Consider the following 55,351-nt stretch of genomic DNA (forward strand, 5'->3'; position numbering starts at 1 on the left):
CACCGATGGCGTCATATTGGAGCTTGGCGCCAATGATGCGTTGCGCGGCATCCCGCCTGAGGAAAGCGAGAAGAATCTCGATCAGATGATTGCTCGGCTAAAGGATCGCGGGATTGCCGTTTTGCTTGCCGGCATAATGGCGCCGCCGAACATGGGGGCGGATTATGCGGCGCGGTTCAATCCGATTTACCAGAGGCTTTCGGAAAAACACGGACTTCCGCTCTACGCGTTCTTTCTCGACGGTGTCGCGCTGGATCCAGGGCTTAAACTCGAAGACGGCATGCATCCGAATACGAGAGGTGTCGAGATCATGGTCGGGAAGATGGAGCCCGCCGTCACAAATTTCGTCGAAGCGATTTCTTCTGTGAAGAAATAGGGGCTTGCGCGGTCGTTGATTGCGTGATTCCGTGTGAGCATCTGCAAAAGATTCGGGGAGTGCTCGTTATGCCGAGACTTTTTACCGCCCTCGAAATTCCGCGCAATGCGGCGATGAGCCTTTCATTGCTGCGCGGTGGCCTCCCCGGAGCACGATGGATCGATGTGGAGAATTACCACATCACCCTGCGCTTCATCGGTGATGTTGACGGCCGCACGGCTGATGAAATCGTAGAACGACTCGACCGGATCGACCGGCCGGAATTCCAGTTCCGGCTCGAAGGCATCGGTTCCTTCGGTTCGAAGAAACCGCATTCGGTCTGGGCCGGTGTTTCGCAATCGCCTGAAATGCATGCGCTGCAGGGTGAGATCGAGCGCATCTGCCAGCGTATCGGCCTGCCGCCGGATCCGCGCAAATTCATGCCGCATGTGACGCTGGCGCGGCTTAAATCGTCGCGGCTCGACGATGTCGTGCAATATCTGGCGGGACGCGGCAACTTCCACACCGCAAGTTTCACCGCGCCGCGCTTCGTGCTGCTTTCGTCGCGCGAATCGGTCGGCGGGGGGCCTTACCTCACCGAGGAAGTGTTCCCTCTGCACGAGGCGCGCTCGACGCCTAGCGTTTCGAGCAGGCTGCTGCAGCCGGTCAAGAGCCTGGTATAGACCAGCTCGAAACCTTCCGGGCCGCCATAATAGGGATCGGGAATATCCTCTCCCGTTCCAAGCGCGGTATCGCCGAAAAGACGGATGGTTGCCTCAGGCCGGCGCGATCTTTTCGAGCGCCGCCACATTATCGCGGTCCATGGCCAGGATCAGATCGAAATCCCTGAAATCGCTGGAGCGGATTCGGCGGGCGCGTTGCCCGGATATATCGATCCCGTGGCTTTTCGCCGTGGCGATCGACCGCCGGTCAGGCGGCTCGCCTTCATGCCAGCCGCCGGTTCCGGCGGAATCGATCGTGAAGCGGCCACTCAAATCCGCCTCGGCGGCGACGTGGCTGAAAATTCCCTCCGCCAGAGCATGATGCCGAAAAGTGTAAGCGGTTTTCGGACGACATCATGCTCTAACTCTTTAATGTAGAACAGGATTCAGATTTTAGGCCGACCCGGCCTAAAATCATCCTGTTCTAGCGGAGAACGGCATATATTGCCCATGCAAACGAAGAGGATGCTGATGCGTTTCATCGGTAGACCTGTCGGACACACAGGAGGAGCATGGCATGAAAATGGAAAGACTGGAACGGACGGCGGTCGAGGCGCAACTGGCGGGGCTTGCGGGCTGGGCGCTCAATGATGCGGCCTCTTCGATATCGAAGAGCTTCAAGTTTGCAAATTTTATCGAGGCTTTCGGCTTCATGACGGAGACGGCGATCACGGCCGAGAAGCTCAACCACCATCCTGAATGGTTCAACGTCTATTCCAGGGTGGATGTGACGCTGAACACGCATGATGCCGGCGGACTGACGGAGCTGGATTTCAAGCTCGCCAAGGCGATGGAGAAGGTTGCGTCGCGACGCGGCGTTTGAAAGCGGGGCCGATTGAAAGGGGTCGATTGAAAGAGTGGGCGCCATCACCATATGTTCGCTTGGACGAAAGGAGGCAGGGATGAACGACGTCAAATTCGGGGAAATCCTGTTGCCAGGCGACGAGGACACCCAGAGCCGACGGGAAAAGACCATACGGCAGAAATTCTGGCCGACTTTCCGGCGGGCTGTGCGGCAAATTCCGTTCTCACGCGATGTCGTCGCCGGTTTCTACTGCGCGCTCGATCCGCAGACGCCGACGAAGGTGCGCGGCGTGCTGCTCGCAGCGCTTGCCTATTTCGTCATGCCGATCGACATAATCCCGGATGTTTTCGCCGTCATCGGCTTTTCCGACGACATCGCCGTGCTCTCGGCGGCCTTCGCCATGGTGCGTGGCCATATCCGCCCGGGCCACTACGAGGCGGCCGACCGCGTTCTGGCCGACCGGACCGAAGAAACGATGAAGACGATCTAAGCCATCTCGCGTTCCAGCACCTTGCGGAGCTTGCCGAAGGCAAGCCGGATTCGCGACTTCACCGTGCCGAGCGGCAGCCCGGTCGCTTCGGCGATTTCCGAGTGCGATTGACCGAGGAAGAAGGCGGCGCGCAGCATATCGCGCTGCTCCTCCGGCAATTGGCCGACGGCGGCGCGTATCCTGGCGTCGCGATCGTCGTTGGCGACGATTTCCTCCGCGCCGATTTCGGCCGGCGGCTGCAGAGCCGGATCGGTTTCATCGAAGATGCGGGTATTGACGCGGCGCTGCATGTCGATGCGGCGATTGCGGGCAATGCGGAAAAGCCAGGTCGAGAGCGAAGATCGCGTGGCATCGTAGAGATCTGCCTTGTGCCAGAGCACGATCATGGTCTCCTGAACCAGTTCCTCGGCCTCGCCTGAGGTCATCTTCTGGCGCATCAGCCAGGCTTTCAGCCGGGGTGCGAAATAGTCGAACAGGATGGAAAAGGCCTGCTGGTCGCGACCTCTGGCGACGGCCTTTGCAAGGGCAGCGAAACGCTGTCTTTCCTCGGCATCCATGTCCCCTCACCAGCCCCCCTGCGCAATAAATTCGTATCGGATTTCCAAGTCTTAATGAGGTACAACGGATTTGGGAAAGGTCAAACTCTTGCCTGAATCTTTGTGTCTTAAATTCAGCGGAACGGACGGCCAGTACCATCGGGACACGGTGTTGCAGCCGATACCGTCAAAGGGTCGAAAATTGACACTCGAGCTGAAATGACACAGGCACATACAAATCGCGGCTATTGTTGACCATTTGGTAACCTGAATTAAGTCAAAATAAAGCAGATCGTGATTATGCGGCGCCCGCTATGATCGCTTCGGGCCTTGATCGCAAGAACCGGCAGGAATCCATGTTTGTAAAAAGTATCGTATCCGCTCTCGCACTCACCCTTGTTATGGCCGGAGTTGCGGCAGCGCAACAGGCCGCCGCGCCGAACCGCATCCAGCAGTTCCAGGCATGGGGCGCCTACTCCTACAAGTCGGGCAATAGCACCGTGTGCTATGTGCTGTCCGTTCCGACGGCAAAGCAGCCGGCAAGCGTTGACCACGGCGACAACTTCTTCATCGTCTCGCAGCGTCCGGGCCAGAACATCTCCTACGAACCGCAGGCGATGATGGGCTACACGGTGAAGGAAAATTCGAAGATCAACGTCGTCATCGACAACAAGACCTTCGTGATGTTCACCAAGGACAAGGCCGGCTGGGTCGAGAATGCGGCGCAGGAGCCAGCCCTCGTCGCGGCGATGAAGACCGGTCATTCGATGACGGTGAATGCCGTTTCGCGCAAGGGCACCGGCACCTCCTACAGCTATTCGCTCTCCGGCATCTCGGCTGCGCTGAAGCAGATCGAAAGCTGCAAGTAAGCAGCCTTTCCCACCGCAGAATTTCGAGAGGGGCCGGCCTTGCGCCGGCCCCTCTCGATTCCATCTAAAGCGCAGCGGGATCTTTCAGATTCGCTTTCCACGCTTTAGGTCTTTGGTTTCCACATGTCGTTGTCGCAAAACCGCCGCACAGTTTTGCGCGACACGCTATGTAGTGACGGGCGGGCAAAATGATGCTAAAGCCGGCCCAACAGCGGATAGATCGCGATCAGTCGCCGTTCCGCCATTCAATTTTTGCCGATCTGCCGTCATGCGTCCGCAAGTCTTCCGGTTCACCCTGAAGCATGCGGGCTCGCAGGGGCAGGACATGTTTGAATTCGGGATGAATGCTTATGTCCGTCATGGATGCGATCGTTGTTAGCAAGCCGCAGGCGCACACCTCCGCCAGCCTCGAAAAGCCGTCTCTGATCGGGCTGTCGCGCGAGGAGATGGGGGCGGTACTCCGGGAAACGGGAGTGGCTGAGAAGCAGATCAAGATGCGCGTCGCGCAGCTCTGGAACTGGATCTATGTGCGCGGCGTCTCCGATTTCGACCATATGACGAATGTCGCCAAGGATATGCGGGAGATGCTGAAGCAGCATTTCACTATCGAACGTCCGGAGATCGTCGAGGAACAGGTCTCGAACGACGGCACGCGCAAATGGCTGCTGCGTTTTCCCCCGCGGGGCGCGGGGCGCCCCGTCGAGATCGAAGCCGTCTATATTCCGGAAGAGGGCCGCGGCACGCTCTGTCTTTCCAGCCAGGTCGGCTGCACGCTTACCTGTTCCTTCTGTCATACCGGGACACAGCGGCTGGTGCGGAACCTGACGGCAGAGGAAATTCTGTCACAGCTGCTGCTTGCCCGTGACCGGCTCGGCGACTTCCCGGATCGTCAAGCGCCGCAGGGAACGATCATGCCTGCCGAGGGCCGCAAGGTCAGCAACATCGTGATGATGGGCATGGGTGAGCCGCTCTACAACTTCGACGCCGTCAAACAGGCATTGCTGATCGCCACGGATGGCGACGGCCTGTCGCTGTCCAGGCGCCGAGTGACGCTTTCCACCTCCGGTGTCGTGCCGGAGATCTTCCGCACCGGCGATGAGATCGGCGTCATGCTGGCGATCTCGCTGCATGCGGTGCGCGACGATTTGCGCGACATTCTCGTGCCGATCAACAAGAAGTACCCGCTGAAGGAGCTGATCGAAGCCTGCCGAACCTATCCGGGCCTTTCGAACGCACGGCGGATCACCTTCGAATATGTGATGCTGAAGGATGTCAACGACAGCCTGGAAGATGCCAAGGGGCTGATCAAGCTCTTGAAAGGCGTGCCGGCGAAGATCAACCTCATTCCATTCAATCCCTGGCCCGGCACCAATTACCAGTGTTCCGACTGGGAACAGATCGAGAAGTTCGCCGATTTCATCAATTCGGCGGGTTACGCCTCGCCGATCCGCACGCCGCGCGGCCGCGACATTCTTGCCGCCTGCGGCCAGCTGAAATCGGACTCCGAACGTATGCGCAAGACCGAGCGCCTGGCCTTCGAGGCGATGATGATTGCCAATCACGGCGCCGACGACTGATCAGCAGGTTTGATCCTTGCTACAATTCTCCGCGATTGATTTCAGGGCGCCCCTTTCCTAAAACTGGCGCCAAAATCAATCAGGAGGATACAAATGCGCTCGATTTTACTCGCTCTTGCCGCCAGTTTGGCCCTTTCCCTGCCCGCAAAGGCTGACAATGTGACCGTTGCCGTGACGGCGATCGTCGAACATCCGGCGCTGGATGCAGCCCGGAAGGGTGTTCTCGATGCGCTGACGGCCGCCGGCTACAAAGAGGGCGAGAACCTGAAATTCGTCTTCGAGTCGGCGCAGGGCAATCCGGCGACGGCAGCCCAGATTGCCCGCCAGTTCGCCGGCGACGAGCCGAATGTCATCGTGCCGATCTCCACGCCATCGGCCCAGGCGGTCGTCTCCTCGACGCGCGATATCCCGGTCGTCTTCACGGCCGTGTCGGATCCGCTCGGCGCCCAGCTCGTCAAGAATATGGACAAGCCCGGCGGCAACGTCACCGGCCTTTCCGACATGTCGCCGGTCGCCGAGCACATCGCGCTGATCAAGGAAATCCTGCCTGATGTGAAAACCATCGGCTATCTCTACAATTCCGGCGAGGCGAACTCCGTTTCGCTGCTGGCGGTGCTGAAGACCGAAGCCGAAAAGGCCGGCCTGAAGGTTGTGGAATCGGCCGCCACCAAGTCGGCAGAGGTTCAGGGTGCGGCACGCGCGCTCGTCGGCCGCGCCGATGTGATCTACATCCCAACCGACAACACCATCATCTCGGCGCTCGAAGGCGCCGTCGCGGTTGCCGAGGAGAGCAAGCTGCCGCTCTTCACCGCCGATACGGATTCGGTTTCGCGCGGGTCGATCGCCGCCCTCGGCTTCAACTATTACGATGTCGGCAAGCAGACGGGCGAAATCGTCGTGCGGGTGCTGAAGGGCGAAAACCCCGGTGATATTGCGGTCAAGACCGCCGCCGGCAGCGATCTCGTCGTCAACAAGGCTGCTGCGGCCAAGATGGGCGTCACCCTGCCGCAGAGCGTGCTTTCCCGCGCCACTAAAGTCATCGAATAAGCAACGCGGCTGCTGCCATCGGTCAAGTTTTACAGCCGCTCTCGTTCCACACGAGAGTGGCTGATGCTATTGGAAGCTTGAATGTTTCGCACGCATGCGAAACGGAAACGGAAGAAAAGGGGCGGAAGCCTTGAGCCAAATCGCATTCTGGGGGGCCGTCGAGCTCGGCCTGGTCTATTCCTTCGTCGCTCTCGGCGTCTATCTCGCTTTCCGTGTTCTGGACTTTCCCGACCTGACGGTCGACGGCTCCTTTCCGCTCGGCGCGGCGGTGACGGCGGTGCTGATCATCGCTGGTCTCAACGCCTGGCTTGCGGCCTTGGTCGCGATGGCGGCCGGTGCGGGTGCGGGCATGGTAACGGCGCTGCTCAACGTGCGCTTCAAGATCCTCAACCTGCTTGCCTCGATCCTGACGATGATTGCGCTGTTTTCCGTCAATCTGCGCGTGATGGGCAAACCCAATGTCGCCCTCATCAATGCCGACACGATGATCAGCCCATTCTTCGGCCATGATCTTCGCGATTTCTACGTGCGGCCGCTATTCGTCGGCGTTCTCGTCGTCATCGCGCTCATCGTGGTCTGGCGCTTCCTGGAAAGCGATGCCGGGCTGGCGATGCGGGCGACCGGCGCCAATGCGCGGATGGCGCGGGCCCAGGGCGTCGATACCAGCCGGCAGATCTATCTCGGCATGGCGATCTCGAATGCGCTGGTGGCGCTCGGCGGCGCATTGTTTGCCCAGACGAACGGTTTTGCCGACGTCACTTCGGGCGTCGGCACAATCGTCGTCGGTCTCGCCGCGGTCATCATCGGAGAGACTCTGCTCGGGCGCCGCGGGCTGCTGATCGCGTTGATCGGCTGCGTGCTCGGCTCGATCCTCTATCGCATCGCGATCCAGCTGGCGCTATCCAGCGACGTCATCGGCCTGCAGGCATCCGACCTCAATTTCGTGACGGCGGTATTGGTGACCGTGGCGCTCATCCTGCCCCGTCTTCGCGGAGGTGCCGCATCGTGATCAGCGTCAAGGACATCAAGGTTGTTTTCGGGCGCGGCACGCCGCTGCAGAAGCAGGCGCTGAACGGCGTCAGCCTGACCATAGAACAAGGCTCCTTCGTCACCGTCATCGGCTCCAACGGCGCCGGCAAATCGACTTTGCTCGGCGTGCTCGCCGGCGATGTCCTGCCGAGCGAGGGGCAGGTGCTGATCGGCAAAAACGAGGTGACGCGCAAGTCGACGGCATCACGCGCCGGTCTGGTTGCGCGTGTGTTCCAGGATCCGCTGACGGGAAGCTGTGGCGCTTTGTCGATCGAGGAAAATCTCGCTTTGGCTGCCAGTCGGGGCAAGAAACGTGGGCTTGCACCGGCGCTCGGCGGTAGCAGGCGCGACTATTTCCGGGAGCGGATCGCCGAACTCAATCTCGGGCTCGAAAACCGGCTGAAGGACCGCATGGATCTGCTCTCCGGCGGGCAGCGCCAGGCCGTTTCGCTCGTCATGGCGACGCTTGCAGGCTCGGAAGTGCTGCTGCTCGACGAACACACGGCAGCGCTCGATCCCGGGATGGCGGAGTTCGTGATGAACCTCACACAGAAGATCGTTACCGAGCGCAAGCTGACGACGATGATGGTGACGCATTCGATGCGTCAGGCGCTGGACTACGGCCACCGCACGATCATGCTGCATGGCGGCGAGATCGTTCTCGACGTGGCGGGCGACAACAGAAAGAACCTGCAGGTCGAGGACCTGATCGCGATGTTCCGCAAGATGCGCGGCCAGACGCTCGATGACGATGCTTTGCTGATCGGATAAACCGACAGCGTGCTGATCGGCAAGCGCCGACGGCGTGCTGATCGGCTAAGGCGACGGCGTGATCGGCTAAGGCCGACCGTGAGCGGATCGTTTCGCGACCGCGGATTGGCTGATCATCTGGCTTGGGTGAGCAGGATCTTCGCCGCGAAGATCGAGAAGACGCCGGCGAAAGTGTAGTCCATGCCGCGCAACACCTTCTTGTTGGTTTGCAGCCAGGAGGCCAGCCAGTCGGCAGCAAAGACGACGCTGGCATTGACCGGCATGCCGATCAGGATGAAGCAAAGCCCGAGGAAAAGCAGCTTCTGCGTGACGGCTGGATCGCCGGCGCTGACGAATTGCGGCAGGAAGGTCATGAAGAAGATAATGACCTTGGGGTTCAGAAGATTGACCCAGAAACCCGACGAGATGTTGGAAAGCGCCGTGCCTTTCTGCTCCTCGACCCTAGCGACGGTGAGCTTCGCGCCAAAGCGGATCGCCTGCACGGCCAGCCAGAGCAGATAGGCGGCACCGCCGGTCTTCAGGATCAGGAAGGCGGTCGGCGAGGCGGTGATCAGCGCCGAAATGCCGAAGGCGACCAGCATGGTGTGAACGACGATGCCAAGGCTGGTGCCGACGACGACGAAGAGAGCCGCCTTCTTGCCCTGGGCCAGCGAACGGCTGATCGACAGCGTCATGTCTGGGCCCGGGGTCGCCGCGAGCAACAGCGTCGCGGCGGCAAAGGCGAGAAGGGTCGACAGGCTGGGCAGGAAATCCATGGCACACTCTGTAAGCCGGAAAGATCCGACGATTTCTTACTCGGCTTCCAGAAAATTACCAATCAAACCTTGGAATAGTATCGATCACTTCTGTTCCAGGAACGCTTTGAATTTGTCGCCGTAGTCCTTGTGCCAGCGCGACAGTGGCGGGCGGTTCTCGACGATGTCGCCGGCAGCCCAGAGCATGCGACGCTCATCGACCGTGCGTGCCACGTCATTGTCAGGGCAGAGGATATAGAAGTCGCCGCGCTCGAGGCTCTCGACCATGAAATCGACGGTCTGCTCCGGTGTCCAGGCGGCAGGCGGTTTTTCGATGTGGCTGCCCTGGGTCAAGCCGGTGAAGACGAAGCCGGGGATGAGAAGGTGCGCGGAGATCTTTCCGCCGCCGATGTTGCGAAGTTCGTGTTCGAGCGCTTCGGTAAAAACTTTCACGCCAGCCTTGGAAATGTTGTAGGCGGGGTTGCCGGGCGGCGTCGTGATGCCCTGCTTCGAGCCGGTGTTGATGATCAGGCCTGGCTCGCCATGCGACAGCATCTTCGGGCCGAAGGTGCGCGTGCCGTTGATGACACCCATCAGGTTGACGGCGAAGATATTGTCCCAGTTCGCCTGCGGGCTGAAGATCGAAGTTTCCGGGCCGATGCCGGCATTGTTCATCAGCACGTGCACGCGGCCGAAACGCTGGAGCACGGCGCGTTCGAGCGCCTCCAGCGAGTCCTTGGCCGCGACGTCGGTCTCGACCGCCATCACATTTTCCTCGCCGGCGATGGCCTTGAGTTCGTCGGCGGAGTTGGCCAGCCGATCACCGCCGAGATCGGCGATGATGACGCTCATGCCGCGTCCGGCGAAATATTTCGCTGCCGCCAGGCCGATGCCGGAAGCGCCGCCGGTGATGACGGCAACATTGGACTTCTTGAAAATGTCTTGAATATTCGTCACGGCTCAGTCTCTCCAGGAGCGTTGTTCGGACGCAGGCGAATATGGGCTCCGCTTTCGCGCTGTCAAACGCTATCGCCGCCGGTGGCGCCGCACTTGCCCTTGCGTCACGCGCCAATCTCGCTAAAAGTGCCGCGACACCGGGTTTTCGCCGGCCTTTTATGCAACGGACCTCATCATCATGGCATCGTACAAAGACGTGAAGAAAGTCGTTCTCGCCTATTCCGGCGGCCTCGACACCTCGATCATCCTGAAGTGGCTGCAGACCGAGCTCGGCGCCGAAGTCGTCACCTTCACCGCCGATCTCGGCCAGGGCGAAGAGCTGGAACCGGCGCGCAAGAAGGCCGAGATGCTCGGCATCAAGGAGATCTACATCGAGGATGTGCGCGAGGAATTCGTGCGCGATTTCGTCTTCCCGATGTTCCGTGCCAATGCCGTCTATGAGGGCGTTTACCTGCTCGGCACGTCGATTGCCCGGCCGTTGATTTCCAAGCATCTGATCGATATCGCCCGCACGACGGGCGCGGATGCGATCGCGCACGGCGCGACCGGCAAGGGCAACGACCAGGTCCGGTTCGAATTGTCCGCCTATGCTTTGAACCCCGACATCAAGATCATCGCGCCGTGGCGCGACTGGGCGTTCAAGAGCCGCACCGACCTGCTTGCCTTCGCCGAGCAGCATCAGATCCCGGTTGCCAAGGACAAGAAAGGCGAGGCGCCGTTCTCCGTCGACGCAAACCTGCTGCATTCCTCCTCCGAGGGCAAGGTGCTCGAGGACCCCTCTCAGGAAGCGCCGGAATATGTGCATATGCGCACCATTTCGCCCGAGGCGGCACCCGACAAGGCAACGGTGATCAAGGTCGGCTTCGAAAAGGGTGACGCGGTTTCGATCAATGGCGTGCGGATGAGCCCGGCGACACTCTTGGCGACACTCAACAATTACGGCCGCGACAACGGCATCGGCCGTCTCGACCTCGTCGAAAACCGTTATGTCGGCATGAAGTCGCGCGGCATCTACGAAACGCCAGGCGGCACAATCCTGCTCTCGGCGCACCGCGCCATCGAATCGATCACGCTCGACCGCGGTGCTGCCCATCTCAAGGACGAGATCATGCCGCGCTACGCCGAGCTGATCTATTACGGCTTCTGGTTCTCGCCGGAGCGCGAGATGCTGCAGGCGCTGATCGACAAGAGCCAGGAGCATGTCGAGGGCGAAGTGACGCTGAAGCTCTACAAGGGCAATGTCATGGTTATCGGCCGCGAAAGCGAAAAGTCGCTCTATTCCGACAAGCTCGTCACCTTCGAGGACGATCAGGGCGCCTACGACCAGAAGGATGCGGCTGGCTTCATCAAGCTCAACGCGCTGCGCCTGCGCACGCTCGCCAAGCGCAACCTCACGAAGTAATCACGCTTCGCCTGCACACCGGATATGGCCCCGCCGGCATCGCCGCGCGGGCTTTTTCGCGGAATGAGGTAGCAAACCAGCAACTCTTAGAGCGTCTGGATGACCGGATTTGCGCAAGGAGCAGTAGTTGGCCCGGGGTGAAGGAATGACCGTTACGGGGCCGACTGCCGACCGTCCGCTGTTAGCATACCCGACGAGAAAACGGACATTCGGGCACTCCGCGCCAAGGTCTGGGAATGGCCCAAAGCCGTCGCTAATCATTGCTCTGCAGGCAATAATTTTGGATGTAAGCCTGTCGGTTGAGCGCCTGCTGTGTTCACTGAGCCTCCAGCATTTCAGCAGCCTTTGTGTATCCGCCGCCCATTCCGTCGAGGAAATGAAGATGAGAGCCCTTGTTGCCGGAAGGTACCAGGCAAGTCATGAGCGCGTGGGACTGCCGGTGTAGCCCAAACCTGATGTCACCACGATTTCTGGCGCGGACAAGCAGAGCTTCGACCACTCCGATCTGTTCGGCCGTGCAATCCAGCGTCAAACGTAGAACGTCGTCGTATCTGCGATAGTCCGAATTCGCGACGACATCGGCCCATGCTGCGCCGCTGAGATAGTCTTCGACGTCCTGCGTGATGACGATGTCGTTAGGTACCGGGTGGGAATGTCGCTCTCCTGTGTCGAAAACCGCCACGATTTGCTTGGCAAGCTTCGCGAACATCGTGGACCTCGAATGGTCGCAGGGTTCCACGAGGAGGGAAAGTATTTCGCCGCTCCGGCTGTGGATCGGTGCCCATTCGCAAGTCAGGCCGCTCAGGTTCGCGGAGGTGTCCGTGACGTTGTCGGCGATCCCATACTTTCCGGATTTGATCTGCCGATCAGCCCAGTTAAGTCCGCCGCCAGCAAACATCGAATAGATAGCAGTTTCGGATGCTGAGAATCGAGCAGTACGGACATCTTTACCCCCTGCACGGATTTCTCTCACCGAGACCAGGCCAGCCCGGAGATCAAGCTGGAAGACGTCGCGGACGTGTCCAACGGTCTGCCGGAGCGCCGCCGTCGCTGTTTCCAGTCTGTCGGGATGGAAGGCGAACGCGGCACCGTCGCCTCGAAACACGAATGGGAAATCGAAGCTGTTCCAGGCGTTCCCCAATGCCGCGATGGCCGATGCGCCCGCGTAATTAACGTCCTTGTAGCGTCCCGCATTCACCGCAGAAGTGGAGTTCACGACATCCGTAATCCCGACAAGCCATTCGTCAGGCAATGGCTGGTAGATCGTCGTGTCAAGCAACTCGGCAAAATCATGATAGGCGTGACGTTTAGTGCTGAATCTGAACATTGCATTTCCTCCAGACATTTCGACGTCGCTGTTTGTGCGGATGGCTTGACAGCTCGATGATTGTTGGGTCTGCCCGTTAAACCGGACAGACCCAAAAGGTCGCGCTTAGATGAGATTGGTGACGACGTCGATATTGCCGTGCGTTGCCTTCGAATAGGGGCAAATGCCGTGGGCGGCATCGAGCAGCTCGCGAGCAATCACCGGGTCGATGCCGGGGACGCTGACATTGAGGCGGGCACTGAGGAAAAAGTTGCCATCGTCATTGTTCAGATCGATTTCAGCGTCGACTGATATCCCGGCAGGGAGCTTGATCTGTTTTCTGGAGGCCACCAGTTCGATGGCTCCCATGTAGCAGGCGGACCAGGCGGCTCCGAACAGGTTTTCGGCGGCAGGATGCGGCTGCTTCATCTTGATGTCCAGAAAGCCATCGGCGCTGCGAGCACCGCCATCGCGGCCATTGGTGTTGTGTGTCTTACCAGTGAAGAGAACCTTGGAGGTCATGGCGAAATTCCTTTTGGTAGCTGTTGATGATTGAGCGTCTGCACCGCTGTGCTGACCAAAGACCTACCTCGCCGAGTCCGGGATCGCACGTTATGCGTTGCTAGCTGTTAATAGCTGCGATTAACGGCACACGAGCACCGCATAAGCGAAGCCCGTCCACACGGGGGGCTCGCAGGCCAACGGATGCTGCTTCCGATAAGCATCGGGCCGTTATCAAGATCTCACAACACCTAACGTGTGAACTCCACGTCCCCAGCGTACCCCTTGAAGCAGCACAGTCGTGCAGACGTTCAACCTGTTTCCAAGGAGAATGATCATGACCGCTATCAAGACTGACGTTATCGACGAGGATCGCCGTCGCCTTCTGGCTGCTGCAGCGTCCGGCATTGCTGCCCTGGGCATCGCAAGTTTGCTTCCCGCGGGTTCGACTGCCGCAACGGAATCCGATGCCATCCGCCCGTTCCGGGTGAACGTTCCAGAGGCTGATCTCGCCGACCTTCGCTATCGCCTTGCTCACACCCGCCTCCCCGAAAAGGAGACAGTCAGCGATTTCTCCCAGGGTGTACCGCTCAAAACCACCAAGCAGTTGCTCGATCACTGGCAGAACAAATACGACTGGCGCAAGGTCGAAGCCCGGATCAATGCCGTGCCGAATTTCATCACCGAGATCGATGGGCTGGACATCCATTTCATCCATGTTCGTTCCAAGCACGAGAACGCGCTTCCTCTGATCGTGACCCACGGATGGCCGGGCTCGATCATTGAGCAATTGAAGATCATCGGGCCGCTCACCGACCCGACAGCCTACGGTGGCAGTGCCTCGGATGCATTTCACATCGTCATCCCGTCGATGCCAGGATATGGCTTTTCCGGAAAGCCTGATGCGACCGGCTGGGGACCAGAACGGATAGCGACGGCATGGATCACTCTGATGCGGCGTCTGGGCTACAAGCAATTCGTTGCGCAAGGCGGCGATTGGGGCGCAGTCGTGACCGATATGATCGGTGTGCAGGCTCCTCCGGAATTGCTCGGCATCCATACCAACATGCCAGGAGCGATCCCCAACGACATCAACAACGCATCCTTTGTCGGAGCCCCTGCTCCAGCAGGGCTGTCGGACGAAGAAAAAGCCTCCTACGACCAGCTCGTCTCCTTCTACAAGAATGTCTACTACGCATTTCTGATGGGCACGCGTCCCCAGACCCTCACGGGCTTGTCGGACTCACCCATCGCACTCGCGACCTATATGCTCGATCATGACAGGGCGAGCCTGGCGATGATCGCACGATCATTCGACGGCCAGGATGAGGGTGTGAGCCCTGACGATGTCCTCGACAACGTGACGCTGTTTTGGCTGACAAATACCGGCGTATCCGCCGCGCGGCTCTATTGGGAGAACAAGCTCGTATTCTTCGCTCCGAAGGGCGTCAAGGTGCCGGTCGCAGTCAGCGTCTTCCCAGACGAACTCTACCAGACGCCCCGCGCCTGGGCCGAGAAGGCTTATCCAAACCTGGTTCACTACAACAAGCTTCCGAAGGGTGGACACTTTGCAGCATGGGAGCAGCCGAAGCTCTTCACAGACGAGGTCCGTGTCGGCTTTCGCAGCCTGCGGAAGTCCGGCTGATCTTATCAGGCGAGCGCCCCAACCGGCGCTCGCCGCTCAAGGGATATGTCCATGAACAACACCATGCATCTGATCTACACGGCAATCACCGAAACGACAGGCGGGCGTCAGAACGGGATCGCCCGCAGCACCGACGGCGTGCTCGACATCAGGCTTTCAGAACCCGGTTCGGCCCGAATCGGCACCAATCCCGAACAGCTCATGGCTGCCGCCTGGTCGGCGAGCTTCGCAAGCTCCATGGCGAAGGTCGCCAGAGAGACCGGAGTGAACCTTCCCGCCAACGTCAAAATTCATGCCGAAGTCGATCTGTCATCGGACGACGATCAATCAATCCTCGGCGTTCGGCTCGCCATTCAACTTCCCGGTTTGGAAAGAGACGTCGCTTCCTCTTTGATCGAAGAGTCGCGGCGGATATGTCCTTTTTCCAGGGCTACACGGGGCAATGTCGAGGTCGTATTCAGGATCGGGTGAGAGCGCGCTGCGGCAGTATTCGTCCTCAATAGCCTCAGCAGTGCGATTGGAGTATAAGGAGCCAGTGGGGACGGCTGGGGCAAAGCCATGAACATAGGCGGCGACGTTAAAGCGGAGGAGTTATCCTTCGGTCCGTTCCGTTTGAGTGTCGGCCAACGGCTTCTCGCGAAGGACGGGGTTCCGATAAACCTCGGGGCGCGTGCACTGGACTTGCTGGTCGCTCTCACCCTCGCTCCCAATGTCATCGTCAGCAAGCAAGACCTGATATCCCGCGTCTGGCCTGATGTCATCGTCGATGAAGGCAGCCTGCGTTTCCACATGACAGGCCTGAGGAAGGCGCTGGGCGACGGTCACGATGGAGCACGGTACATCACCACTATTGCCGGACGGGGCTATTGTTTCGTCGCGCCAATCTCACGATCCGGTCTCCTTCGACAAGTCTCCGCCGAACTCGATTTCCGTTACGCTATTCTGCCGGGCCGACCGGATCGCATGGTCGGCCGAGAGCAGGATGTTCTCGCGCTGACCGAAAAGCTGATGGCCTCGCGAATGGTCACCATTGTCGGCGTCGGCGGTGTCGGAAAGACGACCGTCGCCACGGCAGTTGCGCATCACCTCGCTCCCACATTCAAGGGAGCAGTCCTGTTTGCCGATTATGGCATGGTGAGCGATCCGGCTCTAGTCGCGGCCGGGATCGCCTCGATGCTTGGTTTGTCCGTCAGCTCCAGCGATGTACGTCCCAGTTTGATTGCCTACCTCCGCGACAAGCAAATCATGTTGATACTCGATACCTGCGAGCATCTGATTGATGCCATTGCTGATCTCGTGGCCGCCATTGTCGAAGCCGCCCCTCAGGTCTTTCTGCTGGCAACAAGTCGCGAGGCGTTAAGGATCGAGGCCGAAAGCGTCTACCGGCTAGATACCCTCGCTTTCCCCCCGGATGACCTGGAACTTACGACCGACACGATACTTGCCTTTCCAGCGACTCGGCTGTTCGTCGAACGGGCTGCGGCGAGCGGTGCCAATCTCAATCTCAGCGACCAGGATGCCCGCGTCGTCGCGAGTATTTGCCGAAAACTCGATGGTATGGCGCTTGCGTTAGAACTCGCCGCCAGACGCGTCGAGAGCTATGGCCTCCTTCAGACCGCCAAGCTGCTCGATCAGCATCTGACATTGGGGTGGGCGGGATCGCGAAACGCACCGCCGCGACAAAGGACCCTACAGGCGACGCTCGACTGGAGCTTTGGACTTCTAACAGACCTGGAGCGCACGGTGCTCCGGCGGCTTGCCGTTTTTGTCGGCGACTTCACCCTCGACGCCGCGCTGGAGGTCATTTCCACAGCGGACATGGCGCCCTCGGCCATATTCGAGGCACTGGACAATCTGGTCGCCAAGTCTCTGCTCGCAACGCGGCCGGCAGGGGCGACGATGCGCTACCGCTTGCTGGATACGACACGTGCCTACGCGCTCCATGCGCAGACGGACGAGGACCGCGCCGGATTGAATGCGCGTCACGCGACCTATTGTCAGCGTTGGCTGGAGCAATTCGGACCGGATTGGCCGACGCTTTCTACGGGGCCTGAGCGATTGCCGTATTTCGTGAGCATCAACAACGTGCGGGCGGCACTGGAATGGGCGTTCGGGGAGCATGGCGATATCGACGTCGGCATCAGGCTTGCGGCTGCTGCTGTACCTGTGTTCCAGGTGATGTCACTTTTCCCGGAGTGCCAGCGATGGTCGGAACGGGCGGTTCTTGCACTGGATGAGGCGTTCAGGGGAGGCGTCGAGGAAATGCACCTACAAGCCGGTCTGGGAATTTCCCGGATGTATCTGCAGGGAGGCCGCGAGACACCGCAGATCGCTCTTGGTCGCGCCCTCCATATTGCCGAGGACCGGGGGAACACGCTCGACCAGTTGCGCATACTAGGTCCGTTGCACATGTTCAGCCTTCGGATAGGAGATTTTAACGCCGCTCTTGATTATGCCCGGCGATGTTCGGCAATCGCCGCCACTCTTGATGACGCCGCCACTGTCGAACTGGCGCACTTCTTCCTCGGCAATTCGCTGCACTTTACCGGTGATCTTCGCCACGCCCGCACCGAACTCGAAGCGGCTACAAGAAGCGAACATCAGCCACAACGAACACCTGCAAGCTACGTCGGCTTCGAGGGAAAGCATCTCGCTGGCGGAATTCTTGCACGGAACCTTTGGCTACAAGGCTACCCGGAGCAGGCCGACGTCCAAGCGCGACAGGCGATCAGCGATGCCGCTAAGTTGGATCACTCGCTGACACTCTGCATCGCACTGCTTGGAGGCATTGCAGTCTTCCTATGGCGGGGCGACGTGCCGAGTGCCGAGGAACACATTGAATGGCTGGTCTCCCGTGCGGGGCTACACAACCTGTCTCCCTACGTGTCGGTGGCTCGGGGCTTCGAAGGCGAACTGGCCATCCGTCGGGGACAGGTGAAGCTGGGGATCGAGACACTCAGACGATGCATCGAGAAGCTTCATGCATCCACCTACGAGGTGTTCACGACGATGCTGGAGCTGTCCCTTGCAAAAGGACTGGCACTGATCGGAGAGCGCGAGGAAGGGATGGCCCGGATCAACAAGACCATCGAACTTGTCGAGAGGAACGGCGACCTTTGCTATATGCCGGAGCTGCTGCGCGTGAAGGCGGGTTTGCTGTCGATCAATTCCGCAACCGACGCCGAGGCTTGCTTGGTCTCGTCTTTGGAAAGAAGTGCCAGCATGGGTGCACATGCCTGGGAGCTGCGGGCAGCAACCGATCTGGCCGCACTGATGGCCAGCGACGGTAGGTTACGCGAGGCTCGGGTACTGCTGACGCCAGTGTGTGAGAGATTTGAAGAGGGTATGGACACGACAGACGTGATGGCCGCAGACACACTACTACAAAACCTGTCATAACCTCGCGAGTAACTGAAGTGGCTGCTTTTGGTGCACAGGGGGACGGAGACCGTGCCCAAGACGATGTCCGCTTTCAGGAAGCTGCGAAGCCGCCCTCTATGGTCGACATGGGCGCGCAAAGCGGCCTTATCCTTCTAAAGCGAAAAAGTTCGCTTAGGGCCGAAAGCCGCTCCGCTTTTCGTGCTAATGCAACCACCCTTGACGAATGCCTGCGATTGCCTAGTCTGCAACATCATCCTCCGGAGCATTTCCATGACGCAGTCTTTGCTCTTCGGCGCCTTTCTGGCGGCGCTCTTCTACGTGCTCATTCCGGGACCCGCCTTCCTGCAGCTGCTCGGCATCGGCGCCGGGCAGGGCCGCAAGGCCGGCGCCTTCTTCATGATGGGGCATCTGGTCGGGGATCTCATATGGTCGTCGCTGGCGCTGATCGCCATCGTCGGCGCAAAGACGATCGGAACCTTCGTCTTCGACCTGCTCGGCCTTGCCTGCGGTTTCTACCTCGCCTGGATCGGCTGGAGCGCTGTCAATGCCAAGCCGAAAGCGGAAGGGCAGGCGCTTGTTGTGGTCGAGCGGCCGTTTCGCCGCGGTCTGATTTTCGGCGTCACCAATCCGAAGGGTTATCCGGTGGCGCTCGCCACCTTCACTGCACTGGTTGCCGGCTCGGCCGGCGCGCTCGATTTCGAGGCGTTGCCGGTGCTGCTCGGCGTGTCGTTCGTCGGTTTCGTGACTGCCGACATCATCCTGATCGGCATCATCGGCGCCGGTACGGTACGGCGCTTCTATCGCGCCCATGAGCGATTGATCGTGCGCTGCTCCGGCGTGCTTTTTATGGGATTTGCCGCCCAGGCGCTCTGGCACGCAACGCCCGGCCTGCTCGGTTGGCGCAAGGCTTAAACGCAATCAGGCATTCAGGAAATTGACGATCGATTTCAGTGTCTGGACCTCGCCAGAATCGCCGATCGACATGGCGATCTGCAGCTGGTTCTTGTAATAATCGAGGAAATTGAAGCTGGTGCCGTCGGTGACGCTGGAGAGATCGACGATGTTGCCGAGTGGATCGATCGCATGCATCGGCAGCGGTTCGGAAATCGCGGCGTAGGTGTTCTGATCGATCAGGCCGCTGTCGAAACTCTGGCGTGCGTAATTGCGCAGTTCCCCAGGGCTGACCGCGGTGAAATCCGGGCCTTCGCCAACTTCGTCTTCGATCTGGAACGAGGCCGGGGCGGGAGCTCTGGTCTCGATTTCAATATCAGAGGTCTTCGAACTTTTTGCGTTATTAGGATTGTTTTTAAAAAGCAAACTCTGAGAAGACCGCACAGAAAAAATTTCCATGGCGCATGTCCCCTTACAAGAAGAACATGAGGAACGTAGCGCTTACGCGTGATTCGCGTCAATCGTTAACGATTGGTTAATTTTCACGTATCAATTGTTGTCCACCAGATTTGATAGGCGAGCCAAAAAGACCCTTCCGGCAACATACCAATTCTCTGACGGCTCTCCTATATTGACGATCCACTTGCATGCCAAAAAGGAATTCTTCGATGTCTTCTCCCCATGATTTCAATCCGGCGCTGGTAACCTGGGACGGTCTTCACGGCCTGCCGCGTTTCGACGCATTGAATGACGGCGATTTCGCCGCTGCCTTCGAAGCAGCGCTTGCCGCGCATGAAAGGGAGATCGATGAGATCGCCGGAAACGCCGATGCGCCGACATTCGAGAATACGGTCGTGGCGCTGGAGATTGCCGGCGACGCGCTGTCGCGTGTTTCGGCGCTGTTCTGGAACAAGGCAGGCGCGCATACCAATGATGTGATCCAGGCGCTGGAGCGGGAGATCTCGCCGAAGATGTCGCGCCACTATTCGAAGATCGGGATGAATGCAGCGCTTTTTGCTCGCATCGATACGCTCTGGGAGAATCGCGAGACGCTTGGCTTGACGCTCGAGCAGACACGCGTGCTGGAACGCCACTGGAAAGGCTTCGTCAAATCGGGCGCCAAGCTTGAGAAGGCCGAGCAGGAAAAACTTGCGGCGATCAATGAAAAGCTTGCCGGCCTCGGGACGCAATTCGGCCAGAACGTGCTGGCCGACGAAAAGGCCTGGGCACTGGTCCTTTCGGACAGTGCCGAGCTCGCGGGCCTGCCGGAATTCCTGCGCGACGCAATGGCTGCGGCTGCGCGCGAACGCGGCGAAGCGGGCAAATATGCGGTGACGCTGTCACGCTCGATCATCGAGCCGTTCCTGACCTTTTCGGAGCGCCGCGATCTGCGCGAGCAGGCTTTCAAGGCTTGGGTGGCACGCGGCGAAAATGACGGCGAGACGGACAATCGCGCCGTCATCAAGGAAACGCTGGCGCTGCGCCATGAGGTGGCGAGCCTGCTTGGTTACGGCAATTTCGCCGAGCTGAAGCTCGACAACACGATGGCAAAGACGGCGGGTGCGGTGAACGACCTGCTCAAGGCCGTCTGGGCAAGGGCGGTGAAACGTGCCGGCGAAGAGGAGGTCGATATCGCCGCGCTGATCGCCGAGGAGGGGCGAAACCATGAGGTGATGCCCTGGGACTGGCGCCACTACGCCGAAAAGATCCGGGCGCGAAAGTTCGATTTCTCCGAGGCTGAGCTCAAGCCCTATCTGCAGCTCGAGAAGATCGTCGAGGCCTGCTTCGAGGTGGCCGGCCGGCTGTTCGGTATCCGCGCCGTCGAGAAGAAAGACGTGGCCGCCTATCACCCGGATGTCAGGGTGTTTGAAATCAGGGATCGCGAAGACCGGCTGGTCGCCCTGTTCCTCGGCGATTATTTTGCCCGCGGCTCGAAACGATCCGGCGCCTGGATGAGCTCGCTGCAATCGCAGCACAGGCTGGAGCTGAAGAACGGCCGCCATGGCGAGCTGCCGATCATCTACAATGTCTGCAATTTCGCCAAGCCTGCCGAGGGCAAGCCGGCGCTGTTGTCGCTCGACGATGCGCGCACGCTGTTCCACGAATTCGGCCACGCGCTGCACGGCATGCTTTCGAACGTCACCTACCCCTCCGTCTCCGGCACCGGCGTTTCGCGCGATTTCGTCGAGCTGCCGTCGCAGCTCTACGAGCACTGGCTGACGGTGCCTGATATCCTGAAGCGCTACGCTGTGCATGTCGAAACCGGCGAGCCGATGCCGCAGGCTCTGCTCGACAAGGTGCTTGCCGCCCGCACCTTCAATGCCGGCTTCAACACCGTCGAATTCACCTCGTCGGCGCTGGTCGATATGGCGTTTCACACGCGTGAGGCGGTTGTGGATCCGATGGCGGTGCAGGCGGAGGTGCTTGCCGAGATTGGTATGCCGAAATCGATCGTCATGCGCCATGCCACGCCGCACTTCCAGCACATCTTTTCCGGCGGTTATTCGGCCGGCTATTACTCCTATATGTGGTCGGAGGTGCTCGATGCCGACGCGTTTGCTGCCTTCGAGGAGACGGGAGACGCCTTCAACGGCGAGATGGCGAAGAAGCTTAAGGAAAACATCTATTCCGTCGGCGGTTCGATCGATCCGGAGGACGCCTACAAGGCCTTCCGCGGCAAGCTGCCGAGCCCGGATGCGATGCTTCTGAAAAAGGGACTTTCGACCTTCGAGGAATTGACAGGCAGCGACGCCTAAGACAATTTGATGACACGCCATGATGCGGCAGGGCGACAGCCATGCCGCAGCTTTTGCGCGTTCCCCTCTTTCGCAAACGCAAAAAAAACTGTATGGACGCCCCAAACCAATAGGCGCGTCCTCAAGAGCGTGCGCCGCAGCCTCAGAGATTTCACATATGGCACTTCGCAATATCGCGATCATCGCGCACGTTGACCATGGCAAAACGACCCTGGTGGATGAGCTTCTCAAGCAGTCCGGTTCGTTCCGCGAAAATCAGCGTGTCGCTGAACGCGTGATGGACTCGAACGATCTCGAAAAAGAACGCGGCATCACCATTCTCGCCAAGGCGACCTCGGTCGAGTGGAAGGGTGTCCGTATCAACATCGTCGACACCCCCGGCCACGCCGACTTTGGCGGTGAAGTCGAGCGCATTCTCTCGATGGTGGATGGCGCGATCGTTCTCGTCGATGCCTCCGAAGGCCCGATGCCACAGACCAAGTTCGTCGTCGGCAAGGCGCTGAAGGTCGGCCTTCGCCCGATCGTCGCGATCAACAAGATCGACCGTCCGGACGGCCGCCACGAAGAAGTCATCAACGAAGTCTTCGACCTTTTCGCCAATCTCGACGCGACCGACGAGCAGCTCGATTTCCCGATCCTCTACGGTTCCGGCCGCGACGGCTGGATGAACGTCAATCCGGAAGGCCCGAAGGACCAGGGTCTCGCACCTCTGCTCGACCTCGTGCTCAAGCATGTGCCGGAGCCGACCGTTCACGAAGGCCCGTTCACGATGATCGGCACGATCCTCGAAGCCAACCCCTTCCTCGGCCGCATCATCACCGGCCGCATCAATTCCGGTTCCATCAAGCCGAACCAGGCGGTGAAGGTTCTTCACGCCGACGGCAAGACGATCGAAACCGGCCGTATTTCCAAGATCCTCGCCTTCCGCGGCATCGAGCGCACGGCGATCGACGAAGCGCATCAAGGCGATATCGTTGCGATCGCCGGCCTCTCCAAGGGCACGGTCGCCGACACTTTCTGCGATCCCTCGATCACCGTGCCGCTGCAGGCGCAGCCGATCGATCCGCCGACTGTCACCATGTCCTTCATCGTGAACGATAGCCCGCTCGCGGGCACCGAGGGCGACAAGGTTACCTCCCGCGTCATCCGCGACCGTCTGCTCAAGGAAGCAGAAGGCAACGTCGCCCTGAAGATCGAAGAAGCCGAAGGCAAGGATTCGTTCTACGTGTCCGGCCGCGGCGAACTTCAGCTCGCCGTTCTCATCGAAACCATGCGTCGCGAAGGTTTTGAGCTTGCCGTGTCGCGTCCGCGCGTCGTGATGCACAAGGATGAAAACGGCCAGCTTCTGGAGCCGATCGAGGAAGTCGTCGTCGACGTCGACGAAGAACATTCCGGTGTCGTCGTGCAGAAGATGTCCGAGCGCAAGGCCGAAATGGTCGAGCTGCGTCCTTCGGGTGGCAACCGTCTTCGCCTGCGTTTCTACGCACCGACCCGTGGCCTGATCGGCTACCAGTCGGAACTGCTAACGGATACGCGCGGCACTGCGATCATGAACCGCCTGTTCCACGACTACCAGCCCTACAAGGGTGTGATCGGTGGCCGCGTCAACGGCGTGCTGCTCGCCAACGCTCCCGGCGAAGCCGTCGCTTATGCGATGTTCAACCTGGAAGACCGCGGCCCGATGATCATCGATCCGGGCGAAAAGGTCTATGCCGGCATGATCATCGGCATTCATACGCGCGATAACGACCTTGAAGTGAACGTCCTGAAGGGCAAGCAGCTCACCAACATCCGCGCCGCCGGCAAGGACGAAGCCGTCAAGCTGACGCCGCCAATCCGCATGACGCTTGATCGCGCTCTTTCCTGGATCCAGGAAGACGAACTGATGGAAGTGACACCGAAGAATATTCGTCTGCGCAAGATGTATCTCGACGCAAACGATCGCAAGCGCTTCGAAAAGTCCAAAGCGGCTCTCTGAGAGCGTAATGCATGTCGCCCGGAAGTGTGAAGCGGTTCCGGGATAACGACATGCATAAATAAAGAGCTTTAAAAACAACGTTTGAAACCCCGGCCTTCGTGCCGGGGTTTTTTGTTGTGCGCCGCGTTGATTCCGACTTGTGACAATCGTTAAAAAAGCGTTAAATTTTAGCTGTCGTCCACATATCAAGTCTGTGGGCAATCGATCACGATGCGCTGGGCGCATATGGTTAATTGCCCTTGGCGGGACCAGAGTAAACGTTATGAAGACGTTGTCGATCGATGTTCGGCGGGCCGAACCCAACGATGCCCGAGCCATATCGGAAACCCACAGGCTCGCCTGGCAGCACACTTATGCAGGCATTATTCCGCATCGCGCGCTGACGCAGATGATCGAGCGGCGCGGTGAAAACTGGTGGCGCAAGGCAACGCGTGGACCGGCGACGTTGCTGGTTCTCGATGTCGCCGGAACCGTTGCCGGCTACGCGACGCTCGGCCTCAACCGCGCCCGGGCGCTGCCGCAGGAAGGCGAGATTTACGAGCTTTACCTTCGTCCGGAATATCAGGGCATCGGTCTCGGCCGGATGCTGTTCGGCGAGGCGCGCCGGCTGCTGAAGTCGCTCGGCTGCAACGGGCTGGTCGTCTGGTGCCTTGAGGAAAACGAGACCGCCGGCCGCTTCTATCGTCATCACGGCGGTGTCGATTTCTGCGAAGGCATGGAAAATTTCGACCACAGGCAGTTGAAGAAGATCGGCTTCATCTGGAACTGACGGGGTTGGTTGCGACCGCCTGTTTTCCCATTCGAAAGTTTGAGCATTTTGCGCCGGTGCCATCACGCATCGGTGATCTCAAATGTTGCGTTGCCACATGAAACTGATTATCTGGCTGCGATCAATTCAACCTCGCGGGAGTTTCCTATGCGCATCGACGCCATTTCAATCGGTAATAATCCACCTGAGGACGTCAACGTTATCGTCGAGGTTCCGGTCGGTGGCCATCCCATCAAGTATGAGATGGACAAGGAAGCCGGCACGCTGGTCGTCGATCGTTTCCTCTACACGCCGATGACTTATCCGGGCAATTATGGTTTCGTGCCGCATACGCTGTCTGAGGACGGCGACCCGATCGACGTGCTGATCGCCAGCACCCGCCCGCTGGTTCCCGGCTGTGTCATCAATGTGCGTCCGATCGGGGTCCTGAAGATGGAAGATAATTCCGGCAAGGACGAGAAGATCATCGCCGTGCCGTCGCCGAAGCTGACGCTGCGTTATGAGAAGGTGAAGGACTACACCGATCTTCCCGAGATCACGCTGAAGCAGATCGAGCACTTCTTCGAGCACTACAAGGACCTGGAGCCCGGCAAGTGGGTGAAGATCTTCGGTTGGGGCGATTCCAAGGAAGCCGGCGAACTCATCCTCGAAGCCGTCGAGCGCGCCAAGAAGAAGGGCTGATCGCTCAGCGCATAGAGCGTCCTTAGCGCATCCAGCGGATGCGCGGCGTTCTAACTGAAAAGCACTTCTAGTTTTTTTGCCAAATCCTCCGGGTCGCCTTCGATCCGGAGGATTTTTTTGCGCGCGGTGTCGCCGGAGATGAGGCTGACGCTGGTTTTGGGGATGCGCAGCGATCCGGCGACCAGACGGATGAGGGCCTTGTTGGCCTTGCCTTTTTCCGGCACGGCAGTGACGCGCGCCTTCAGATGGGTTTCGCCGCCCTTGCCATCCGCCTCGATGCCATCGATCGCATCACGCCCGCCATTCGGCGTCAGCCGGACGGCGAGGCGCAGATGATCATTGAAAAGACTCCAGGGACGGCTCAAGCGACCAGCGGGTAGACCGTGGTCCAAAGCAAGGTGCGCAGGAAGAAGATGATCAGCAGCAGGATGATCGGCGAAATGTCGATGCCGCCAAGGTTCGGCAAAAAGCGGCGGATCGGCTTCAGCACCGGTTCGGTGACATTATAGAGGAATGTGCCGACCGAATTGACGAACTGATTGCTGGAGTTGATGACGTTGAAGGCATAGAGCCAGGAAAAAACGGCACTGCCAATCAGGATCCAGGTGTAAATATTCAAAGCCAAATCAATGGTTTGAAACAGCGCAAACATCGTCGTCTCCAATTCGTTGTTGACAGACATGTAGACATTGGCGACTAAACGAGCAAGTGCCGTGTGGAAACACGCGGTGAATCATGTTTAACGGGCTGCCTTGCCGCAATTCCGGCGCGCCCGTCTCCTCGGAAAACACCCATGTCGTTTTCGCCTACCGGAGACCGTTTTGCCGCGTTCCGGCATTCGTCCTACACGCGGTTCTTCTTCGCGCGGTTCCTGCTTTCCTTCTCGCAGCAGATCGTCAGCGTCGCCGTCGGCTGGCAGATGTACGACCAGACGGGCAGCGCAATCTATCTCGGCCTGATTGGCCTTGTGCAGTTCCTGCCGTCGCTGCTGCTCATGCTCGTCACCGGTTCGGTGGCCGACCGGTACAATCGCCGGGCGATTGCGGCCCTCTGCTCGCTGGTGAGCGCGCTCTGCACGCTGGCGCTGCTTGTCATGACGGCGATGGGAACCTTCACGCCCCTGCCTGTTTTCGCGGTGCTTTTGATCTTCGGCATCGAACGCGCCTTCATGTCGCCGGCGGTGCAGTCGCTGGCTCCCAATCTCGTGCCGGAGCAGGATCTCTCCAATGCGATCGCCTGGAATTCGTCGTCCTGGCAGCTCGCAGCAATCACCGGGCCGGTGCTCGGCGGTCTGCTCTACGGCGTCAGCGCACCGACCGCCTATACGGTGGCGGTGATCTTTTCGGTGCTCGGTGCGGCTCTTCTCTACATGATCCCGAAACCGGTGCAGAAGACGACCGGCGAGACCAAGAGCTGGGCGATGATCCTTGGCGGCTTCAGTTTCATCCGCGCCGAAAGGGTGGTGCTCGGGGCGATCTCGCTCGATCTCTTTGCCGTGCTGCTCGGCGGCGCAACCGCACTGATGCCGATCTTCGCCCGCGATATCCTGACCCTCGGCCCCTGGGGCCTCGGACTGCTGCGCGCCGCACCGGGACTTGGCGCCATCGTCATGGCGATCTTCCTTGCCGCCTATCCGCTCAAGCACCGCGCCGGCATCTACATGTTCATCGGCGTTGCCCTGTTCGGCGTCGGAACGATCATTTTCGGGGTCTCGACCAATACCGAAGTCTCGATCGCGGCGCTGGCGCTGATGGGGGCGGCCGACATGGTGTCGGTCTATGTCCGCGAGAGCCTGATTGCGCTCTGGACGCCGGATCAGCTGCGCGGCCGCGTCAATGCAGTCAACATGGTCTTCGTCGGTGCTTCGAACGAACTCGGAGAATTCCGGGCGGGCACGATGGCATCGATCTTCGGCGCTGTGCCGGCGGTCGTCATCGGCGGGATCGGAACTCTGGCGGTGGCGGCGATCTGGGCTTCGAGTTTCCCGAAATTGCGGCGGATCGATACGCTCGACGCGCCCAGCACGTGAGATAGCGCATGCTGCCGTATATACAGGTCTCTACGCAGGAAGCGTGATCGGGGAGGCGGCCTTTGCCGTCTTGCCTTCGAAGACAATATCGAGGAATTCGTTCAGCCAGGCTTTCAGCGGCGCGTCGAACAGCATGCGGCCTTCGAGGTGTTCGCGGCCCTGCTGGGCGTTCGGCAGAATGAAGCGATGCGCGCCATGCACCACCCAGCGGTGCATCATCACCCGGGTCAATTCGGCGTGGAACTGCAGGCCCCAGGCGTTACCGTCGTAGCGGAAGGCCTGGTTCGGATAAGCATCGCCTTCGGCCAGAAGGTGGGCGCCGTGCGGCAGCTCGAAGCCCTCGCGATGGAAATGATAGACCATCTTCGGCCAGTGCATCAGCAGGCGGCCTTTCTCGGTCGGGCGCAGCGGGTACCAGCCGATCTCCGTCGAGCCGTCGGTATTCGGCTGCACCTTGCCACCGAGATGGTGCACCAGCATCTGCGCGCCGAGACAGATGCCGAGGTAAGGGCGTTTTTCCCGCAGCGGAACGTCGATCCAGCCGATTTCCTTCTTGACGAAGTCATCGGGATCATTGGCGCTCATCGGCCCGCCGAAGACGACGGCGCCGGCATGGTCTTCGAGCGTCGCCGGAAGCGGCTCGCCGAGAACCGGGCGACGGATATCGAGGCGGTAGCCCTTTTCGACAAGCAATTGGCCGACACGGCCGGGGCTCGACCGCTCCTGATGCAGGACAATGAGGATCGGGCGCCGGTCGCGGTTGGGGTTTTGCTCAGTCGGTGTCATCTTGCGCAACCCGGACATCTGTGACCCTGGCGGCGGCCTCCTGCCGCTTCTGGATGCGCTCGCGCGAGGAGACGCCGAGCAGATCGGCGATGCGCCAGATCACATGGTCTTCCATTTCGCTGCGTTCGCCGTCGGCATAGACGATGTCCCAGAGAATGCCGATCAGCTCCAGCCGTTGCTCGGTATTGAGATGGCGTTTCAAGTCGGCGGTGAAGCGATAATAGTCGACGGCGGTGCTTTCGGCCTCAAGGCCGGCGGCGATCAGTGCATCGAGCTGCTTGCCGTCGAGTGCATACTGCTCCTTCAACAGCTTGCGCAGCCGCTTCTTCTCGCTGGCTTTGATCTGACCGTCGGCCTCCATGACCTGCATACAGAGTGCCGCCACCGCGATGCGCGGATCATCGGGGGCAAAGCCTTTCTTCGGGTGGTCGGCGGTAAGATTCTGGAAGAATGCCTGAAAGCGTTCGAACATGCGGTTTTCGTTCCATTTCAGAAAAGGCGGAGCCGGGTCTTGGGTTCCTGTTCCACCCTGGGATCGCGAACGCCGGGATCATCCGGCCGGCCGCCAAAGAAAGGTTTTGTCTCGCCCGGTGCGGGCGCTTTTTCGCTGACGGATTCGGCGGGCTTCGGTTTTGCCGGTGCCGGCGTCGGGCGTGCCGCCTCGGCAATCGTCGCGGCGCGTTCCAGTTCGATGATGCGATGGTCGTTGACCGGGCTTTCCGGCCTGACGTCGCGCAGCGGCGGCAGTGTCTTCAAAGCGGTTTCGATCGAGGCGGGCGCCGAGCCGTCCTCGAGCCGACCTTCGACCTGGCCGAACGGCGCCTTCCATTCGAAGGCGTCCAGGCGGCCGGTCACCGGCGATACCGGCAGCCATTTGTCGGACACGAAGCCGTCCGCCACCCAGGCCGGATCGCGCGGTGCCTTGAGCGCCTGGGCCAGCCAATGGCGCACCCGGCCCTGGTCGCCAGTTTCGGCTTCTTCGATGTCGGCCAACAGCAGGAAGGCGCTCTCACGCGGCTGCATGCGCGCTGCCGCTTCCGCCTTGGCGCGAGCCTTGGCGAATTCCTGCGCGTCGAGCGCTGCCTGGGCGACGACGAGAAGGGATTCGACGTTGTTCGGGCGCAGCCCTTCCAGCCGTTCGGCGCGCTTCAGCCGGTCGAGCGTGGAATCACCACTGCGGGCCCTGACATAAGCTTGGCCGATCTCAGGATGCGGTGCCGATTTCCATGCCTGTTCGAGGATCGAGGCGGCCTTGCGCACACCGCCTTCGCGAAACAGCGCCTTGGCGGCAATAAGGGCTGCCGGAATGAAATCGGCGGCGAGCTTCAGTGCCTGCAACGCGTCGTCGCGGGCACCGGTCGGATTGTTTTCGAGCATTTCGCCGGCGCGCGCCGTCAGCAGGACGGCGTGCAGACGGTTGGCTTCGGCCTTTTCGACGACGCGGGCGGCCTTCTGTTGTTCGAGGAGGCCGATGGCATCGTCCCAGCGGCCGGCCTGGCTGCGATACTCGAGAGTCGCCTGTGCGGCCCAGGGCAGATAAGGCGCGTTGTCGGCAGCCTTTTCGGCATATTGGCGGGCGGCCTCGTTGGCCCCGAGACGGCGCGCCTCCAGATAAAGGCCGCGCAGGCCGAGTTCGCGTGTCTCGGGATCGTTGGCCATCGCCTCGAACTTGGCGCGTGCCTCATCATGGCGGCCCTCGATCAGGGCCGCCTGGGCTTCGAGCAGGTTGATCAGCGGCTCCTGGTCGGCGCGGATGAGACCGCGTGAGCGGGCGGCCATCTTGCGGGCAAGTAGCGCATTGCCGGCGCCGGCGGCGATCAGCCCGGTCGACAGCGCCTGATAACCACGGTCGCGCTTGCGGGCGCGGAAATAACGCGTCACCGAATGCGGCGAGGTCCAGACCAGGCGGACGAACCACCAGCCGATCATCACGGCGGCGATCAGAGCGATGATCGCACTGGCAGCGACGATCAGCTTCGTCTGGTAGATCTGGCCCTCCCAGATCAGCGAGAGGTCTCCGGGACGATCGGCGAGCCAGGAGAAGCCATAGGCGAGAAGCAGCACGAAGAGGGCGAAGACGACAAGGCGGATCAGCATGGTCTCATCCCTCCTTGCCGGTGCCGGAAACCGCTTTCGACAGCGCCCCGCCGACCAGTTCCTCGACGCGGATACGCGCGTCGAGAGATTGCTTGAAGGCGGTGGAAGCCTGTTTGCCGGGAGCCGGCAGGTTATTCCATTCGGCAGTAGCGCCCGGCAGGTCGCCGATCTTCACTTTATCCTCCAGGCGGGCGGCGACGGCTTCGACGCTTTCGCCCTCGATATTGCCGACGGGACGGACACTCACCAGCGACTTGGCGCTCGACATCAACCGGTCCGACCAGCTCTCGTTCGGATCCGGCTGGTTGACGGCTTCGACGATCGCGGTGGCGACATCTGGAACCTGACGCACGAGTTCAGCGCGCGAGGGAATGCCGGTCTCGGCAAAGGCGCGCAGGTCAGCGACCGCAGGATCGTCGGGTGCGACACCGGCGAAGGTATCGAGTTCGGCCAGGAACGGCCCACCGCGATCGATCGCGGCCTTGAGGGCGGCAGCTGCGATCGCCCGGGCAACGGCGACATCCTCGCGCGGCGCGTTCAGCTTCTTTTCGGCCTCTTCGAGGCGCTTGGCGATATCGGCGCCGCTCGTCGTCTGCTGCTCGGAAGATTGGGAAAGTGTGGCGCGCAACTGGTCGACCTGACCGGTCAGTTCCGCAATCTTCTGGTTGAGTGACTCGACATTTGCCGAATTGGCCGGTGCGGCGGCTACCGGGGCCTTCGCAGCCGTTTCCAGCGCGGCGACGCGCTGCTCAAGCGCACCGTCATCCGTGCTCGCCGGATTGGCGGCAAGGTTGGCGACGGCCTGTTTCAGTCCGTCGATCTCGCCGGAAAGATCGGCAGTCTGCGGTGAGGTCGTCTGCGGCGCGGAAGAGCCGCCCGGGAGGTAACCGGCATATTGGATGGCGCCGGCGCCAAGCAGCGCCACGAGGCCGCCGACGATGCCGGCGGCAATGAGACCGGAGGTGGCGGCGCTCTTCGGCGCGGGCTGTTCGGCAGGCGTGAAGGAAGGTTCCGGGGCTACCGGTTCCTCCTCCGGCGCATCCATCGCCGGTTTCTCTTCATATTCGGCATGCGACTCAGTGTCGGTTTCGGGCGGCGGGCCGACATCGGCGGTGCTGTCGGCATCGCCGGTTTCATGGTCCACCGGTTTTTCGGTATCGGCTGCGGAGGCGAATTCCTGTGCATCGAGGTCGATCGTGACCGGCTCGTCGGCGCTCTTCGAATGGCGTGGCGGGTTTCCCGATACCATGAGGTCCTCTTTATCCTGCATTGCAACGAAACTAGACAGTGATGCCAGTTAAGGGAAGAGGTTAGATCAAATTTGGGCGGCTAAAGCCTTCAAAGCAGCGACAAAAGGCTTTTCTCATCCGTCATTGGCGAAATCATTACGCTTTTTCTCAGAGCCGCGGGAATCGCTTCCGCCACCGCTTCGCTGAGGCAGATAAGGCGGATTCCGCTCTCTTCCGGCAGGGCCGATCGCAGTTCCGGCACGCGAAAGAAATCCTCGGCCGTCTGCCGGGAATAGAAGAGTATGACCTCCGGCCTCCGGCCTGAGAAAATCGCTCCGATCTCTGCCGGGCCGGGGGCGACCGGCTGCATGCGATAACATTCGGCGACGGAAAAGCGGATGCCGCGTTGGCGCAATCCTGCTTCGAAAGTTTCGGCGCGCGGCAAGCCGGCAAGATAGAGCAATTCGTCCGCTTCCCGCGCCGCGACGAGATCGGCGAGATCGCGGCCGTTGCCCTTGGATGAAGCGACCGATCGGAAGCCGAGCTTGCGCGCTTCTTCCGCCGTCGTCTCGCCGACGGCGAAAAGCGGGCGGGCAAGATGCGGACGAAGCTGCTCTTCGAGAGCGGCAACGACCCTGATAGCTTCGGCGCTGGTCACTGCGATTGCGCCGCTGGTTCTAGCCAACGCGGCCGCGGCTGCCGCGCTGTCGTGCAGGGGCCGACGCAGCGGCAGCAGCAGCGGCTCGTGGCCCATATCGCGCAGACGTTGTGCGGTTTTCGTCGCCGAATGCGCGGGGCGGGTGACGAGCACGCGCATGGCCGCGTCAGTGCCAATCGTCGAAAAAGGCGCTGCCGGCCCTTGCTCGAACGTCCTGGCCGGCGCGGGTGCCGAGGGCTGCCGCATCGCGGCGGTGGCCGTCGGTGGTCACCGCATGCTGGCTGCGGCCGTCAGGCGTAATGATAAGGCCGGAAAAGCGGATCAGGTCGCCTTCGCAGACCGCATAACCGCCGATCGGCGTGCGGCACGAGCCGTCGAGAGCGGCGAGAAAGGCACGTTCGCAGGAGACGGTATCGAAGGTCGGCGCGTCGTTGACCGGTGCCAGCAGATCGTCGATCCTGGTATCACCGATGCGGCTTTCGATGCAGATCGCTCCCTGCGCCGGCGCCGGCGGGAAGGTGTCGGGATCGAGGATATCGGTCAGCACCTCGACCTTGCCAAGGCGCTTCAGGCCGGCAAGCGCCAGCAGGGTCGCATCGACCTGACCCTCTTCGAGCTTGCGCAGGCGCGTTTCGACCGAGCCGCGGAAGGTGACGACGTTGATATCCGGCCGCATGCGGCGGATCAGCGCCTGACGGCGCAGCGACGAGGAACCGACGGTGGCGCCATGCGGCAGGTCGATCAGTTTGCGCGCGGTACGGCCGATGACGGCGTCGCGGATATCTTCGCGCGGCAGATAGGCGGAGAGATAAAGCCCCTCGGGAAGCTTCGTCGGCATGTCCTTGGTGGAGTGCACGGCGAAATCCAGCGCGCCGGCAACGAGCTTCTGTTCGAGTTCCTCGGTGAAGAGGCCCTTGCCGCCGATCTCGGCCAGCGAACGGTCGGTGATGCGATCGCCCTTGGTCGTCAGCACGACGATCTCGAACATGTCCTCGGGTAGATGATGCGCCGCCATCAGCCTGTCGCGGGCCTCATGCGCCTGGGCAAGCGCCAGCGGGCTGCCTCGCGTGCCGATCCGGAAAGGTTTTGTTTGCATCCGCTCTATTCCGTTGTTACCGGAGTTCTCGTAAACGGGTTTCCATCCCATCGCAATCAACGAACAGGCTTCATGGTTCCCTTTCTGCGCATCCTTGGCATCGAAACGAGCTGCGACGAGACCGCCGCCGCCGTCGTCGAGCGCGATGCGGAGGGGCGTTCCAACGTGCTGTCGGATATCGTGCTTTCCCAGCTCGACGAGCATAGCGCCTATGGCGGCGTGGTGCCAGAAATCGCCGCGCGCGCCCATGTCGAGGCGCTGGACGAGCTGATCGAGGAGGCGCTGAAGCGCGCCAATGTGTCGCTGGCCGATATCGACGCCATTGCCGCCACGTCGGGGCCGGGGCTGATCGGCGGGCTGCTGGTGGGGTTGATGACCGGCAAGGCGATCGCCAGAGCCGCCGGCAAACCGCTTTATGCGGTCAACCATCTCGAAGGCCATGCGCTGACGGCGCGGCTGACGGACGGGCTCTCCTTTCCCTATCTGATGCTGCTCGTCTCCGGCGGCCATACCCAGCTCATCCTGGTGCGCGGCGTCGGACAGTACGAGCGCTGGGGCACGACGATCGACGATGCACTCGGCGAAGCCTTCGACAAGACGGCAAAGCTGCTGGGCCTGCCCTATCCCGGCGGCCCGGCGGTGGAAGGGATGGCCCGCGACGGCAATCCCGATCGCTTCGCTTTTCCGCGGCCGCTGGTCGGCGAGGCACGGCTCGACTTCTCCTTCTCCGGACTGAAGACGGCGGTGCGGCAGGCGGCTCAGGAAATCGCGCCGCTCAGCGATCAGGATGTGGCTGATATCTGCGCCTCGTTTCAGAAGGCGATTTCGCGCACGCTGAAGGACCGCATCGGCCGCGGCCTGCAGCGGTTCAAGACGGAATTTGCGGCGGCATTCTCAGCGACTGGCCCAGCGACTGGCGAGAAGCCGGCACTGGTCGTTGCCGGCGGTGTCGCTGCCAATCTCGAACTGCGCGGCACGCTGCAGGCGCTATGCGACAAGAACGGCTTCCGCTTCATCGCGCCGCCGCTGCACCTCTGCACCGACAATGCGGTGATGATTGCCTGGGCAGGACTGGAGCGGATGGCGACCGGAGCCGCGCCGGATGCGCTCGACGTCCAGCCGCGTTCACGCTGGCCGCTCGATTCCCATGCGCAAACGCTGATCGGTTTCGGAAAGAGAGGGGCCAAGGCATGAGCGAAAACATCGCCGTCGTCGGATCTGGGGCTTTCGGCACGGCGCTCGCCACCGTCATCGCCCTTGCCGGCCGTAGCGCGGTGACGCTCGTCGGGCGCAATCCGTCGCTGATGGCCGATCTGAAGGCCGAACGGCTGCATGATGCGGTGCTGCCCGGTATTCTCCTGCCCGATACGCTGGAATTTGCCGCCGAGGCGGAGGCGATTGCCGACGCCTCCATCGTGCTTTTTGCGATGCCGTCGCAGGCGCAGTCCGATGCGGCGCGGCAATACGGCCCCTATCTTTCCAAGGATGCCGTTGTCGTCACCTGCGCTAAGGGCATCGAGCGGGCGACCGGCAATCTTCTGACCGACATGCTGGAACGGGAACTGCCGGATCATTCCGTCGCCGTGCTCTCCGGCCCGGGTTTTGCCGCCGATATTGCCAAGGGCCTGCCGACGGCGATGGCGATCGCGGCTGATGACATGGAGATCGCGGAGCGGCTTGCACAGGCGATTTCCGGCCGGACCTTTCGGCTCTACGCCTCCAACGACCGCATCGGTGTACAGCTCGGCGGCGCGCTGAAGAATGTGCTGGCGATCGCCTGCGGCATCGTCGAAGGCGGCGGCATCGGCGATTCCGCCCGTGCGGCGCTGATTGCGCGCGGGCTTGCGGAAATGTCGCGCTTCGTCGTCGCCAAGGGTGGGCAGGCCGATACGGTGCGCGGGCTTTCCGGCCTCGGCGATCTGGTACTGACGGCGACGAGCCATCAATCGCGCAACCTGCGCTTCGGCATCGCGCTCGGGCGCGGCGAAAAGGCCGATCCGCTGCAGGGCGCGCTGGTGGAAGGTGCGCTTGCCGCCTCCGTCGCCTCGCGGCTTGCCGCAGAGCTTGCGGTCAGCATGCCGATCACCGACGCCGTTTCCGCCATTATCGACGGCAGGCTCGATATATCAGAGGCGATAGAGCAACTGATGACGCGCCCGATCACCACCGAATAGGAGACAGACATGCTTTTCGCCCTTCTCTGCAAGGACAAGCCGGGACATTTGAACGTGCGCATGGAGACGCGTCCGACACATGTCGAGTATCTGAACGGCCTGAATGCCGATGGCACATTGAAGATCGCCGGCCCGTTTCTCGATGACGACGGCAAAGCCTGCGGCAGCCTGATCATCGTCGAAGCTGAGACGAAAGAGGCAGCGCGTGCGCTTGCCGATGCCGATCCTTATGCCAAGGCCGGACTGTTCGAAAGCGTCGACGTCAAGGCCTTCAACTGGGTCTTCAACAAACCGGAGGCTTGAGCATGGCGCACTGGCTCTACAAATCCGAACCCGCCTCCTGGTCGTGGGAGCAACAGAAGGCTGCCGGCGAAAAGGGCACGGAATGGACCGGTGTCCGCAACTATCTGGCGCGCAACAACATGCGGGCGATGCAGATCGCCGACAAAGGGTTTTTCTATCATTCCAATGACGGGCTCGAAGTCGTCGGCATCGTCGAAGTCTCAGCGCTGTCGCAGCCCGATTCCACCGCCAAGGGCGACCCGAAGTGGGATTGCGTCCACATTCGCGCCGTCATGGACATGCCGAAGCCGGTGACGCTGAAGGATGTCAAGGCGAGCGAGAAGCTCGCCAAGATGGCGCTCGTCACCTCGATGCGGCTTTCGGTGCAGCCGGTGACGGAAGAGGAATATCTCGAAGTCTGCCGCATGGGCGGACTGGACAATCCGCCGCGTTGAAGACCGATCCGGAAGCCTTCATCCGCGCCAATACCAGCCCGATGCCGCCGCCGCATGTGCCGGAGATTTCACTCTATCTGGCGAGCGAGGCGCATGATCTGTGGCTGAAGACGGAGGAGGAACTGGAAGCGATCGGCCTGCCGCCGCCCTTCTGGGCTTTTGCCTGGGCGGGCGGCCAAGGACTGGCGCGCTACATTCTCGATCATCCGGAGGTGGTGCGCGGCAAACGGGTGCTGGATTTCGCCAGCGGTTCCGGTCTTGTCGGCATAGCGGCTGCTATGGCCGGTGCCCGGGAGGTCACCGCCAATGATATCGATCCCTGGGCGGAGGCGGCAGTCCGGCTGAATGGCGGGGCTAATGATGTTTCGCTCGGCTTTAGCGGCGCCGATCTGATCGGGCAGGCCGTCGAGGCGGATATCGTGCTTGCCGGCGATGTCTTCTACGACGGCGCTTTTGCCGATGCACTCGTTCCCTGGTTCGCGAAGCTGGCGGACCAGGGAAAGCCGGTGCTGGTCGGCGATCCCGGACGCAGCTACCTGCCTCGGGATCGGCTGGAATTCTGCGCAGCCTATGAGGTGCCTGTGACGCGGGCGCTGGAGGACAGCGAAATCAAGAAGACGACGGTGTGGCGCTTCGTTTCCTAAGTCGGATCGACATTCAGGATTCGATCATTCGCGATCGCCCGGACAAAAAGACGTCAGCCGGCGATCAAAGCGGCTTCATACACCATCGTCGCGGCGGCAAGATCAGCCAACGCCGTTCCGACTGCCTTGTAGAGAGTGATTTCATCGTTGGACGCCCGCGCTGGACTATCCCGACGACACAGCTCGTCAAGTGTCGCACGCACCGCATCCGTAGAAATGACGCCGGCCCTCATCGGCTGAACCAGATCGCCTGCTTCGTGAAGGGCTTCGTGAGTGTCGATATAGACCGATGAGCGCCGAAGCGCCTCGTCATCGGCCTCGCGCATCGCCGGGGTGAAGCCGCCGATCAGATCGACATGGGTGCCCGGCCGTAGCCATTCGCCCCGGATAAGCGGTGCCGTCGCCAGCGTCGCTGCGCTGACGATATCGGCTTGCCGCGCCGCGGTTTCCAGATTCGTAACGGCAGTGGCCTGGAGCCCCTTTTGCCGGAGGCTCTGCACCAGCCGTTCCGCACTGGCGGGATCGATATCCCAGATATCGACATGCGCGATCGGCCGGACGGCGCGGTAGGCATCGGGTATGAGGCTCGCGACGCGACCTGCGCCGATCACCAGCAGACGGCGTGCGTCCTGTCGGGCAAGATAGTCCGCAGCAAGGGCCGATGCCGCTACCGTGCGGCGCGTGGTGATCGTGTTTCCGTCAAGTAGCGCAAGCTGCATCCCGGTCCGGCCATCATAGAGCATGTAAGTCGAGGTCAAACCGGGAATGCCGCGTACCGTGTTGCCGGGAAAGACGGTAACGATCTTGATGCCAAGGTAGCGCTCCGACCGGTGCGTTTCATGCCAGGCCGGCATCAGAAGCAGCGTCGCATCCGGCTCGCCGCTATTGGCTATCGTGTGGTGATGCCGTACCGGCACAACACAGCCTTCGGCAAATGCTTGCCGCAGGGTCGCGACCAGCGCGCCGAATGGTAGGAACTCGCCGGTTGTCTGGGCATCGAGAAGACGGATTTGTGTGTCGGTCATTGAAGCGATCTCTCAGTAAGTTTTGACTGCTGGATAAAGCGAGTTCTGTGTGACTGAACGAGAGCAGCGCCTGAGCCGCGTCGCTGCTCGCGGCGCGCTATCTTTTCAACCGGGATCGGCTCTTTGGACACTCCGTTGCGATCGGAATGCGGAGCAACTCGGCACCGCTCAGCCAAACGCAGCTTTCTTCTCCAGAATTCTGGCGTATTGCGTAAGCGGATAGCACAGGGCGAAGAAGATCAACGCGACGAGACCGTAGACCTTGAAAGGTTCGAAGGTCGCGTTGTTGATGGCGTTCGCGGTTTTCAGCAGTTCTTCGAAGCCGAGGATCGAGGCCAGTGCGGTGCTCTTGATCAACTGGACCAAGAACCCGACAGTCGGCGCGCGCGTGATCCGGAAAGCCTGCGGCAGGATGACAAGGCGAAGTTCGAGGAGACGATGCAAGCCCAGGCTGGCTGCGGCGTCCCATTGCCCGCGCGGCACCGCCTCGACGCCGCTCCGCCAGATTTCCGCAAGATAAGCGCTAGCATAGAACGTCAGGCCGCAGACGGCGGCGGTCCATGACTCGATCCGGAAGCCGACCATCGGCAGGCCGAAAAACATCAAAAAGAGCTGCATGAGGAGCGGCGTTCCCTGAAACAGGGCAATGTAGCCGGACGCGAAGCTGCGCGACCAGCGCGTTTTCGATATCCGTGCAGACAGGATCGCCAATCCAACGATGGCGCCGCCGGCAAAGGCTGCGAGCGAAAGCAGCAGGGTCCAGCGTGTCGCGAAGACAAGATTGCGCAGAATGTCCCAGAAGGTGAACTCAATCATGCCAGACCGGCTCCCAGAAAACGGCGTTTCCCGGCGAAAAGGAGCCGGCGAAGTGCGGCGGACATCGAAAGGTAGATCAACGTCGCCACCAGATAGGTCTCGAAGGAACGGAAAGTGCGCGACTGAAGCAGATCGGCCTCCTGCGCCAGCTCGCGGACTGATATTTGCGAAACCACCGCCGATTCCAGCATCATGATGATGATCTGGCTCGTCAACGCCGGGAAAATGATGGCAATCGCTTGCGGCATGATGATTTTGAAGAACACCAGCCGGGGCCTCAGGCCGAGTGCCTGCGCAGCCTCCTTCTGGCCTCTCGGTATGGCATCGAGCCCGGCCCCGACCACCTCGATCGTGTAGGCCGCCATATTGAGGGTCATGGCAAGAACTGCGGCAGAGATCGGATCGAGGCGAATGCCGAGGCTGGGCAAGCCAAAGAAGATGAAGAACAGCTGCACCAGGAATGGCGTATTACGCATGACTTCCACATACAGGCCGACGACCTTGCGCAACCATGGATAAGGTCCCCGGCGCGCGGCCGCGCCGAGAATGCTGAGAACGATCCCTAGGACCGATGTGGAGGCCGTCAGTGCAAGCGTCGTGCCTGCGCCATAAGCCAAAGCTCCCATTCCGTCCCAAAGCCAATTGAAATCGAGGCTGTATCTCATCGTTTGTCCTTTGGAGCCGGATGATCTGGGCCGGGTCGGCCCGAAATCTCGATCCGCCTCTCAATCAAAGAATTGGAGCATGACTCCACCGGAATCGCTTACAGCTTTCGGCATCACGCTCTGGCGAGTGGGAGGCCGTCCTCGTCAGTCCTTCAGGTTTTCAGGGTTGAGCGGCGCTTTCAGCCAGCTCTTCGAGCTTGCGTCGAGAGAACCATCGGAGATCATTGCGGCGACGCTGTCATTGACAGCCTTCTTCAGGCCTTCCTCGCCCTTGCGGAGCGCGATGTGCGAGGGGGAGCTAAGGAGCTGGAACTTCTGCTCCGGCTTCAGCTCGTCCTGTCGTGCCAGAACCTGCGCACCGACATCATTGCCGACGACCATCAACTGGGTCTGGCCGGATATGAAGGCCTGGATGACCGAATTGTAGTTCTCGAAACGCTGGATCGCAGCCGAGCTAGGGGCGGCGGCCGTCAGCGACGTGTCTTCGAGCGTCCCACGATTGACGGCAACGGTCTTGTCGACAAGGTCTTCCTTGCCGCTCACCTTCAGCGCAGCCGGACCGATGACGGCGATATAGTAGGGGGCGTACGGGGCGGCAAAATCGATAACCTCGGCACGCTCCTTCGAATAGCCGACGCTCATCAGCAGGTCGACGCGATCGTCGTTCAGGTAGGCGATCCTGTTCTGGCCAGTAACGCTCACGAGATTGAGTTTCACGCCGAGGCCGTCGGCGATCTTCTGGGCGACGTCGACGTCATAGCCCTTGATGCTCATATCGGCGCTTGCCGAAGAGAAGGGCGGGAAATCGGAGAAGATGCCGATGTTAATCTCGCCTGCGGCTTTGATATCGGCAAGTTCGTCGGCCTGCGCGGCCCCTGCAAGGATGCCGAACACGGCAATTGCCGCGGTGGCGGTGTAGCGCAATTTCATAAGAGCAGTCATGTCGTTCCCCTTTTTGAGACGTGTTGTGCGGCAGGTGATGGATGGCAGCGGGCACGAGGCACGCTGCCGTTGTGGAGTTGATTCTCAGGTCACCTTTGTCCTGACAGCGGGACTGAACATCGCGAGGCACAGGAGTTCGAACAGGACCTGCGCGGCGATCTGCGCGGTGTTGGTGGTGTTGTCGTATTGCGGCGCGATTTCCACGACGTCGCCGCCGATGAGGTTGATGCCTTTGAAGCCACGCAGTAGGCTCAGAACCTCCCTCGGCTGAAGCCCGCCGACTTCTGGCGTGCCAGTTCCCGGAGCGAAGGCCGGATCGAGGCTGTCCACGTCGAAACTGAGATAGGTTGGACCAGCGCCGACAACCTCGAGAGCCTTTGCGACCACAGCCTTGAGGCCCATCTCCGCCACCTCTTCCGCGTGGATGACGGTCATGCCGGAGGCAAAGGAGAACTCCCAGAGATATTCGCCGCCGCCGCGGATGCCGATCTGGATCGTACGCTTCGGATCGAGCACGCCCGCCAGAACCGCCTCGCGGAAGGGCGCGCCGTGGTGGAACTTAGAGCCCTCATAGGGACCAGCGGTGTCGCAATGAGCGTCGATGTGGATCATGCCTACCGGCTGGCTGGCCGCCAGGCCCTTGAGAATGGCGCCGGAGATCGAATGGTCGCCGCCGACCGACAGCGGGATAACCCCGGTTGCCGCGATCATCCGGTAGCAGGCCTCGATGTCGGCATGGCACTCGGCCAGGTCGAACCGGCTGCGCATCGGCACGTCGCCGACATCGGCGACTGTTAGCCCTCCCATTGGCGCGACTCGCAGAACATGCTCGTAGGGGCCCACACGCTCGATCGCCCGGACGGCCCGCGGCCCCAGCCGCGCGCCGGCGCGATTGGTGACGCCGAGATCCATCGGCACGCCGATCAGAGCTATGTCAAGCGCCTCAAGGACCTCGGGCTGCAAGCCGTTCTCGATGAAACGGGCGTCCAGAAAGGTCGCAGGATCGGCGAAGGGCCATTTGCGGCTGTCGCCGTCCTTGAATACGCTCGCCGCCACGGCGCGGAAGTGCGGATCTTCCATCTCACCGCCTGCAGCGCTGCCGAAGCGCTTTCTCAAGTCTTCCAGAAAATCTCGGTCAATGGTCAAGGCAGGCTCCCGCGGTATTGATGCTGCCATCATCATCGGCGCCACCCGCTTCTCTTGGAACCGCGAAAATTCGAGAGGGGATATAACGATTCTTGATAGCTCGGATCCGCCAAGGCTCCGCGATGCGGGTAGTGCGTTCATCGGGATATTCAGAAAACTTTATAACCCGGCGAGAATTTTCCCACTACCGCGGTTGGCAACCTCCAAGCAGTCTCCGATGCGAACGGTCCAGCAGAGGGCCGACAACAAAGGGGACCTACCATGTTGCACGATATGACACGCCGCCGTTTCCTCGGATCCGCCGCTGCCGCGGGGATTGCCGGCACGATGACCGGGTTTGCGAGATCCGCCGCAGCCGGCAGCGGCAATCTCACCGCCGTTGAATGGGGCGGCGATGTCGTCGAAGCCATGAAGCAGATCGCCGCCGACCAGAATGCGGCGACGTTCAACTGGGTTCTTCATCAGGGCGGCGCGGGCGCGATCCTGCCAAAGATCAAGGCCGTCTGGCCGAATGTCGACTACGACTATGTCGCCGGCTGGGAAGGCTCATTCAACAGTATGGTGAAGGAAGATTGGCTCGAGACCATCAATCCTGCCGATGTTCCCAACCTTGCGAATATTCCCGAGAAAATCATCATTCGTGATGGCAAGGGCAATATCAAAGCGGTCCCACGCGCAGTTGGCGGCATGTATTTTGGATCCCGAACCGACACGGCTCCGATCGCTGTGAAGACCATCGATGATCTGCTCAGCCCCGATCTTAAGGGCGCGATCTGCTGGCCGGGCCCGACACAGAGCATGATGCTCCAGATTGTCGCGCTCGCCCTTCACGCTGGCGGCAGTGAAACGAATATGGAACCCGGGTGGAAGCTCATGAAGGAATTGGCGAAATCCGGCAATATCGGCCGCGTCGCCATCACCGATATCGATTTCACAAATTCGCTGACGTCGGGCGAGACCTCCGTCGGCTTCTTTGCTGAGCCCGGCTGGGCGGCCGTGGCGAAGAACTTCCCGGTTACTCGTTTCACCAAGGACACCAACTTCAGGGCCTTCCTCTACCAGAGCGGTTTCGGCGTACTGAAGAATAGATCGAACACCAAGGCAACGCTCGATTTCGTCAACTTCGCAATCAGCCCGGACATGAATTCGCTCTACGCCAAGGTGGCGGGCGAAGCGCCGTTGAACAGCAAGGCGCTCACGCCCGACAATCTCAAGCATCTGTCCTTCACGTCGGACGAGTTTTCGAGCTTCGTCTATGTGCCGGACTACAATGTCGTTCTCGAACAGCAGGATGCCTGGTCCAAACGCTGGGAACAGGACATCGCCCCGTTGCTCTAAGGCACCTCGCGGCAGGTTATCGAAGGCGCGACGCGGGCTTCGATAACCTCCCTTTCTCGTGGCCCGTAAGGGCGAGGAAAAGGCTGTTCCACCATGACCAAAGCAAAGCGGCAACCCGTTGCCATTTCTATTCCTGATCGCCGAGATGCGGCACTGACGCTCGGGCCAGCCCTCCTGGTGTTCGCATTCGGTTTTCTGTCACCGTTAATCAATCTGGCAATCGAAAGCTTGAAGGAGTTTACGCCGGGGCACGTCGGCTCCGTTGAAAATGCCGCGGCAACGGTCCAAAACTATTACGAGCTTGCAAACCAGGCGTTTGCGAGTGTCCTGATGACGACCTTCTGGATCGGTGGAGTTGCCGCGATCATCGGTCAGCTTGTGGCATTCCCGCTGGCCTACTTTATCGTGCGGCGCATTTCCCCGCGGATGCGCGCGCTCACCCTCGGCTTTTTGATTACGCTTGTTCTATCCAGCGTCCTGATCAAGACATACGCGATCGAACTGACCTTCGGGTCGGTCGGCATCTTCCGACCCCTCCTCCTGACACTTGGCTTTTCGCCCAACAGCCGCGAATATATTAATATCGTCGTTACTGCGGGTCTGGTTCACTCGATTATACCGGTCGCAACGCTCACGCTGATTGGCGCGATGCAATCGATCGATCCGCGTCTGCTCGATGCAGCCCAGTCGCTCGGCGCGCCGGGATGGAAAGCCCATCTGTCGATCACACTTCCCCTGAGTTTCCCGGCTCTGATCTCAAGCACGCTTGTCTCGCTGACTTTCGCGATCAGCGCCTTCGTCATTCCCATGGTGCTCGGGAGGGGCCGGGTGCTTTTCATATCGAACGTCATCTACACCCGGTTCAGCGATATCGCCAACTATCCGAGCGGCGCGGCGATCTCGCTCGTCATGCTTGCCGCAGCCTTGGCGGTCGTCGCTGTCATAACGTTTGCCCAGGCCTGGAAGGTTTCCCGATGAGCAGACAGTCTCTTGCAGCGCGAACCGGAGACCGGATCGCCGTTTCCCTCGCCTACGGTGTCATCGGCCTTGGATTGGCGTTCCTCGCCATCCCGTTGGCGATAACATGCCTCATGGCTTTCGACGCCAGGACCTACCTCGGTCCACTGCCGCCACCTGCCTTGTCGCTTCACTGGTTCGAACGGCTCGTCTCCCAGGCGGATATCCTTACCAGCCTACGCACCAGCCTCATTTTGGCGGTACTCACGACGGTTCTGTCCGTCACGGTCGGAACTGCGGCGGCTGTCGGCCTTGCCCGGGGCAATTTTCCAGGAAAGGCAGCGCTGACTTCGGCCTTTCTCTCGCCACTCATCGTTCCGCCGGTCGTCATTGGATTCGGCCTCCTGCTTTTCCTTTCCAAGGCCGGTATTACAAATGGTATGGCGCGCCTGCTTCTCGGCCACGTGATCGTGACGTTGCCCTATTGCATAAGGACCAGTCTCGCCAGCCTTCTCGGCAGCGACCAACGATTGACGGAAGCCGCAATGGTTCTCGGCGCCACCGAGCGCCAGGCCTTCTGGACCATTACCCTGCCGCTCATGCGGACGGGCGTTGTCACCGGTGCGATCTTCGCCTTCGCAATTTCTATAGATGACGTATCGATCAGTCTCTTTCTGAGCGATCCGTCCGCAACGACCTTGCCTGTTACGCTGGTCAGCAACATGCGCGCGGCTTTCGATCTGACGATCGCTGCGGCGGCCGTGGTCCTGATTGCCGTCACCGCGTTGCTGATCGTTGTGCTGGACCGTGTCGTCGGCTTCGACACTGTCGTCGGCCAGGGTTTGTTTCGTTCATGAGGACAATACGATGATTTCTGCCGTGGAATTTCAAGGGGTCAGCAAGCGCTTCGGCGAAACGGTCGCCCTCGGTAATGTCTCCTTCTCGGTGAACCCAGGTGAAACAATCGCACTGCTTGGACCGAGCGGTTGCGGCAAGACCACCATTCTTCGGCTCATTGCCGGGTTCGAGCGCCCCGACAAAGGCTCGATCTTGATCGACGGCGAGCCGATGGCCGGATTGAAACCCTATGAGCGCAATGTCGGGCTGCTGTTCCAGCACTACGCTCTTTTCCCGCATATGACCGTCGAACAGAACATCGGCTATGGACTTCGCCATCGCAACCACCCGCCGGGGCAAATACCTCGCCGCATTGCCGAGATGCTCGAGCTCGTCCGACTCGTCGGTTTCGGACAGCGGCGGCCGCACCAGTTGAGCGGCGGCCAGCAGCAGCGTGTTGCGCTTGCGCGGGCGCTCGCCACCCATCCAAGCCTTGTTCTTCTGGATGAACCCCTGTCGGCCCTCGACGCCAAACTTCGCCATGAGCTGCGCACCGAATTGAAAGATGTGCTCGCCGCGGTCGGCTCGACCGCGATCGTGGTAACCCACGACCAGGAGGAGGCGATGAGCCTGGGAGAGCGCATATTCGTGATGAACCATGGAGCAATCATGCAATCCGGCAGGCCGGATGATGTGTATTGGCGTCCAGACTCGCGTTTCGTCGCGGATTTCATGGGGCGGACGAATTGGATTCGTGGCTCGATTTCGGCCGCAGGCGGAACGGCTCGCAAGTTTCGTTCCGAATCCGGCTGGGAGTTTCCGGTCGCGTCCGCCGGAAGCCTTTCAGGTGCCGCCGAGATTTGCGTGAGGCCGGAAAACGTCGAGATATCATCCGGTGTTCCGGGTGCCGGGGCGGCCATGCCCGGACGCATTGCCGACGTTGTGACACTCGGTGCCTTCAGGCATATCGTTCTGGACCTCGTCAGTGGCGACCGCATAATCTCGGCTTGCCCGAACCGTCCAGACATAGCCTTCGCGCGAGGGCAGGCGATCAGCGTTTCCATTCTCCCCGAGGCATGCGTTCTCTTCGCGCGATAAACTGTTATTGACGGGGCGCAGCTTGCACTGCGCCCGGCTAAGGATCGCCAGTTGCCGGAAGAACATGGTTCGTCCAATATCCGCTTATAGGCAGAGAGGCCCTCAGCACTCGAGCGCCCCAAACTATGGAATGCGGCTTCTGATGCTTGATCTTGATTCCTATCTGCTTCGTGCATTTCTGACCGTCGCGGAGATCGGCACCGTCAATGGAGCTGCCGTCAAGCTGAATAGAACGCAGGCGGCCGTAAGCATGCAGATCCGCAAGCTGGAGGAGCTTGTTGGTGTTACGCTGTTTTCGCGTTCGTCAAAAGGCCTCGAGCTCACGAGCCATGGGCAGATCATGCTGGCTTATGCCCGCGAAATGGTCGCCCTCAGCGACGAGGTCGAGAAAAGGCTGACAGGCAGGATGATCGAGGACCGCATTCGCCTCGGCGTCGTTGAGGACTTCGCAGCTGGCCACCTGATCGACATTCTTAGTGACTTCAGAGCCCAGAACCCGAAGGTCGAGATCGACATCATTGTCGAGCCGAATCGCCGCCTCGCCAGCCTGTTTGAAGACAGGAAGCTGGATCTGGTGGTTTGCGACATCACCTGCCTCTCACGAAAACCGAACCTGATCTGGACCGAATATTTGATGTGGACGGTCAGATCCGACTTTGTGGCGGACGCGGAAAAACCGCTTCCCATCATTATGTTCGAGGAGGAGTGTCCCTGGACGCTTCCGACGCTTGCGGCTCTGTCCCAGCGGAACATCAAGTGGAAGACGGCATGCGTCGCATCGACGCTCGTGGCCATGGCGACCGCGGTTCGCGTCGGTATTGGTATCGCGCCAATGATGCTCACGACAAAACCGGAGGGCTGCCGGACACTTGACCGATCGGCGGATCTGCCCGGTCCGGTGCGCATCGAGATCGGTCTGTATGCTCAGTCCGAGACGGCCGAAGGCGCGCGCTACCTTGTGGACTTCATTTCGCGGCATACGGCCATATTGTCCAGCTAGAGCCTTTCCTGGTCAGATTGAAGCATTCTGCCGGAGCAGGTTTTCGTCAGGGCAGAGGCGATTGGCGGGGGGCATACCCCTTGGTACGTCCGAGCCGTTCGCCTCTGATCCAGGCTAGAGATGCCCGGCCCACCAGACGCATCGCTTCAGCCAACAGAATGATTCAATCTGGAAAGGCTCTAGGAGCGTTCAGCTTCCATTATATCGGGTCAATTTAAATCCCTCTACCGGAATGGCGAGCGAAGCCCCACAGTGATCGGAAGGGTCGACGGCCCAATCTCAAGCATTCATGGAAGTCTGCGAATACGATAATGGGGCAAGCCAAAGTTGACGAAACTCTCCTCGCAAATGCCGCCTATCTGCCCGGCCAGGTCGCAAACCTCACGAGGGGAGCGAGCGTGACGGCGCAAACCAACGAAATATTGGAGCGCATCAATGACATGCTGCTACGCGAAGGTACCGACAAGTCAGAGATCATTCTCGCCAACATTTGGCTCAGGGACCTTGCCTCATTCGAGGAAATGAACAGAGCCTGGGATGCTTGGATGCCGGATAGCGGAACGCCACGGCGGGCAACGTTTGAGGACAAGAATCTCCCGCCGATGTGCGCCATACGTATTGACATAGCCGCGTCGCGAAAGAGTGAGGCCGGGCAAATTTGAGCCGCCCGCTTTCGTCATCATGCTTTAAGGTCGGATGACGCAGACATTGGCCTCATAGGCGCAGGGATCGTCCTGCACTGCAATATCGATAACCTTCGCCTTCGGTGCCAGTTGCTCAGGCCGTGCTGTGGGATAGAAACCATAGCCGTCGCCGCCGACATAGGTTCCGCCATCAGCCTGATAGACATAGGAAGAGCCGGCATAGGTGTCGCCGCCGTCATAACCCAGGGGCTCGGGTGAGCCGATGACGAAATTGCTGCGCCCGACGCGATTGGTCGCCGCCGATGAAAACTGCTTCAGGAACGGCATCCTGTCTCTGCCGGCCCGACGGCCATAAGCATGATCGAAACGGATACCGCGATCGCGCCAGTTCACGCGTTCGCCGAGAAACAATCCGCCGTGGAAAGCGTGACGATGGCCGGGAAAGCGATGATCGTTATGCCGGTCGCCGGCCGCGGCCGGGAATGCGGCAAGCGCAGACAGGGCAAGCAGGGTGACTGCGGACAGGTTGCGAAACATGGATGCTGGCCTCCGGAATTCCGATCGTTAACAAATCGTTAACGCCAGATTGCGCCAAAAGCCGAAGCTTGTCCATTCAGGCTGCAGAATCGGCACAAATATTGAGCGGAAAAGACCAGTTTCTTTAGCCTGCAAACTTCCAGGTGACGCGAATCGATTAAATTAAAAGCCGACAGCGATTGTGCTTGTCGTCGGCGTTCCTGGTGATTAAACGTCGCAATTGATGCAACGCACACAGAGAATTTGTCATTCGTGTGGTTGACTGAGCATGCTCCGAAATCCGGGAGCGCAGAAAGCCGCCGCGAGGTTCTGATGGCGAACGTGACAAATAACCGGCCCCTATCGCCGCATCTGCAAATTTACAAACCTATTCCCACCATGGTCATGTCTATCGTCCACCGCATTACCGGTGGCGCGCTCTATGTCGGCACGCTGCTGGTCGCCTGGTGGCTGATCGCAGCGGCAAGCGGCCAGGGTTCCTATGACTGGGCCAACTGGGTGCTCGGCAGCCTTGTCGGCAAGCTCGTGCTGCTCGGCTATACTTGGGCGCTGCTGCACCACATGCTCGGCGGTTTCCGCCACTTCATGTGGGATCTCGGCTACGGCTTCGGGAAAGAATTCTCGACCAAGCTCGCCATCGCCAACATCATCGGGTCGCTCTGTCTGACCGTGCTGGTCTGGGTGATCGGCTTCCTCATTCGCTTCTGAAGGTCCTCTCATGGATATGCGCACCCCCCTCGGCAAGGTTCGCGGGCTCGGCTCCGCCAAGGACGGCACGGACCATTTCTGGCGCCAGCGACTGACGGCCGTCGCCAATGTTCCGCTGATCCTGTTTTTCCTCATCTTCCTGCTCACCTATGCCGGCGCGCCCTATGCTGACGTGGTTCGTGCACTTTCGAACCCTTTCGTCGCGGTCATCATGGGGCTAATGGTGATCTCCGGCGTTATCCATATGAAGCTCGGCATGCAGGTCATCATCGAGGATTACGTGCATGGCGAGTTCGGCAAGATCGCGCTGCTGATGCTGAACACGTTCTTTGCGATCGTGATCGCCGGCCTCTGTCTGTTCGCCATTCTGAAAATCGCATTCGTAGGATAAGCTCGATATGGCACCGACCTCACCCGCCCAGAACGGCAAGGCCTACAAATATATCGATCACTCCTACGACGTGATCGTCGTCGGCGCCGGCGGCGCCGGGCTGCGCGCCACGCTCGGCATGGCCGAGCAGGGGTTCCGCACGGCCTGCATCACCAAGGTATTCCCGACCCGCTCGCATACGGTCGCCGCCCAGGGCGGCATCGCCGCCTCGCTGCGCAACATGACGCCCGATAGCTGGCAGTGGCACCTCTATGACACCGTCAAGGGTTCCGACTGGCTCGGCGACGTCGACGCCATGCAATATCTGACCATGGAAGCGCCGAAGGCGGTCTATGAGCTCGAGCATTACGGCGTGCCGTTCTCGCGCAACGAGGAAGGCAAGATCTATCAGCGCCCGTTCGGCGGCCACATGCAGAATTACGGCGAAGGCCCGCCGGTGCAGCGCACCTGCGCCGTTGCCGACCGTACCGGCCACGCGATCCTGCATACGCTCTACGGTCAGTCGCTGCGCAACAACGCCGAATTCTTCATCGAGTATTTCGCCCTCGACGTGATCATGTCGGAAGACGGCAGCCGCTGCACCGGCGTCGTCGCCTGGTGCCTCGATGACGGCACGATCCATCGTTTCGCCGCCAAGATGGTGGTGCTGGCGACCGGCGGCTACGGCCGCGCCTATTTCTCGGCAACCTCTGCCCATACCTGCACCGGCGACGGCGGTGGCATGGTGGCGCGTGCCGGCCTGCCGCTGCAGGACATGGAATTCGTCCAGTTCCACCCGACCGGCATCTACGGTTCGGGCTGTCTGATCACCGAAGGTGCGCGCGGCGAAGGCGGCTATCTCGTCAACTCCGAGGGCGAGCGCTTCATGGAGCGCTATGCGCCGTCGGCCAAGGACCTCGCCTCGCGCGACGTCGTTTCGCGCTGCATGACGTTGGAAATCCGCGAAGGCCGCGGTGTCGGCAAGAACAAGGACCACATCTTCCTGCATCTCGACCATCTCGATCCGGCCGTGCTGCACGAACGGCTGCCGGGTATTTCCGAGAGCGCCAAGATCTTTGCGGGCGTCGACGTCACGCGCGAGCCGATCCCGGTTCTGCCGACCGTTCACTACAATATGGGCGGCATTCCCACGAACTATTGGGGCGAAGTGTTGAACGCCGACAGTGCCAATCCGGAACGGATCATCCCCGGGCTGATGGCGGTCGGTGAAGCCGGCTGCGCCTCGGTGCACGGCGCCAACCGCCTCGGCTCCAACTCGCTGATCGACCTCGTGGTCTTCGGCCGCGCCGCTGCGATCCGCGCCGGCGAGGTGATTGATCGCGCAGCGCCGATCCCCCATCTCAATGTCGCAGCCTGCGACAAGATCATCGACCGCTTCGACGGCCTGCGTCACGCCAGCGGCGGCACGCCGACGGCGGAACTGCGCGAGAAGATGCAGCGCGCCATGCAGGAAGACGCGGCGGTGTTCCGTACGCAGGAATCGCTGGAATCCGGTTGCCGGCGCATCTCTGCGATCTGGCAGGAAATGCGCGATATCAAGGTCACCGACCGCTCGATGATCTGGAATTCGGATCTGGTCGAGACGCTGGAGCTGCAGAACCTGATGGCCAACGCCATCACGACGATCTACGGCGCCGAGGCCCGCAAGGAGAGCCGCGGTTCGCATGCGCGCGAGGACTATACCGAGGGTGCATTCGCCGGCCGCGACGACGTCAACTGGCGCAAGCACACGCTTGCCTGGGTGAACGAGGCAGGCGCCGTGAAACTCGACTACCGGCCGGTTCACACCGAGCTTATCGCCGAAGGCATCGATCCGCACAAGATCGAGCCGAAGGCTCGCGTGTACTGATCTCAAGAGGAACCGGACATGGTTGAACTCGCTCTCCCCAAGAATTCTCAGATGCGCGAAGGCAAGGTCTGGCCGAAGCCGGCCGGTGCCAAAAACACCCGCGAATTCCGCGTCTACCGCTGGAGCCCGGATGACGGCCAGAACCCGTCGATCGACACTTTCTACATCGATGTCGACGATTGCGGGCCGATGGTGCTCGATGGCCTGCTTTACATCAAGAACAAGATCGATCCGACGCTGACCTTGCGCCGCTCCTGTCGCGAGGGCATCTGCGGATCCTGCGCGATGAATATCGACGGCACCAACACGCTCGCCTGCACCAAGGGCCTCGACGATATCAAGGGCTCGGTGAAGATCTATCCGCTGCCGCATTTGCCCGTCGTCAAGGATCTGGTGCCTGACCTTACCAACTTCTATGCCCAGCATCGTTCGATCGAGCCGTGGCTGAAGACGGTGTCGCCGGCGCCAGCCAAGGAATGGAAGCAGAGCCACGAGGACCGTCAGAAGCTCGACGGTCTCTATGAATGCATCCTCTGTGCCTGCTGCTCGACCTCCTGTCCGAGCTACTGGTGGAACGGCGACCGCTATCTCGGTCCGGCCGTTCTGCTGCAGGCCTATCGCTGGCTGATCGACTCCAGAGACGAGGCGACCGGCGAACGTCTCGACAATCTCGAGGACCCGTTCCGGCTTTATCGCTGCCACACGATCATGAATTGTGCGCAGACCTGCCCAAAGGGTCTCAACCCGGCCAAGGCGATCGCCGAAATCAAGAAGATGATGGTCGAGCGCCGGGTCTGACCAGCATGCATGCCGTTGGCGGATGAGACGCCTTAGATCTCGAAGCCGTCACGAAGATCAGGTCGTGGCTCGCCTTGGTGCGCGCACAGGGTATCCGTATTGGTACCGGTGCGAGCGTTATTCCGAGATATTGCGGGAGTTCGACAGGGATCCGGACAGAGATCAGCGCGCCCAACACCTTGCTGACAAATTCTATGTGCAGGAAGTTTTGCAGCGGGACAGTTGAACTGTATCGTTTTTTGGTTAGTTGTTGTCACGGGCAATTTATGCGGCTCGACTTGATTAACCAAAGCGAATTACGGTAATCGGACTTGTCTCACGCCCGTTTCTCTGCGGCGCTAGCCGAATTCAGGAGTATGATGATGCAGTTGCGATATGCGATGACAGGTCTGGTGGTTACTCTCGCGCTAGCCGGTTGTCAGCGTACGGCATATGATTACAACTCCGGCTCGAATGCCGGGCCGGCGCCGCTGACGGCGCAGCCGATTCCCTCGGTGCAGGGTGGGCAGCTTCCGCCGGTCAACAGTTCGCAGTTTCCAGCTGCGCCGGCGACGACGGCGCCGATGCCGGGCGCGCAGCCCGGCGCAATGGCCGCAAATGCGCTTGATGTCACCAAGGAATCGATGGTCGGAAGCTGGCGCGTCAATGGCAGCTGCGACATGTTCTTGACGCTGACCAATCTCGGCAGCGGTTCGCGCGGCGGTACGCGCGGCTGCGTCGGCGAGTTGACGGCGATGGGCTCCTGGGAGGTTGCCGGCAAGCAGGTGCTGCTCAAGGACCGTTCAGGCAATCAGCTCGGCAGCGTCTACAAGACGGCTGACAACCGCTTCCAGGGACAGACCAGCACGGGCCAGCAGATCAGTCTCAGCCGGTAAAACGAATCGGCGCGGTAGACGAACCGGCGCGGTAAACCACCGGCGGGCCTCCGCCGATGTCTGACAGGCGGATATGCCCTCATGCAGCCAATGCCCGATTATGCGCTCAGCGTCTGCGAACAGCTCAAAGCCCTGACCGCATCGGGCGCGCTGCAGGTCGACTCCGCCCAGATGGACGTGGCAAAGAGCTTGGATCGAGTGCTGGCCGGGCTGAAGCAGCGGCGGCCAGCGGCAAAATCGAGCGCACTTGGCTGGATGTTTGCCGCCAAGAAGAAATCCGCCGACGGCATCAAGGGGCTTTACATCCACGGCAGCGTCGGCCGCGGCAAGACCATGCTGATGGACATGTTCTTCTCGATGGCGCCGTGCAGGAAGAAACGCCGGGCGCATTTCCACGAATTCATGGCGGATGTGCACAATCGGATCGCGGCGCACCGGCTGAAGCTGAAGAACGGCGAGACGAAGCAGGCCGATCCGATGCCGCCGGTCGCCGCAGCCCTCTACGCGGAAGCGGAACTGCTCTGCTTCGACGAATTCACCGTCACCGATATCGCCGATGCGATGATCCTGTCGCGGCTATTCTCCGAGCTTTTCGCGCGCGGATGCGTGCTGGTCGCGACGTCGAACGTCGAGCCCGACAACCTCTACACGGATGGTCTCAATCGCGGCCTCTTCCTGCCCTTCGTCGCCCTTCTCAAGCAGCATGTCGATGTCGTCACCCTGGGTTCGCCGACCGACTACCGCATGGAGAAGCTGAGCAGCCAGCCGGTCTATCTGGTGCCGATCAACGATCATAACGACATGGCGATGGATGCGTCCTGGACGCAGGCGCTGCATGGGCGCAAGGCGCAACCGCTGGACATTCCGATGAAAGGCCGACACATCCATGTGCCGCTCGCCGTCGACCGTATGGCGCGGTTCTCCTTCGCCGATCTTTGCGACAAGCCGCTCGGGGCGGTCGACTTCCTGGCGATCGCCGAGCGTTACGATATGGTCTTCGTCGATCACATTCCCTTGCTCGGGCCGGAAAAGCGGAACCAGATCAAACGCTTCATCATTCTGGTCGATACGTTCTACGATCATGCCGTGCGGCTCTACATTTCCGCAGCGGCGATGCCGGAGGAACTTCTGGTGCATCGCCGGGGCACCGAGGGCTTTGAATTCGACCGCACCGCATCGCGCCTGTTCGAGATGCGCAGCGCTGAATATCTCGCACTGCACCATGAAAAGCGCGCCGCCGAGTAACAATCCGGTGACATGATATCTTACGTTTACGTAAGAATTTTAGTATCTAAACGATTGAAATTGCTACATCAAAATTAATGAGTTGCCATTTTTGGGCTTTGGGTCTATGCGATTGCGTCATTGGGCTGTGCCTTGCTGCGCATCGCTCGACGAATTTGATCGCAAAGGAAACAGCGAAATGGCGCGTAACAAGATCGCACTCATTGGTTCTGGCATGATTGGTGGCACGCTGGCACACCTCGCCGGCCTGAAGGAACTGGGCGACATCGTCCTCTTCGACATCGCGGACGGCATTCCCCAGGGCAAGGGTCTCGACATCGCACAGTCCTCTCCGGTCGAAGGCTTCGACGTCAACCTGACGGGCGCCAGCGACTATTCCGCGATCGAAGGCGCCGATGTCTGCATTGTCACCGCCGGTGTCGCCCGCAAGCCGGGCATGAGCCGCGACGATCTTCTCGGCATCAACCTCAAGGTCATGGAGCAGGTAGGCGCCGGCATCAAGAAATATGCGCCGAACGCTTTCGTGATCTGCATCACCAACCCGCTCGACGCCATGGTCTGGGCGCTGCAGAAGTTCTCCGGCCTTCCGGCCAACAAGGTCGTCGGCATGGCCGGCGTTCTCGACTCGTCGCGTTTCCGTCTTTTCCTCGCCAAGGAATTCAACGTGTCCGTCCAGGACGTCACCGCTTTCGTGCTCGGCGGCCACGGCGACACGATGGTGCCGCTTGCCCGCTACTCGACGGTCGGCGGCATTCCGCTCACCGACCTCGTCACCATGGGCTGGGTCACCAAGGAACGCCTCGAAGAGATCATCCAGCGCACCCGTGACGGCGGCGCCGAAATCGTCGGCCTACTGAAGACCGGCTCGGCCTACTATGCGCCGGCCGCCTCGGCGATCGAGATGGCCGAATCCTACCTCAAGGACAAGAAGCGCGTTCTGCCCTGCGCTGCCCAGCTGACCGGCCAGTACGGCGTCAAGGACATGTATGTCGGCGTTCCCACCATCATCGGCGCTGGTGGCGTCGAGCGCATCATCGAGATCGACCTCAACAAGACCGAGAGGGAAGCCTTCGACAAATCCGTCGGTGCCGTTGCCGGTCTCTGCGAAGCCTGCATCAACATCGCGCCTGCCCTCAAGTAGTCGACGCGCTGAAGTCATCAAACAGGGATAAACCCATGAACATTCATGAATATCAGGCCAAGGCTCTGCTGAAGGGCTATGGCGCGCCGGTTGCCGAGGGTGTGGCTATTCTCAAGGTCGAGGAAGCCGAAGCTGCCGCCAAGGCGCTCCCCGGCCCGCTTTACGTGGTCAAGAGCCAGATCCATGCCGGCGGCCGCGGCAAGGGCAAGTTCAAGGAACTGGGCCCGGAAGCCAAGGGCGGCGTGCGTCTCGCCAAGTCGATCGACGAAGTGATCGCCCATGCCAAGGATATGCTCGGCAACACGCTAGTAACGGCGCAGACTGGCGAAGCCGGCAAGCAGGTCAACCGCCTCTACATCGAAGATGGCGCCGACATCGCCCGCGAACTCTATTGCTCGATCCTTGTCGACCGCTCGGTCGGCCGCGTGGCTTTCGTGGTATCGACCGAAGGCGGCATGGACATCGAAGCCGTCGCCCATGACGCGCCGGAGAAGATCCACACGATCGCCATCGATCCGGAAGCCGGCGTAACGGCTGCCGACGTTGCCGCGATCTCCAAGGCGCTCGCGCTCGACGGCGCTGCCGCCGAAGATGCGAAGTCGCTCTTCCCGGCGCTCTACAAGGCCTTCAATGAGAAGGACATGGCGCTGCTCGAAGTCAATCCGCTGATCGTCATGAAGGATGGCC

Annotated in this window: 58 protein-coding genes and 1 pseudogene (1 of these 59 cut by a window edge); 38 read left to right on the forward strand and 21 right to left on the reverse strand. The window is 60.7% G+C overall.

The genetic code is table 11. The features are described from left to right. Positions 1-376, forward strand: partial view of an arylesterase gene (locus HJB83_RS13375; RefSeq protein WP_221115461.1) — the 3' portion only. The gene continues 269 nt to the left of window position 1, outside the view; 376 of the gene's 645 nt are visible here — the last part of the coding sequence; the start codon falls outside the window, past its left edge; its stop codon occupies positions 374-376. 68 nt (positions 377-444) lie between these two features. Then, positions 445-1,038: an RNA 2',3'-cyclic phosphodiesterase gene (gene thpR, locus HJB83_RS13380; RefSeq protein ID WP_207582144.1), complete on the forward strand. Its 594-nt coding sequence runs from the start codon at positions 445-447 to the stop codon at positions 1,036-1,038. Here thpR and HJB83_RS13385 read toward each other — a convergent pair. Further along, positions 945-1,392: pseudogene (locus HJB83_RS13385) on the reverse strand (low molecular weight protein-tyrosine-phosphatase). The gene thpR and the pseudogene HJB83_RS13385 overlap by 94 nt on opposite strands. Before the next feature lie 202 nt (positions 1,393-1,594). On the opposite strand from HJB83_RS13385, the gene HJB83_RS13390 reads away from it, so the two are divergent. Next, complete coding sequence (locus tag HJB83_RS13390; RefSeq protein ID WP_207582143.1) at positions 1,595-1,900, forward strand: 4a-hydroxytetrahydrobiopterin dehydratase; 306 nt, start codon at positions 1,595-1,597, stop codon at positions 1,898-1,900. A 79-nt stretch (positions 1,901-1,979) separates the two neighbouring features. Next, positions 1,980-2,372, forward strand: coding sequence for a YkvA family protein (locus tag HJB83_RS13395; protein ID WP_221115462.1), 393 nt, complete (start codon positions 1,980-1,982; stop codon positions 2,370-2,372). Here HJB83_RS13395 and HJB83_RS13400 read toward each other — a convergent pair. Further along, positions 2,369-2,929: a sigma-70 family RNA polymerase sigma factor gene (locus HJB83_RS13400; RefSeq protein ID WP_221115463.1), complete on the reverse strand. Its 561-nt coding sequence runs from the start codon at positions 2,927-2,929 to the stop codon at positions 2,369-2,371. The genes HJB83_RS13395 and HJB83_RS13400 overlap by 4 nt on opposite strands. Positions 2,930-3,264: 335 nt before the next feature. Here HJB83_RS13400 and HJB83_RS13405 point away from each other — a divergent pair, with 335 nt between their 5' ends. The 5 genes from HJB83_RS13405 (at position 3,265) to HJB83_RS13425 (ending at position 8,201) form a co-directional block, all read left to right on the forward strand. After that, on the forward strand, positions 3,265-3,777 hold the full coding sequence (locus tag HJB83_RS13405) for an invasion associated locus B family protein (protein ID WP_007632470.1): 513 nt from the start codon (positions 3,265-3,267) through the stop codon (positions 3,775-3,777). A 350-nt stretch (positions 3,778-4,127) separates the two neighbouring features. Next, positions 4,128-5,354, forward strand: a complete 1,227-nt coding sequence (rlmN, locus tag HJB83_RS13410) for a 23S rRNA (adenine(2503)-C(2))-methyltransferase RlmN (protein WP_207582140.1) — start codon at positions 4,128-4,130, stop codon at positions 5,352-5,354. Between the two features lie 93 nt (positions 5,355-5,447). Then, a complete protein-coding gene (locus HJB83_RS13415) occupies positions 5,448-6,401 on the forward strand; it encodes an ABC transporter substrate-binding protein (protein ID WP_207582139.1) in 954 nt (317 codons plus the stop codon). 130 nt (positions 6,402-6,531) lie between these two features. Beyond that, positions 6,532-7,410, forward strand: coding sequence for an ABC transporter permease (locus HJB83_RS13420; RefSeq protein WP_221131658.1), 879 nt, complete (start codon positions 6,532-6,534; stop codon positions 7,408-7,410). Further along, positions 7,407-8,201, forward strand: coding sequence for an ABC transporter ATP-binding protein (locus HJB83_RS13425; protein WP_207582137.1), 795 nt, complete (start codon positions 7,407-7,409; stop codon positions 8,199-8,201). The genes HJB83_RS13420 and HJB83_RS13425 overlap by 4 nt, the downstream gene beginning before the upstream one ends. Before the next feature lie 113 nt (positions 8,202-8,314). Here HJB83_RS13425 and HJB83_RS13430 read toward each other — a convergent pair whose 3' ends face one another. Together HJB83_RS13430 and HJB83_RS13435 are read right to left on the reverse strand one after the other, a co-directional pair. Continuing rightward, on the reverse strand, positions 8,315-8,956 hold the full coding sequence (locus HJB83_RS13430) for a LysE family translocator (protein WP_221115467.1): 642 nt from the start codon (positions 8,954-8,956) through the stop codon (positions 8,315-8,317). An 84-nt stretch (positions 8,957-9,040) separates the two neighbouring features. Beyond that, on the reverse strand, positions 9,041-9,892 hold the full coding sequence (locus HJB83_RS13435) for an SDR family NAD(P)-dependent oxidoreductase (protein ID WP_221131659.1): 852 nt from the start codon (positions 9,890-9,892) through the stop codon (positions 9,041-9,043). Positions 9,893-10,070: 178 nt separating this feature from the next. Here HJB83_RS13435 and HJB83_RS13440 point away from each other — a divergent pair, with 178 nt between their 5' ends. Then, positions 10,071-11,294: an argininosuccinate synthase gene (locus HJB83_RS13440; protein ID WP_221131660.1), complete on the forward strand. Its 1,224-nt coding sequence runs from the start codon at positions 10,071-10,073 to the stop codon at positions 11,292-11,294. Between the two features lie 316 nt (positions 11,295-11,610). On the opposite strand, the gene HJB83_RS13445 is transcribed toward HJB83_RS13440, so the two are convergent. Continuing rightward, positions 11,611-12,621 (reverse strand): DUF3095 family protein, encoded by a 1,011-nt coding sequence (locus tag HJB83_RS13445; RefSeq protein ID WP_207582134.1) that lies wholly within the window; start codon positions 12,619-12,621, stop codon positions 11,611-11,613. 105 nt (positions 12,622-12,726) lie between these two features. Beyond that, a complete protein-coding gene (locus HJB83_RS13450) occupies positions 12,727-13,122 on the reverse strand; it encodes an Ohr family peroxiredoxin (RefSeq protein WP_012759338.1) in 396 nt (131 codons plus the stop codon). Positions 13,123-13,438: 316 nt separating this feature from the next. On the opposite strand from HJB83_RS13450, the gene HJB83_RS13455 reads away from it, so the two are divergent. From HJB83_RS13455 to HJB83_RS13470, 4 genes are all read left to right on the forward strand, one after another. Beyond that, entirely contained in the window at positions 13,439-14,746 is a 1,308-nt protein-coding gene (locus HJB83_RS13455; RefSeq protein WP_130707887.1) for an epoxide hydrolase family protein, read from the forward strand. A gap of 51 nt (positions 14,747-14,797) precedes the next feature. Further along, the gene (locus tag HJB83_RS13460; RefSeq protein ID WP_012759336.1) at positions 14,798-15,217 is read left to right on the forward strand and encodes an Ohr family peroxiredoxin; all 420 of its coding nucleotides are present in this window, start codon (positions 14,798-14,800) and stop codon (positions 15,215-15,217) included. An 87-nt stretch (positions 15,218-15,304) separates the two neighbouring features. Continuing rightward, positions 15,305-18,145, forward strand: coding sequence for a winged helix-turn-helix domain-containing protein (locus tag HJB83_RS13465; RefSeq protein ID WP_207582133.1), 2,841 nt, complete (start codon positions 15,305-15,307; stop codon positions 18,143-18,145). Positions 18,146-18,397: 252 nt separating this feature from the next. Continuing rightward, complete coding sequence (locus HJB83_RS13470) at positions 18,398-19,039, forward strand: LysE family translocator (protein ID WP_024320406.1); 642 nt, start codon at positions 18,398-18,400, stop codon at positions 19,037-19,039. Between the two features lie 6 nt (positions 19,040-19,045). On the opposite strand, the gene HJB83_RS13475 is transcribed toward HJB83_RS13470, so the two are convergent. Continuing rightward, positions 19,046-19,477 carry a hypothetical protein gene (locus HJB83_RS13475; protein WP_207582132.1) on the reverse strand — a complete coding sequence of 144 codons (432 nt, stop codon included), beginning with the start codon at positions 19,475-19,477 and terminating at the stop codon, positions 19,046-19,048. Between the two features lie 209 nt (positions 19,478-19,686). On the opposite strand from HJB83_RS13475, the gene HJB83_RS13480 reads away from it, so the two are divergent. The 4 genes from HJB83_RS13480 to ppa all read left to right on the forward strand — a co-directional run bounded on the left by HJB83_RS13480 (position 19,687) and on the right by ppa (position 25,202). Beyond that, positions 19,687-21,774 (forward strand): M3 family metallopeptidase, encoded by a 2,088-nt coding sequence (locus HJB83_RS13480; protein ID WP_221131661.1) that lies wholly within the window; start codon positions 19,687-19,689, stop codon positions 21,772-21,774. Positions 21,775-21,931: 157 nt separating this feature from the next. After that, positions 21,932-23,752 (forward strand): translational GTPase TypA, encoded by a 1,821-nt coding sequence (gene typA / locus HJB83_RS13485; RefSeq protein WP_221131662.1) that lies wholly within the window; start codon positions 21,932-21,934, stop codon positions 23,750-23,752. 262 nt (positions 23,753-24,014) lie between these two features. After that, on the forward strand, positions 24,015-24,521 hold the full coding sequence (locus HJB83_RS13490; RefSeq protein ID WP_207582129.1) for a GNAT family N-acetyltransferase: 507 nt from the start codon (positions 24,015-24,017) through the stop codon (positions 24,519-24,521). 147 nt (positions 24,522-24,668) lie between these two features. Then, complete coding sequence (gene ppa / locus HJB83_RS13495; protein WP_011653868.1) at positions 24,669-25,202, forward strand: inorganic diphosphatase; 534 nt, start codon at positions 24,669-24,671, stop codon at positions 25,200-25,202. A 50-nt stretch (positions 25,203-25,252) separates the two neighbouring features. Here the strand turns inward: ppa and HJB83_RS13500 are convergent, their stop codons facing one another. Together HJB83_RS13500 and HJB83_RS13505 are read right to left on the reverse strand one after the other, a co-directional pair. Beyond that, positions 25,253-25,567, reverse strand: coding sequence for a DUF167 domain-containing protein (locus HJB83_RS13500; protein ID WP_221131710.1), 315 nt, complete (start codon positions 25,565-25,567; stop codon positions 25,253-25,255). Further along, positions 25,564-25,884: a YggT family protein gene (locus tag HJB83_RS13505; RefSeq protein ID WP_164007631.1), complete on the reverse strand. Its 321-nt coding sequence runs from the start codon at positions 25,882-25,884 to the stop codon at positions 25,564-25,566. Before HJB83_RS13505 ends, HJB83_RS13500 begins: the two co-directional genes overlap by 4 nt. A 111-nt stretch (positions 25,885-25,995) precedes the next feature. Between HJB83_RS13505 and HJB83_RS13510 the strand changes: the two genes are divergently transcribed. After that, positions 25,996-27,231: an MFS transporter gene (locus tag HJB83_RS13510; protein ID WP_221131663.1), complete on the forward strand. Its 1,236-nt coding sequence runs from the start codon at positions 25,996-25,998 to the stop codon at positions 27,229-27,231. 30 nt (positions 27,232-27,261) lie between these two features. Here the strand turns inward: HJB83_RS13510 and HJB83_RS13515 are convergent, their stop codons facing one another. The 6 genes from HJB83_RS13515 to hemC all read right to left on the reverse strand — a co-directional run bounded on the left by HJB83_RS13515 (position 27,262) and on the right by hemC (position 33,097). Further along, complete coding sequence (locus HJB83_RS13515) at positions 27,262-28,017, reverse strand: glutamine amidotransferase (protein ID WP_259671331.1); 756 nt, start codon at positions 28,015-28,017, stop codon at positions 27,262-27,264. After that, on the reverse strand, positions 28,004-28,489 hold the full coding sequence (locus tag HJB83_RS13520) for a TerB family tellurite resistance protein (RefSeq protein WP_207582125.1): 486 nt from the start codon (positions 28,487-28,489) through the stop codon (positions 28,004-28,006). Before HJB83_RS13520 ends, HJB83_RS13515 begins: the two co-directional genes overlap by 14 nt. 17 nt (positions 28,490-28,506) lie before the next feature. Next, a complete protein-coding gene (locus tag HJB83_RS13525) occupies positions 28,507-30,114 on the reverse strand; it encodes a heme biosynthesis protein HemY (RefSeq protein ID WP_221131665.1) in 1,608 nt (535 codons plus the stop codon). A 4-nt stretch (positions 30,115-30,118) separates the two neighbouring features. Then, positions 30,119-31,384 carry a COG4223 family protein gene (locus tag HJB83_RS13530; protein WP_207582123.1) on the reverse strand — a complete coding sequence of 422 codons (1,266 nt, stop codon included), beginning with the start codon at positions 31,382-31,384 and terminating at the stop codon, positions 30,119-30,121. Between the two features lie 68 nt (positions 31,385-31,452). After that, complete coding sequence (locus tag HJB83_RS13535) at positions 31,453-32,160, reverse strand: uroporphyrinogen-III synthase (protein ID WP_221131666.1); 708 nt, start codon at positions 32,158-32,160, stop codon at positions 31,453-31,455. Between the two features lie 7 nt (positions 32,161-32,167). Next, entirely contained in the window at positions 32,168-33,097 is a 930-nt protein-coding gene (hemC, locus tag HJB83_RS13540; protein ID WP_221159562.1) for a hydroxymethylbilane synthase, read from the reverse strand. Between the two features lie 72 nt (positions 33,098-33,169). Between hemC and tsaD the strand changes: the two genes are divergently transcribed. The 5 genes from tsaD to HJB83_RS13565 are packed head-to-tail and all read left to right on the forward strand — an operon-like array spanning position 33,170 to position 36,652. Beyond that, positions 33,170-34,291, forward strand: coding sequence for a tRNA (adenosine(37)-N6)-threonylcarbamoyltransferase complex transferase subunit TsaD (gene tsaD / locus HJB83_RS13545; protein WP_221131668.1), 1,122 nt, complete (start codon positions 33,170-33,172; stop codon positions 34,289-34,291). Further along, on the forward strand, positions 34,288-35,271 hold the full coding sequence (locus HJB83_RS13550) for an NAD(P)H-dependent glycerol-3-phosphate dehydrogenase (RefSeq protein WP_221131669.1): 984 nt from the start codon (positions 34,288-34,290) through the stop codon (positions 35,269-35,271). Before tsaD ends, HJB83_RS13550 begins: the two co-directional genes overlap by 4 nt. A gap of 9 nt (positions 35,272-35,280) precedes the next feature. After that, positions 35,281-35,574, forward strand: coding sequence for a YciI-like protein (locus HJB83_RS13555; RefSeq protein WP_221131670.1), 294 nt, complete (start codon positions 35,281-35,283; stop codon positions 35,572-35,574). A 2-nt stretch (positions 35,575-35,576) separates the two neighbouring features. Continuing rightward, positions 35,577-36,008 (forward strand): EVE domain-containing protein, encoded by a 432-nt coding sequence (locus tag HJB83_RS13560; RefSeq protein ID WP_207582117.1) that lies wholly within the window; start codon positions 35,577-35,579, stop codon positions 36,006-36,008. After that, positions 36,005-36,652 carry a methyltransferase gene (locus HJB83_RS13565; protein ID WP_207582116.1) on the forward strand — a complete coding sequence of 216 codons (648 nt, stop codon included), beginning with the start codon at positions 36,005-36,007 and terminating at the stop codon, positions 36,650-36,652. Before HJB83_RS13560 ends, HJB83_RS13565 begins: the two co-directional genes overlap by 4 nt. A 53-nt stretch (positions 36,653-36,705) precedes the next feature. Here HJB83_RS13565 and HJB83_RS13570 read toward each other — a convergent pair whose 3' ends face one another. The 5 genes from HJB83_RS13570 to speB all read right to left on the reverse strand — a co-directional run bounded on the left by HJB83_RS13570 (position 36,706) and on the right by speB (position 41,246). Then, positions 36,706-37,677 (reverse strand): ornithine cyclodeaminase family protein, encoded by a 972-nt coding sequence (locus tag HJB83_RS13570; protein ID WP_207582115.1) that lies wholly within the window; start codon positions 37,675-37,677, stop codon positions 36,706-36,708. Positions 37,678-37,845: 168 nt separating this feature from the next. Continuing rightward, the gene (locus HJB83_RS13575) at positions 37,846-38,493 is read right to left on the reverse strand and encodes an amino acid ABC transporter permease (protein WP_207582114.1); all 648 of its coding nucleotides are present in this window, start codon (positions 38,491-38,493) and stop codon (positions 37,846-37,848) included. Beyond that, positions 38,490-39,158 (reverse strand): amino acid ABC transporter permease, encoded by a 669-nt coding sequence (locus HJB83_RS13580; RefSeq protein WP_221115483.1) that lies wholly within the window; start codon positions 39,156-39,158, stop codon positions 38,490-38,492. The genes HJB83_RS13575 and HJB83_RS13580 overlap by 4 nt, the downstream gene beginning before the upstream one ends. 144 nt (positions 39,159-39,302) lie before the next feature. Next, a complete protein-coding gene (locus HJB83_RS13585) occupies positions 39,303-40,100 on the reverse strand; it encodes a transporter substrate-binding domain-containing protein (RefSeq protein ID WP_221131671.1) in 798 nt (265 codons plus the stop codon). 84 nt (positions 40,101-40,184) lie between these two features. After that, positions 40,185-41,246 (reverse strand): agmatinase, encoded by a 1,062-nt coding sequence (gene speB / locus HJB83_RS13590; RefSeq protein WP_207582111.1) that lies wholly within the window; start codon positions 41,244-41,246, stop codon positions 40,185-40,187. Positions 41,247-41,507: 261 nt separating this feature from the next. Here speB and HJB83_RS13595 point away from each other — a divergent pair, with 261 nt between their 5' ends. From HJB83_RS13595 to HJB83_RS13620, 6 genes are all read left to right on the forward strand, one after another. Continuing rightward, positions 41,508-42,584, forward strand: coding sequence for an extracellular solute-binding protein (locus HJB83_RS13595; RefSeq protein WP_207582110.1), 1,077 nt, complete (start codon positions 41,508-41,510; stop codon positions 42,582-42,584). Positions 42,585-42,677: 93 nt separating this feature from the next. After that, entirely contained in the window at positions 42,678-43,562 is an 885-nt protein-coding gene (locus tag HJB83_RS13600; protein WP_221131672.1) for an ABC transporter permease, read from the forward strand. Beyond that, entirely contained in the window at positions 43,559-44,398 is an 840-nt protein-coding gene (locus HJB83_RS13605; protein ID WP_207582108.1) for an ABC transporter permease, read from the forward strand. Before HJB83_RS13600 ends, HJB83_RS13605 begins: the two co-directional genes overlap by 4 nt. A 10-nt stretch (positions 44,399-44,408) precedes the next feature. Beyond that, the gene (locus HJB83_RS13610) at positions 44,409-45,476 is read left to right on the forward strand and encodes an ABC transporter ATP-binding protein (protein WP_207582107.1); all 1,068 of its coding nucleotides are present in this window, start codon (positions 44,409-44,411) and stop codon (positions 45,474-45,476) included. Between the two features lie 130 nt (positions 45,477-45,606). Next, complete coding sequence (locus HJB83_RS13615; protein ID WP_207582106.1) at positions 45,607-46,476, forward strand: LysR substrate-binding domain-containing protein; 870 nt, start codon at positions 45,607-45,609, stop codon at positions 46,474-46,476. A 308-nt stretch (positions 46,477-46,784) separates the two neighbouring features. After that, entirely contained in the window at positions 46,785-47,138 is a 354-nt protein-coding gene (locus tag HJB83_RS13620) for a RidA family protein (protein ID WP_207584395.1), read from the forward strand. Positions 47,139-47,162: 24 nt separating this feature from the next. On the opposite strand, the gene HJB83_RS13625 is transcribed toward HJB83_RS13620, so the two are convergent. Continuing rightward, entirely contained in the window at positions 47,163-47,657 is a 495-nt protein-coding gene (locus HJB83_RS13625; protein WP_221131673.1) for a hypothetical protein, read from the reverse strand. 312 nt (positions 47,658-47,969) lie between these two features. Here HJB83_RS13625 and sdhC point away from each other — a divergent pair, with 312 nt between their 5' ends. The 8 genes from sdhC to HJB83_RS13665 form a co-directional block, all read left to right on the forward strand. After that, positions 47,970-48,365 (forward strand): succinate dehydrogenase, cytochrome b556 subunit, encoded by a 396-nt coding sequence (gene sdhC / locus HJB83_RS13630; protein WP_221115488.1) that lies wholly within the window; start codon positions 47,970-47,972, stop codon positions 48,363-48,365. A gap of 10 nt (positions 48,366-48,375) precedes the next feature. Continuing rightward, positions 48,376-48,756: a succinate dehydrogenase, hydrophobic membrane anchor protein gene (gene sdhD, locus HJB83_RS13635; RefSeq protein WP_007632532.1), complete on the forward strand. Its 381-nt coding sequence runs from the start codon at positions 48,376-48,378 to the stop codon at positions 48,754-48,756. Between the two features lie 7 nt (positions 48,757-48,763). Beyond that, on the forward strand, positions 48,764-50,605 hold the full coding sequence (gene sdhA, locus HJB83_RS13640; RefSeq protein WP_207582103.1) for a succinate dehydrogenase flavoprotein subunit: 1,842 nt from the start codon (positions 48,764-48,766) through the stop codon (positions 50,603-50,605). A gap of 18 nt (positions 50,606-50,623) precedes the next feature. Beyond that, positions 50,624-51,403 (forward strand): succinate dehydrogenase iron-sulfur subunit, encoded by a 780-nt coding sequence (locus HJB83_RS13645; RefSeq protein ID WP_007632536.1) that lies wholly within the window; start codon positions 50,624-50,626, stop codon positions 51,401-51,403. A gap of 362 nt (positions 51,404-51,765) precedes the next feature. After that, positions 51,766-52,278: a protease inhibitor Inh/omp19 family protein gene (locus tag HJB83_RS13650; protein WP_221115490.1), complete on the forward strand. Its 513-nt coding sequence runs from the start codon at positions 51,766-51,768 to the stop codon at positions 52,276-52,278. 81 nt (positions 52,279-52,359) lie between these two features. Beyond that, positions 52,360-53,523, forward strand: coding sequence for a cell division protein ZapE (gene zapE, locus HJB83_RS13655; RefSeq protein ID WP_207582101.1), 1,164 nt, complete (start codon positions 52,360-52,362; stop codon positions 53,521-53,523). A gap of 178 nt (positions 53,524-53,701) precedes the next feature. Continuing rightward, the gene (mdh, locus tag HJB83_RS13660; RefSeq protein WP_221131674.1) at positions 53,702-54,664 is read left to right on the forward strand and encodes a malate dehydrogenase; all 963 of its coding nucleotides are present in this window, start codon (positions 53,702-53,704) and stop codon (positions 54,662-54,664) included. A 35-nt stretch (positions 54,665-54,699) separates the two neighbouring features. Continuing rightward, positions 54,700-55,351 (forward strand): ATP-grasp domain-containing protein (locus HJB83_RS13665; RefSeq protein WP_221159563.1); only part of this gene is annotated, 652 nt, incomplete at its 3' end.

Source organism: Rhizobium sp. NZLR11 (assembly GCF_019685115.1).
Classification (GTDB): Bacteria; Pseudomonadota; Alphaproteobacteria; order Rhizobiales; family Rhizobiaceae; genus Rhizobium.

What these genes read in the sequence shown, in the direction of transcription:
- thpR (WP_207582144.1), top strand. Translation starts at nt 445, where the DNA reads ATGCCGAGACTTTTTACCGCCCTCGAAATTCCGCGCAATGCGGCGATG.
- HJB83_RS13390 (WP_207582143.1), top strand. Translation starts at nt 1,595, where the DNA reads ATGAAAATGGAAAGACTGGAACGGACGGCGGTCGAGGCGCAACTGGCG.
- HJB83_RS13395 (WP_221115462.1), top strand. Translation starts at nt 1,980, where the DNA reads ATGAACGACGTCAAATTCGGGGAAATCCTGTTGCCAGGCGACGAGGAC.
- HJB83_RS13400 (WP_221115463.1), bottom strand. Translation starts at nt 2,929, where the DNA reads ATGGATGCCGAGGAAAGACAGCGTTTCGCTGCCCTTGCAAAGGCCGTC.
- HJB83_RS13405 (WP_007632470.1), top strand. Translation starts at nt 3,265, where the DNA reads ATGTTTGTAAAAAGTATCGTATCCGCTCTCGCACTCACCCTTGTTATG.
- rlmN (WP_207582140.1), top strand. Translation starts at nt 4,128, where the DNA reads ATGTCCGTCATGGATGCGATCGTTGTTAGCAAGCCGCAGGCGCACACC.
- HJB83_RS13415 (WP_207582139.1), top strand. Translation starts at nt 5,448, where the DNA reads ATGCGCTCGATTTTACTCGCTCTTGCCGCCAGTTTGGCCCTTTCCCTG.
- HJB83_RS13430 (WP_221115467.1), bottom strand. Translation starts at nt 8,956, where the DNA reads ATGGATTTCCTGCCCAGCCTGTCGACCCTTCTCGCCTTTGCCGCCGCG.
- HJB83_RS13440 (WP_221131660.1), top strand. Translation starts at nt 10,071, where the DNA reads ATGGCATCGTACAAAGACGTGAAGAAAGTCGTTCTCGCCTATTCCGGC.
- HJB83_RS13445 (WP_207582134.1), bottom strand. Translation starts at nt 12,621, where the DNA reads ATGTTCAGATTCAGCACTAAACGTCACGCCTATCATGATTTTGCCGAG.
- HJB83_RS13450 (WP_012759338.1), bottom strand. Translation starts at nt 13,122, where the DNA reads ATGACCTCCAAGGTTCTCTTCACTGGTAAGACACACAACACCAATGGC.
- HJB83_RS13455 (WP_130707887.1), top strand. Translation starts at nt 13,439, where the DNA reads ATGACCGCTATCAAGACTGACGTTATCGACGAGGATCGCCGTCGCCTT.
- HJB83_RS13460 (WP_012759336.1), top strand. Translation starts at nt 14,798, where the DNA reads ATGAACAACACCATGCATCTGATCTACACGGCAATCACCGAAACGACA.
- HJB83_RS13465 (WP_207582133.1), top strand. Translation starts at nt 15,305, where the DNA reads ATGAACATAGGCGGCGACGTTAAAGCGGAGGAGTTATCCTTCGGTCCG.
- HJB83_RS13470 (WP_024320406.1), top strand. Translation starts at nt 18,398, where the DNA reads ATGACGCAGTCTTTGCTCTTCGGCGCCTTTCTGGCGGCGCTCTTCTAC.
- HJB83_RS13475 (WP_207582132.1), bottom strand. Translation starts at nt 19,477, where the DNA reads ATGGAAATTTTTTCTGTGCGGTCTTCTCAGAGTTTGCTTTTTAAAAAC.
- HJB83_RS13480 (WP_221131661.1), top strand. Translation starts at nt 19,687, where the DNA reads ATGTCTTCTCCCCATGATTTCAATCCGGCGCTGGTAACCTGGGACGGT.
- typA (WP_221131662.1), top strand. Translation starts at nt 21,932, where the DNA reads ATGGCACTTCGCAATATCGCGATCATCGCGCACGTTGACCATGGCAAA.
- HJB83_RS13490 (WP_207582129.1), top strand. Translation starts at nt 24,015, where the DNA reads ATGAAGACGTTGTCGATCGATGTTCGGCGGGCCGAACCCAACGATGCC.
- ppa (WP_011653868.1), top strand. Translation starts at nt 24,669, where the DNA reads ATGCGCATCGACGCCATTTCAATCGGTAATAATCCACCTGAGGACGTC.
- HJB83_RS13505 (WP_164007631.1), bottom strand. Translation starts at nt 25,884, where the DNA reads ATGTCTGTCAACAACGAATTGGAGACGACGATGTTTGCGCTGTTTCAA.
- HJB83_RS13510 (WP_221131663.1), top strand. Translation starts at nt 25,996, where the DNA reads ATGTCGTTTTCGCCTACCGGAGACCGTTTTGCCGCGTTCCGGCATTCG.
- HJB83_RS13515 (WP_259671331.1), bottom strand. Translation starts at nt 28,017, where the DNA reads ATGACACCGACTGAGCAAAACCCCAACCGCGACCGGCGCCCGATCCTC.
- HJB83_RS13520 (WP_207582125.1), bottom strand. Translation starts at nt 28,489, where the DNA reads ATGTTCGAACGCTTTCAGGCATTCTTCCAGAATCTTACCGCCGACCAC.
- HJB83_RS13525 (WP_221131665.1), bottom strand. Translation starts at nt 30,114, where the DNA reads ATGCTGATCCGCCTTGTCGTCTTCGCCCTCTTCGTGCTGCTTCTCGCC.
- HJB83_RS13530 (WP_207582123.1), bottom strand. Translation starts at nt 31,384, where the DNA reads ATGCAGGATAAAGAGGACCTCATGGTATCGGGAAACCCGCCACGCCAT.
- HJB83_RS13535 (WP_221131666.1), bottom strand. Translation starts at nt 32,160, where the DNA reads ATGCGCGTGCTCGTCACCCGCCCCGCGCATTCGGCGACGAAAACCGCA.
- hemC (WP_221159562.1), bottom strand. Translation starts at nt 33,097, where the DNA reads ATGCAAACAAAACCTTTCCGGATCGGCACGCGAGGCAGCCCGCTGGCG.
- tsaD (WP_221131668.1), top strand. Translation starts at nt 33,170, where the DNA reads ATGGTTCCCTTTCTGCGCATCCTTGGCATCGAAACGAGCTGCGACGAG.
- HJB83_RS13550 (WP_221131669.1), top strand. Translation starts at nt 34,288, where the DNA reads ATGAGCGAAAACATCGCCGTCGTCGGATCTGGGGCTTTCGGCACGGCG.
- HJB83_RS13555 (WP_221131670.1), top strand. Translation starts at nt 35,281, where the DNA reads ATGCTTTTCGCCCTTCTCTGCAAGGACAAGCCGGGACATTTGAACGTG.
- HJB83_RS13560 (WP_207582117.1), top strand. Translation starts at nt 35,577, where the DNA reads ATGGCGCACTGGCTCTACAAATCCGAACCCGCCTCCTGGTCGTGGGAG.
- HJB83_RS13570 (WP_207582115.1), bottom strand. Translation starts at nt 37,677, where the DNA reads ATGACCGACACACAAATCCGTCTTCTCGATGCCCAGACAACCGGCGAG.
- HJB83_RS13575 (WP_207582114.1), bottom strand. Translation starts at nt 38,493, where the DNA reads ATGATTGAGTTCACCTTCTGGGACATTCTGCGCAATCTTGTCTTCGCG.
- HJB83_RS13580 (WP_221115483.1), bottom strand. Translation starts at nt 39,158, where the DNA reads ATGAGATACAGCCTCGATTTCAATTGGCTTTGGGACGGAATGGGAGCT.
- HJB83_RS13585 (WP_221131671.1), bottom strand. Translation starts at nt 40,100, where the DNA reads ATGACTGCTCTTATGAAATTGCGCTACACCGCCACCGCGGCAATTGCC.
- HJB83_RS13595 (WP_207582110.1), top strand. Translation starts at nt 41,508, where the DNA reads ATGTTGCACGATATGACACGCCGCCGTTTCCTCGGATCCGCCGCTGCC.
- HJB83_RS13600 (WP_221131672.1), top strand. Translation starts at nt 42,678, where the DNA reads ATGACCAAAGCAAAGCGGCAACCCGTTGCCATTTCTATTCCTGATCGC.
- HJB83_RS13605 (WP_207582108.1), top strand. Translation starts at nt 43,559, where the DNA reads ATGAGCAGACAGTCTCTTGCAGCGCGAACCGGAGACCGGATCGCCGTT.
- HJB83_RS13610 (WP_207582107.1), top strand. Translation starts at nt 44,409, where the DNA reads ATGATTTCTGCCGTGGAATTTCAAGGGGTCAGCAAGCGCTTCGGCGAA.
- HJB83_RS13615 (WP_207582106.1), top strand. Translation starts at nt 45,607, where the DNA reads ATGCGGCTTCTGATGCTTGATCTTGATTCCTATCTGCTTCGTGCATTT.
- HJB83_RS13625 (WP_221131673.1), bottom strand. Translation starts at nt 47,657, where the DNA reads ATGTTTCGCAACCTGTCCGCAGTCACCCTGCTTGCCCTGTCTGCGCTT.
- sdhC (WP_221115488.1), top strand. Translation starts at nt 47,970, where the DNA reads ATGGCGAACGTGACAAATAACCGGCCCCTATCGCCGCATCTGCAAATT.
- sdhD (WP_007632532.1), top strand. Translation starts at nt 48,376, where the DNA reads ATGGATATGCGCACCCCCCTCGGCAAGGTTCGCGGGCTCGGCTCCGCC.
- sdhA (WP_207582103.1), top strand. Translation starts at nt 48,764, where the DNA reads ATGGCACCGACCTCACCCGCCCAGAACGGCAAGGCCTACAAATATATC.
- HJB83_RS13645 (WP_007632536.1), top strand. Translation starts at nt 50,624, where the DNA reads ATGGTTGAACTCGCTCTCCCCAAGAATTCTCAGATGCGCGAAGGCAAG.
- HJB83_RS13650 (WP_221115490.1), top strand. Translation starts at nt 51,766, where the DNA reads ATGCAGTTGCGATATGCGATGACAGGTCTGGTGGTTACTCTCGCGCTA.
- zapE (WP_207582101.1), top strand. Translation starts at nt 52,360, where the DNA reads ATGCAGCCAATGCCCGATTATGCGCTCAGCGTCTGCGAACAGCTCAAA.
- mdh (WP_221131674.1), top strand. Translation starts at nt 53,702, where the DNA reads ATGGCGCGTAACAAGATCGCACTCATTGGTTCTGGCATGATTGGTGGC.